This is a genomic window from Streptomyces sp. H27-D2, from assembly GCF_035828615.1.
Classification (GTDB): Bacteria; Actinomycetota; Actinomycetes; order Streptomycetales; family Streptomycetaceae; genus Streptomyces.
On record NZ_JAYMZR010000008.1, the window covers coordinates 1 to 57671 of the forward strand.

The window sequence follows — 57671 nt, forward strand, 5'->3', positions numbered from 1 at the left end:
CTCACCTGGAGAGTGCTTCTTTCTGTGCAGCCAACAGGACCCTAGACAAGTCCCATCGTTGCAGGTCAGAGGCACTCTCCGCTTATTTGATCAAGGCATGGACGAGCACGCTCATGAAAGCGCGAGGCTAGGTAGGCGTCCGGATCGGCAACGGCGGCCTCGGCGTACTCTGCGTCGGCCAGCGCGGCGGTGACGACGGCGATCATCTGCCTGGCTGCGGCCTCGTCAATGCTGTCGTCAGGCTTGAGCAGGGCGCCGGCGTCGGTGTAGTCGACGTACAGGCCGCGGAACTTCACGGCGTTGGTCTGGCGGGCGGACGCGATCGCCTCCTCCGCAAGCTGTTCGAGGCTGGCCGGTACCTTCTCAGCGGCCATAGCCAGGACCAGATGCGCGAACTCCGCCTTCGTCTGGTGGTTGGTGAATGCCTTATCGAAGGCAGGGCGGAACTCCTCGCGATCGGCGGGAGACATGATGAGCAGCGTCATGCACAGAGCCCCTTTGCCGATTTCTTCGAGAGCCAGGGCGCCGATGGAAAACGACGTCGGCCACTGGTGCCCGTCGAGGACGGCCCGGGCGCTGGTGAGCAGGGCACGCGCGTTCGTGAATGACGCGGACGCGATGTCGATGACGGTGCGCGCCATCAGGTCCGGGTCGTTGGGGAGCTTCGCCATCCGGCAACTTTGGCAGGTTGGGGCCGATCACAGCACCTCCTTTGCCAGCGGCGGTCGCGGGCGGGGGGCTACCACTCGGGAACGGGGCCCGACCGCTGGGAGAACTCGCGCACTTTCCAGTCCAAGGCCGTACACCACTCGCGTCGAGCCGACGGACATCCTGGATGCGCTCGACACCCTCGGCTGAGCATCAGCCGACAGTCCAACGTTCGCCCCGCCCTTCGACCGGGGCGTCTGCCTCGACTCTCAGGCCCGGGAGGCGGGTTGCCGCGTTCACCTGGAGTCGAACTTGGTCAACAGCCGACCCGGCATACAACTTCCGGATGAGTACCCGGCCTAACGCCTCAGTCAGGTTCGCTTAGGGGCTGGTGTCCTCAGCCGTGGGTCCAGCTCCGCAGCGCGCAGGTGTCCCAGGAGAAGTGGCGTAGTCGCGCCTGTTCGACGTGGGCGGCGGTGTCACCGTAGCTGGTGTTGAGGTGGCGGCCGAGGACGAGGATAGCGACACTGCCGGCTCCTGCAGCCTTCAGCGCGGCGGATGCGGACTGGGCGTGGTTGCCGGTGGTCCAGGTGTCGTCGATGAGCAGGATGTTGTCGCCCCACAGGCCGACTGAGGTGTACCGGGCGGGTGAGACAGTGCGACCAAGGGCGGCTGCATCCGGCGCCGGGGTGAGTAGATCCTGGTAGCGGTCGCGGGTGGGGCCGACCATGCTAGCCGCCATGGCGCGCAGCGGGTGGTCGGTGCGTCCGCTGGTGCTGGGCACCGTGGTGACGGTGCCGAAGCGAGGGACCGCGCAGCTGCTGCTGATACAGGTTTCGTGCGCGGTGAGAAAGCGCCAGAGCACCGCCGCCAGCCCCATTCGGAAATGCTGCCGCTCGGGGCCCTGGGCGTTCTTGTAACGCCACAGTTCGTTGGCGTACTGCTCGCCCTTGAGGGCCAGACTGATCGGGGCCACGGCGTCGGCCACACCTGTGCCAAGGATCGTGGAGGCTTGCTGACATGGCCAGCAGGTGGGATAGCCGGGGTTCACAGGACCGTGGCAGATCTGGCAGACACCCGGCCCCGACAGCAAGGGGTGGACGAGAAAGTTGGCGTAGCGGGCGGACAACCCGACGACAGATGCCACCCGCGGCCGCCGGCTAGGCCCAGGTGAGCTCGCCCGTGGCGGGGACGAGAGAGTCGAGTTCAGCAAAGACGTCGTCAGGGCCGTCGATGACGGTGGTGTTAGGCCGCAACGCGTACTCCCGTGCCCACTCATGTGTCATGAGAGAGCGCATGAGGAAGACCCGGCGACCATGTTCCAGGGCGAGGCGGGCCTGCATGCGGGCTCCGCTGCGGTAAGCGGCCTCCACCACGACGGTGGCCAGGCTGTAGCCACTCATCACCGCATTGCGCATAGGGAAGGAGGTCTTCGAGGGCGATGCATCCGGCCAGAACTGGGAGAGCAACAGCCCGCGTTCAGCGATCTCCTGCTGCAGCCGGGCATTCTGCGCAGGATAAGAGCGCCGCAGGCCGGTACCGATGACACCGACAGTGCGACCACCGACAGCAAGGGCCGTGCCGTGCGCTGCGGTGTCGATCCCCGCTGCCAGCCCACTGACCACTGTCACGCCACGCTCGGCGAGCCCGCCTGCGATAGCCCGCGCATGCGCAACGCCCTCCGGCGTCGGGGTACGGGTGCCGACCACGGCAACCCGGAGGTCGTCCTCGACCGGTGTACCGCGCAGAAAAAGGAAGGGCGGGCGCTGGTGGACCAGCCGCAGATTGAGCGGGTAGCTCTCTTCCAGGATGGTGACCAGCCGCATACCCTCCCGCTCCCACGCGGCGATTTCCGCGGCAATGGCCTCTAGATCGACGGGCGGCTGAGTGTCGAAGAGCGCACCCTGCCCATCGGCATCGAGCGCGTCCTCAAGGACGGCATGTGCGCTTCCGACGGACTCGACCTGGTCCGTGAGTTCGGACCAGGAGCGATCACCGCGCCGCAACAGCGCGACGAGCGCAGCCCGCTCCAGTTCCTGGTCCATGCCACAAGTATAGAGAGACCGCCCCCAGGCGGGGCAGGGACAGACAGGCCCACCACCGCCCGGTCGAATGCCTGAGCACCCGCATGAGGACCGGCATCGCCGGTCAGAGCCCGGCCCGGCCCACCAGCCCCTCTGTTTTCCCGCACCACCATCCCGGTCGAGCCCAGGAGATCCACGGGAGACGGTGCGATCAAGCAAACTCCCGAAATCACGGGCCTCCACCACCCCCAGTGGGCACCAGCGGTGCCCACTGGGGGCACGAAAAACACCCCCTGAAACCACGTTTCCGCAGGTCAGAGGGTGTCTCTGTGTGGAGCCTAGGAGATTCGAACTCCTGACATCTGCCTTGCAAAGGCAGCGCTCTACCAACTGAGCTAAGGCCCCGTCGCCGACCAGGGTACCCAATCCCGGGGCCCATTCCCGACCGGGTACCCCTCTCCGTAGGATGCCTCGCGTGATTCGCGGCAGCGAACCGAAGGGGAGACGTCATGGACGCAGCACAGCAGGAAGCCACCGCCAGAGCCCGGGAACTCCAGCGCAGCTGGTACGGGGAGTCACTGGGGGCGCTCTTCCGCCGTCTCATCGACGACCTCGGCCTCAACCAGGCCCGGCTCGCCTCGGTCCTCGGGCTGTCCGCCCCGATGCTGTCGCAGCTCATGAGCGGGCAGCGGGCGAAGATCGGCAACCCGGCCGTGGTGCAGCGAGTGCAGGCGCTCCAGGAGCTGGCCAGCCAGGTCTCGGACGGCAGCGTCAGCGCCGCTGAGGCCACCGAGCGGATGGAAGAGGTCAAGAAGACCGCCGGAGGCTCTGTGCTCAACAACACCGCGCAGTCCACCTCGACCTCCGGCGCGACCACCGTGCGGCGCGTCGTACGCGAGATCCAGTCGTTGCTGCGATCGGTCTCGGCGGCGGGAGACATCATCGATGCGGCGGAGACTCTCGCCCCGACTCACCCGGAACTGGCAGAGTTCCTCCGTGTGTACGGCGCGGGGCGGACCGCGGATGCGGTCGCCCACTACGAGGCGCACCAAAGCTGATCTAGGGGCGGACGCGGCGCAATGGGTGAGGTCTTCGCTGGTCGGTATGAACTGATCGACCCGATCGGGCGTGGGGGTGTAGGGGCGGTCTGGCGTTCCTGGGATCACCGGCGGCGGCGCTATGTCGCGGCCAAGGTCCTGCAGCAGAGTGACGCGCACACGCTGCTGCGGTTCGTACGGGAGCAGGCGATGCGGATCGATCATCCGCATGTGCTGGCCCCGGCGAGCTGGGCGGCGGACGACGACAAGGTGCTGTTCACCATGGATCTGGTGAGCGGCGGCTCGCTCGCGCACCTGATCGGGGACTACGGGCCGCTGCCGCCCCGGTTCGTCTGCACCCTGCTGGACCAGTTGCTGTCCGGGCTCGCCGCGGTGCATGCCGAGGGAGTGGTGCACCGCGACATCAAGCCCGCCAACATCCTGCTGGAGGCGACCGGCACCGGCCGGCCGCATCTGCGGCTGTCCGACTTCGGCATCTCGATGCGCAAGGGCGAACCCCGGCTCACCGAGACCAACTATGTGGTGGGAACGCCCGGTTACTTCGCGCCCGAGCAGCTGATGGGCGCGGAGCCGGACTTTCCCGCGGACCTCTTCGCGGTCGGCCTGGTCGCGCTGTATCTGCTGAGCGGCCGCAAGCCGGACTCGCAGGCGCTCATCGAGCACTTCGCCGACTTCGGCGTGCCGAGCGCCCCGGAGGACGTCCCTGAGCCGCTGTGGCAGGTGATCGCCAACCTGCTGCAGCCCGACCCGCACGCCCGGTTCCGTACCGCCACAGGAGCCCGCAAGGCGCTCACGGCGGCGGCCGAGATGCTGCCGGAAGGCACGGTCGAGGAGGAGCGGGTCGAGGTCTTCGACCACATCGGGCCGCTTCCCGCCGGCTTCGGCACGGACGGCCCCGTCCCGGACCCGGCACCCGACCAGGCGACCGGGATGACGGCGGGAACCTCTGCGGAGCCCTCGCGAGAGGTGTCCTCGGAGACCGGCAGCTTCCAACTGGCCCCGCCCCTCCAGCCGCCGGACCCGCAGCCGGCTCAGGCCGCCCAATCCGGCCAATCCGCCCAGCGGCAATCCGGCCGGCAGCAGTCCGAGCAGCAGCGAGTCGAGCAGTTCCAGGCGGCGCAGCAGCGGTACGACCGGCCCGACTCCGGCGGGCAGCCGCCGCACCGGCCCTCGTCCCAGCTCCAGCAGCCGACCACCCCGCCGGCCTCCGGTGCCACGCCCGCCACGGGCTCCCCGTCGGGCGGCCCCGACCACTCGGGTCAAGTACCCAGCCATCCCAGCCATCCCAGCCAGGCGGCCATTTCCTCCCCTGACGCCCCGTACGGCCCCTCACAGGCTCCGACCGCCGGGGTCCGGCACGAGTATCCGCACACGCGTCCATACACCGCCCAGAGCCCGCAGGTTCCAGTCCCCACCGCGGCGCCCACTTCCCCGGGCACCCCGGGCACCCCGGCCGCCGCTCCCGCGAACACGGCGCGACGACGACCGGGACCGCCCCCGAAGGTGGCGGTCCCGGTGCTGATCGTCGCGTTGCTGTGTCTCGCGGTCGGGGTCTGGGCGCTGCTCAGCGCGTGAGCTACCAGCCGGGCGGCGGTCCGTACTGCTGATTCCCGCCCTGCTGATTCCCGCCCTGCTGGTGGCCGTCCTGGCGGTGGCCGTCCTGGCGGTGGCCGTCCTGGCGGTGGCCGTCCTGGCGGTGGCCGTCCTGGCGGTGGCCGTCCTGGCGGTGGCCGTCCTGGCGGTGGCCGTCCGGCTGGCGGCCGCCCGGCGGGTTCGCAGCCTGCCGGCTCCCGCCCTGCGGGTCCCCACCCCCGTGGCCGCCGCCCTGCGGGCTCCCGCCCCCCGGGTGCTCCCCCGGCGTGGCCGCGCCAGGAGCCCGTCGGCGCGCCGCGAGCGTCCACCCGCCGAGCCCCAGCAGCAGCACGACGCCCACGCCGATCCCCGCGTAGGCGACGAGCTTCTTCGAGTCGCTCTCCTCGGCCGCCGCGGCGGTCTGGCCCTTCTCGGCCTGTTCTCTGTCCGCGTCGCTGACGCCGAACCCGGCCTTGGTCTCGTCGCCGACGTACTGCGGCCCGTCCTTCGGCTCACCCTTGACGGTCAGCCGCAGCGTGAGGTCCACAGCACCGGTGGTGAACTTGCCGACCTCCGGGTTGAGGCTGACGGCCAGGTAGTACCAGCCCGCGAACCGCATGCCGCTGACCTCGTCGTCCGAGGCGTCGAAACGGTTGTTGAAACCGGCGGGGGCGGTCGGCCCCAGGTCGGCGGTCTGCTGCTTGCCGTCGTAGCCCTCGCTCCTGGCGCTCACCGCGCCGCGAGCGGTGTTGTAGAGCTGCACGTCCAGGCCGGTCGCCGCGTATCCGCTGTCCAGCGTCATCGACGCGTTGGCCAGCTCAGCGGCGGCGGAGAGCTGCTGCCCCCAGTCGAGCGGCATCCGGTAGAAGCGGGTCTCGCCCGGCTTCAGCCTGTCCTTCCAGACGCCGTCCGTGAGGGCCGGGGCGTCGTTGAAGCCGGTGCCGCCCGCGCGCCTGCGCGCCGAGCCGCTCGGCGGCGTGGGAGAGGCGGAGCTCCAACTGCCCTCGGCGGGCGGGGTGGTCGAACCGCTCTTGATCCCCGGCTCGGACATGTACTTGAGCTCCATCGGCCAGCGGCCGGCGTCCGAGGCCGGGTCGCTCGTGCGCTCGACCACGAAGTAGTACGGGCCCGCCGTCTGGCAGTCCCCGTCCTCCTCGATGCGCCGGGTGGCGTAGTCGGCGATCGGCCGGGCCTGCTCACCGCTGCTGAACGTGGGATTGGACGTGCTGCAGTCGTTCCCGCCGGTGTCCTGGAGGGTGACCGTGATGCCGTCGCCGTACGCGACCTTGGTACCGGGTTTGGGCGCGACCACCGCCGACAGAAAGGCGCTCGACTTCGAGTCGAGCGTGACGCTGTAGTACAGCTTCTGCCCGGCCCCGATGCTGTCCGTGTAGACGCCGGTCTTGAGCTGCGGCCCGTTGGCGCTGCTCGTCGTGCCCTTCACCTTCTCGGCGTCCTCGGCGGTCCGGTACGTCGGCAGGCCGCCCGTACCGTCGCCGGGCGCGGCCAGTGCCTGGGCCGGCGCCGTCAGCACCGCCGCGCAGGCGGCCGCCACCGCCAGTACCGTCCCCAGCCCGCTGCGGCTGCGCATTACTTCCCGCCCCTCGTCGTACCGTCGATTGCCCTGCTCCGCCGCGCCCGGCCGTACAGTCCGGCCGGCGCCGCGAGGAGCGCGCCCGTACCGCCCACCACAGCGGCGATCACGGGGCCGGACCATCCTGCACCGCCCGACCCGTCACTGTCCGCACCGTTGCCCGCATCGGCCCCTTTGTCCGTGCCATCGGCGGCTTCGCCGTCCGCCGCGAGCACCGGGGCGCGGTGCTGCGGGCCGGCCGGCTCGTCGCCGACGACATCGATCCGGAGCACCACGCCGATCGCGGCGTCCTGTCTCCCCCTCACACCGAGCCAGAACTTTGCTTCTGCAAGCTATTGCTTTGCTGCGGCAAACTCAAGGGCCCGGGCGTCACGGTCCCGCAACGAGAACACGCCCCGCGTCCGGACGCGGGCGAACGCGACGAAGCCCCGACCGCGAAATGCGATCAGGGCTTCGTACGAGACTGATACGTCTCACACACCCGAACCTGCGGGCACGGAGTCGGTCGCCTCCGTCCACAGATCCTGCTCGGCGCGATCCGCCTGGATCTGGCGGTACACGAGGAGCCCGCCGATGGCAGCCAGTGCGACCAGGAGAAGCTTCTTCACCGCGCGACCTCGTCTTTCCTTGACGTATGGGACCTTCTGGCGCCCGATGATACACACCAGCCGATACCGATCGGTGACCTGGAGGGGCGCCAACTCCCCCGCCGGACAAACGAATCGGCCCGGACGGAGAATTTCCCTCCGTCCGGGCCGATCGCGCCGGTGGGCGACTGATGTCACCTGTGGATGTCAAAGGCCCCCAGCCGTATCGACTGGGGGCCTTTTGCGCCGGTGGGGCTAACAGGACTTGAACCTGTGGCCTCTTCCTTATCAGGGAAGCGCTCTAACCGTCTGAGCTATAGCCCCGCGCTGCACCGAAAGATTAGCGCACGTCGGCCGTAGTCCCAAAATCGGTTACTCGTCCTCGGCCAGGGTGAGCTCGACACCGCCCACGAACCCGGCCGACAGGTTGTAGATGAAGGCCCCGAGAGTGGCGAGCGCTGTCGCCAGCACCACGTCGATCACCGCGATCACCGCGGTGAACATCAGCACCCGAGGCAGCGACAGGAACGACTGGAGGTCGAAGCCATTGCTGTCGCTGGAACCGGTCGCCTCACTGATCGTGCCGCCGACGGTGCTGAAGACGCCCATCGCGTCCATCACCATCCACAGCACCGCGGCCGCCACGATCGTGCAGATCCCCAGCGCGATGGACAGCAGGAAGCTGACCTTCATCACCGACCACGGATCCGCCTTGGCGACCCGAAGCCGGGCCTTGCGGGTGCGCGGCGCCGTACGGACCCCCGTACGCGGCCTGCGCACCGTCTGCTGGGCTCCCTGGCCGCTCTGGGCACCACTCTGGCCCGTACCCGCCCCGCCGCCCGCCCCACCGGCCGCCGGCGTGGCATACGCCTGCGGCGGGTGGTACGGCTGCGGTTGCGGCTGTTGCGGATAAGGCTGACGCGTATCAGTCACAGTCGTCCCCCTGGGATGCGACTCTCCCTGTTGAGGGCCGCTGTCACCGACCGAGCCACGGGCACCCTCCGTCGCGGTCGCGGCCCCGGACGGTTTACCCCCGTCGGCACCCTTACCGCCCGCCGCGGCGCCCGTGGCTCCACTCACGACTTACTCCTCTTGGCTCCCGGTCGAGGGCTGCGTTCCCTCGGCCACCTCGGGCACGGCCGCCTCGGACTCGGACCCCTCGGCTGCCTCGGCCAATTCCTCGACCTGCTCAGCTTCGCGACCGGCCTCGGCGTTCCTGGCGATGCCGACCACGGCATCGCGCTTGCCCAGGTTGATCAGTTGGACGCCCATGGTGTCACGGCCCGTCTCCCTGACTTCGTTGACCCGCGTACGAATCACACCGCCGCTGAGCGTGATGGCGAGAATCTCGTCGGTCTCCTCGACCACCAACGCGCCCACCAGCGAGCCCCGGTCCTCCACGATCTTGGCGGCCTTGATGCCCAGACCACCACGGCCCTGCACCCGGTAGTCGTCGACATTCGTCCGCTTCGCGTACCCGCCGTCAGTGGCGGTGAAGACGAACGTACCGGCCCTGACCACATTCATCGAGAGCAGTTCGTCGCCCGCGCGGAAACTCATGCCCTTCACGCCCGAGGTCGCACGCCCCATCGGCCGCAACGCCTCGTCCGTCGCGGTGAACCGGATCGACTGCGCCTTCCGGCTGACCAGCAGCAGGTCGTCCTCGGCCGAGACCAGCTCGGCGCCGATCAGCTCGTCCTCCGCGCCGTCGTCCGTCTCCCGCAGATTGATCGCGATGACGCCGCCCTGGCGAGGCGAGTCGTAGTCCTTCAGCGAGGTCTTCTTCACCAGACCGGACTTGGTGGCCAGCACCAGATACGGCGCCGCCTCGTACGTGCGGATCGCCATGATCTGCGCGATCTTCTCGTCCGGCTGGAAGGCCAGCAGGTTCGCGACGTGCTGGCCGCGGGCCTCCCGGCCGGCGTCCGGCAGCTCGTACGCCTTCGCCCGGTAGACCCGGCCCTTGTTGGTGAAGAACAGCAGCCAGTGGTGTGTCGTGGACACGAAGAAGTGGTCGACGATGTCGTCCTGCTTCAGCTTCGTGCCGCGAACGCCCTTGCCGCCGCGCTTCTGCGAGCGGTAGTCCTCCGTCTTGGTGCGCTTCACATAACCGCCACGGGAGATCGTGACGACGATGTCCTCCTCGGCGATCAGGTCCTCGACGGACATGTCGCCCTCGAAGGGCACCAGCTTGCTGCGCCGGTCGTCGCCGAACTTCTCGACGATCGCGGCCAGCTCATCGCTGATGATCTGCCGCTGCCGCTCCGGAGAGGCCAGGATCGCGTTGTACACGTCGATCTTGCCCTGCAGCTCGTCGTGCTCGGCCGTGATCTTCTGGTGCTCCAGAGCGGCCAGCCGGCGCAGCTGCATCTCCAGGATCGCGTTCGCCTGGATCTCGTCGATCGCCAGCAGCCCCATCAGGCCCTCGCGCGCGATGTCGACGGTGTTGCTGCGCCGGATCAGCGCGATGACCTCGTCGATCGCGTCCAGCGCCTTGAGCAGGCCGCGCAGGATGTGCGCCCGCTCCTCGGCCTTGCGCAGCCGGAACCTGGTGCGCCGGACGATGACCTCGACCTGGTGCGTCACCCAGTGCCGGATGAACGCGTCGATCGCCAGCGTCCGCGGCACCCCGTCGACCAGCGCGAGCATGTTCGCGCCGAAGTTGGTCTGCAGGTCGGTGTGCTTGTAGAGGTTGTTCAGCACGACCTTGGCGACCGCGTCGCGCTTGAGCACGACGACCAGCCGCTGGCCGGTGCGCGAGGAGGTCTCGTCGCGGACGTCGGCGATGCCGCCGACCTTGCCGTCCTTGACCAGGTCGGCGATCTTCTGCGCGAGGTTGTCCGGGTTGACCTGGTAGGGCAGCTCGGTGACGACCAGGCACTGCCGGCTCTGGATCTCCTCGACCGCGACGATCGCGCGCATCGTGATCGAGCCGCGCCCGGTGCGGTACGCGTCCTCGATCCCGTTGCGGCCCACGACCAGCGCGCCGGTGGGGAAGTCCGGGCCCTTGATCCGCTCCAGGAGCGCGTCCAGCAGCTCCTCGTGGGTGGCCTCCGGGTGCTCCAGATACCACTGCGCGCCGGACGCGACCTCGCGCAGGTTGTGCGGCGGGATGTTGGTGGCCATGCCGACCGCGATGCCGGCCGAACCGTTGATCAGCAGGTTCGGGAAGCGGGCCGGCAGGACCGTCGGCTCCTGATTACGGCCGTCGTAGTTGTCCTGGAAATTGACGGTGTCCTCGTCAATGTCCCGGACCATCTCCATGGACAGCGGAATCATCTTGCACTCGGTGTACCGCATGGCGGCGGCCGGGTCGTTGCCGGGCGAGCCGAAGTTGCCGTTCGAGTCGACCAGCGGCATCCGCATCGACCAGTGCTGGGCGAGCCGGACCAAGGCGTCGTAGATCGAGGAGTCGCCGTGCGGGTGGTACGTGCCCATGACGTCACCGACGACGCGGGCGCACTTGTAGAAGCCCTTCTCGGGCCGGTAGCCGCCGTCGTACATCGCGTACAGCACCCGGCGGTGCACCGGCTTGAGGCCGTCCCGGACGTCGGGCAGCGCGCGCGACACGATGACGGACATCGCGTAGTCGAGGTACGAGCGCTGCATCTCCGTCTCAAGCCCGACCGGCTCGACCCGCATGCCCACGCCTTCGACGGTGACGGGCGCGCCTTCGGGCGTGACTGCCCCGGAGGTCGCGGGAGTATCAGGAATATTGGGAGTCTCGTCGGCCATCGCTGGTCAAAATCCTTTCGAGGTGCGGCGCTGCAGGCCGACTCAGATGTCGAGGAACCGAACGTCCTTGGCGTTACGCTGGATGAACGAGCGCCGCGCCTCGACGTCCTCGCCCATCAGCACCGAGAACAGATCGTCGGCCTGGGCCGCGTCGTCCAGGGTGACCTGGCCCAGTACGCGGTGGTCGATGTCCATCGTGGTGATCCGCAGTTCCTCGGCGTTCATCTCGCCGAGGCCCTTGAAGCGCTGGATGGCGTCGTCGCGGACCCGCTTGCCCGCCTGGCGCCCGAGCTCCATCAGCGCGTCCCGCTCCCGGTCGGAGTAGGCGTACTGGAAGTCCTCCTTGCCCCACTTGATCTTGTAGAGAGGCGGCCGGGAGAGGTAGACGTGTCCGGCCTCGACCAGCGGGCGCATGAAGCGGAAGAGGAAGGTGAGCAGCAGGGTGTTGATGTGCTGACCGTCGACGTCGGCGTCCGCCATCAGGATGATCTTGTGATAGCGGAGCTTCTCGATGTCGAAGTCCTCGTGCACCCCGGTGCCGAAGGCCGAGATCAGCGCCTGCACCTCGGTGTTCTGCAGGATCTTGTCGATCCGCGCCTTCTCGACGTTGAGGATCTTGCCTCGGATCGGGAGGATCGCCTGATACTGCGGGTTACGACCCGACTTGGCGGAACCGCCGGCCGAGTCACCCTCGACGATGAAGATCTCGCACTGCGTGGGGTCGTTGGACTGGCAGTCGCTCAGCTTGCCCGGCAGCGAGGCCGACTCCAGCAGGCCCTTGCGGCGGGTCAGGTCGCGCGCCTTACGGGCCGCGACCCGGGCGGTGGCCGCCTGGATCGCCTTGCGGATGATGTCCGCGGCCTCGGTGGGGTTGCGGTCGAACCAGTCGGTGAGGTGCTCGTAGACGAGCTTCTGCACAAAGGTCTTCGCCTCGGTGTTGCCGAGCTTCGTCTTCGTCTGGCCCTCGAACTGCGGCTCGCCGAGCTTGATCGAGATGATCGCGGTCAGGCCCTCGCGGATGTCCTCGCCGGCGAGGTTGTCGTCCTTCTCGCGGAGGAACTTCTTCTCGCGCGCGTAGCGGTTGACCAGTCCGGTCATCGCCGCGCGGAAGCCCTCCTCGTGCGTGCCGCCCTCGTGCGTGTGGATGGTGTTCGCGAAGCTGTAGACGCCCTCGGTGTACTGGCTGTTCCACTGCATCGCGATTTCGAGGGAGAGCATCCGCTCCTTGTCCTCGGCCTCGATGTCGATGACCGTGGGGTGGATCAGCTCGCCCTTGCGGGAGTTGAGGTACTTCACGAAGTCGACGATGCCGCCCTCGTAGACGTACCGCACCGTGAGCGGCACGCCGTTCTCGTCGACGTGGTCCGGACGCTCGTCCGTCAGCGAGAGGGTCAGGCCCTTGTTGAGGAACGCCATCTCCTGGAAGCGCCGCGACAGCGTCTCGAAGGAGTACTCGGTCGTCTCGAAGATGTCCGGGTCGGCCCAGAAGGTGACCGTGGTGCCGTGCTCCGGCACCGCCTCGTTCTTCGCCAGCGGCGCCGTCGGCACGCCCAGCTTGTAGTCCTGCGTCCAGCGGAAGCCGTCCCTGCGGACCTCCACGGCCACCTTGGCCGACAGCGCGTTGACGACCGACACGCCGACGCCGTGCAGACCGCCGGAGACGGCGTAGCCGCCGCCGCCGAACTTGCCGCCGGCGTGCAGGACGGTCAGCACTACCTCGACGGCCGGCTTGCCCTCGGAGGGGACGATGCCGACCGGGATGCCGCGGCCGTTGTCGATGACGCGCACGCCGCCGTCGGCCAGGATCGTGACGCCGATGGTGTCCGCGTGGCCGGCCAGCGCCTCGTCGACGGAGTTGTCCACGACCTCGTAGACGAGGTGGTGAAGACCACGCTCGCCGGTGGACCCGATGTACATACCAGGTCGCTTACGGACCGCGTCCAGGCCCTCCAGCACGGTGATCGCGCTGGCGTCGTACGTCGCCTCGATGGGGGAGGGGCCACTCGAACCGGCACGGGACGGAATGGGGGTCTCCTCGCCGGAGGCAGGGGAAGTCTCGGTGGGGTTGCCGGAATCGGCCACGAAGCGCCCTTTCTGGCACAGCACAGGCCGACTCCGGGGAAGGGTGGGAGCGGCTGCGTCGTTCGACATGTTCCGCAAGTGGGCGGGATTGCTACCAGTCTACCGGTAGCACTGACATGAATGGGGGTTTGCCGGTACCTGAGTCCCCACGTGCCGCCCTGAACCGGCATCCGCCGACTCCCCATATGCGGGACCGGGCTCCAGGAGCCTCACAGCGGCACTCAGCGCTTCGGGCTGTCAACCTGTGACTACGGTGAGCGGAGTCTCACCCGTCCCACCGGCACAACTCACCCGTATGTGTCCCCGGGACCCTTGCTGCCGGGGGCGCGCAACGGCCCGTACCGGCGCGCCGGACCGCCCGGCGCGAGCACCTTGAGCAGCTTGACGGTGCCGTGCCCGAGGTCCTCGTTGAGCCGCGCGACGAGCGTCGGCGCGAGCAGCCGCAGCTGCGTCGCCCAGGCCGTCGAATCGCACTGCACGGTCAGCACGCGCGCTTCCTCGTCGTACTTCTGCGGCTCGCAGTGCAGGGCCACCTCGGGGCCGACCATCTGCGGCCAGCGGCCCATCACGCCGCCGACCGCCGCCGGAGCCTCCCAGCCCCGCTCGGTGATCAACCGGTTGATGGCGGCGCCGAGCGGCAGGGGGTCGCGCCCGTCCGCGCGCGCGCCGGAGCGCAAGCCCCCTCCGCGCCGCACCTGCTTCTTCTGCTGCGCCGCCGCGCCACGGGCCCGCGCCTGCTCCTTGGCGGCGCGCAGCGCCACTCGCGCCAGATCCACCCCGGAGGGCTCCGGCTCCTTCGGGGCCCCGGGCTCCGCCGCCTCGCCGCTCACGCGTCCACCCTCTCGACGGCGCCCTCGGCCACCGTGTAGCGCGCGCCGACCAGCACGCCCGGCACGTCGTCCTCCACCGCCGCCGTCACCAGCACCTGCTCGCCGGGGGCGACCAGCTCGGCCAGCCGTTCCCTGCGCCGGGAGTCCAGCTCGGCGAACACGTCGTCGAGGACCAGCACCGGCTCATTGCCCTCGGCGCGCAGCAGGTCGTACGAGGCCAGCCGCAGCGCCAGGGCGTACGACCAGGACTCGCCGTGACTCGCGTAGCCCTTGGCGGGCAGTTGTCCGAGCTTGAGGTGCAGGTCGTCGCGGTGCGGGCCGACCAGCGTCACCCCGCGCTCGATCTCCTGCTTGCGGGCCGCGCCGAGCGCCGCGAGCAACAGTTCGAACAGCTCCTCGCGGCTGTGCGCCGGCCCCGCCTGGACCGGGGCGAGCGCCTCGCCGACCGAGCTGCGGTATTCCAGCGCGACCGGGCCGCCGCCGGGGGCCAACTGCTCGTACGCCTTGTCGGTCAGCGGTTGCAGTGTGGTGATCAAGTCGAGGCGCTGGACGAGGAGTTCCGCGCCGGCCCGGGCCAGATGCTGGTCCCAGACGTCGAGAGTCGACAGCGCCGCGGCGTCACCGGGCCGGGCGCCCCCGTGCCGGCGGGCCATCGCCGCCGTCTTCAGCAGGGTGTTGCGCTGCTTGAGCACGCGGTCGTAGTCGGAGCGCACGCCCGCCATCCGGGGGGAGCGCGCGGTGACCAGTTCGTCGAGGAAGCGGCGGCGCTCGCCGGGGTCGCCCTTGACCAGAGCCAGGTCCTCCGGGGCGAACAGGACCGTGCGGACGATGCCGAGGACATCGCGCGGGCGGACCTGCGAAGAGCGGTTGATCCGGGCCCGGTTGGCCTTGCCGGGGTTCAGCTCCAGCTCGATGAGCTGCTGCCGCTCGCCCTGCACGACGCTGGCCCTGATGACGGCGCGGTCCGCGCCCATCCGCACCAGCGGCGCGTCGGACGAGACGCGGTGGCTGCCGAGGCTCGCGAGATAGCCGACCGCCTCGACGAGGTTGGTCTTGCCCTGGCCGTTGGGTCCGACGAAGGCGGTGACGCCCGGGTCGAGCGGAACCTCGACCCGGGCGTACGAGCGGAAGTCGGCGAGCGACAAATGCGATACGTGCATGGGTGCGCGCCGGCCTTCCGCCGTTTCCTACTTCTTGTTCTCGACCGCGTGGCCGCCGAACTGGTTGCGCAGCGCGGCGATCATCTTCATCTGCGGGGAGTCGTCCTGGCGGGACGAGAAGCGGGCGAAGAGCGAGGCGGTGATGGCGGGCAGCGGCACCGCGTTGTCGAGAGCCGCCTCGATCGTCCAGCGGCCCTCGCCGGAGTCGGCGGCGTACCCGCGCAGCTGCTCCAGGTGCTCGTCCTGGTCCAGCGCGTTGACGGCGAGGTCGAGCAGCCAGGAGCGGATGACCGTGCCCTCCTGCCAGCTGCGGAAGACCTCGCGCACGTCGGTCACCGAGCCCACGGACTCCAGCAGCTCCCAGCCCTCGGCGTAGGCCTGCATCATCGCGTACTCGATGCCGTTGTGAACCATCTTGGCGAAGTGGCCCGCTCCGACCTTGCCGGCGTGGACCGAGCCGAACTCGCCCTCGGGCTTGAGCGCGTCGAAGACCGGCTGGGCCTTCGCGACGTTCTCGGCGTCGCCGCCGTACATCAGCGCGTAGCCGTTCTCCAGGCCCCAGACGCCGCCGGAGACGCCGCAGTCGACGAAGCCGATGCCCTTGGCCTTGAGCTCCTCGGCGTGCTTCTCGTCGTCGGTCCAGCGGGAGTTGCCGCCGTCGACCACGACGTCGCCGGGCGAGAGCAGCTCGCCGAGCTCGTCCACGGTGGACTGGGTGGCGTCGCCGGCCGGGACCATCACCCAGACGACCCGCGGGCCCTGGAGCGAGTCCACGAGCTCCTTGAGGCTGTGGACGTCCGCGACGTCGGGATTGCGGTCATAACCGATGACGGTGTGGCCCGAGCGGCGAATGCGCTCGCGCATGTTGCCGCCCATCTTGCCGAGACCGATGAGACCGAGCTCCATCAGGGATCCTCTACGACGTAGTTCATTGGCGTACTCGCGTGGTGTACCTGCGGCCGAGCCTACGCCCGGCGCTCCGCGCTCAACTGTGGGCTCGACCGCTCATCGCGAGGGCCCGCCGGAACTGTCCGGCGGGCCCTTCCGACGGCTCAGCCGCTGAGCCGCACCGGCATGATCAGGTACTTGTACGCGTCGTCCGCCTCGGCGTCCAGCGCGGGCCTGCCGCTGAGCAGCGCGGGCTTCGTGGAGGTCGTGAAGGACAGCTGGGCGACCGGCGAGTCGATGGCGCTGAGCCCGTCGAGCAGGAAGGTCGGGTTGAAGGCGATCGAGATGTCGTCGCCGTCGAGGACGGCGTCGACGCGCTCCACAGCCTGTGCGTCGTCGCTGGAGCCCGCTTCGAGGATCAGCACGCCCTGCTCGAAGCTCAGCCGCACCGGGGTGTTGCGCTCGGCGACGAGCGCCACGCGCTTGACGGCCTCCACGAAGGCCGGCGTCTCGATCACCGCGATGGAGTTGAACTCGGTCGGGAAGAGCGTGCGGTACTTCGGCAGGTCGCCTTCGAGCAGCCGGGTCGTCGTACGGCGGCCGGCTCCCTCGAAGCCGATCAGGCCCTCGCCGGCGCCGGAGCCAGCCAGCGCGATGCTGACCGTGTCGCCGTTGGTGAGCGACTTGGCGGTGTCGAGCAGAGTCTTGGCGGGCACCAGGGCGACCGCGGAGATGTCCGGCACCTCGGGCTTCCAGAGGAACTCGCGGACGGCGAAGCGGTAGCGGTCGGTCGAGGCGAGGGTGACGGTGTCGCCCTCGATCTCGATGCGCACACCGGTGAGCACCGGGAGGGTGTCGTCGCGGCCGGCCGCGATGGCCACCTGGGCCGCCGCGGAGGCGAAGACCTCGCCGGGCACGGTGCCGGTGACGCTCGGCATCTGCGGCAGGGCCGGGTATTCCTCCACGGGCAGTGTGTGGAGGGTGAAGCGTGAGGAGCCGCAGACCACGGTCACTCGCACGCCCTCGGTGGAGATCTCCACCGGTCGGTTGGGCAGCGCCCGGCAGATGTCGGCGAGCAGCCGGCCGGAGACCAGGACGGTGCCGTCCTCCTCGACGTCGCCTTCGACGGAGACGCGGGCCGACACCTCGTAGTCGAAGCCGGACAGGCTCAGCGTGCCTTCCTCCGCCTTCAGCAGCAGCCCCGCCAGAACCGGCACCGGTGGGCGGGCCGGCAGGCTTCGGGCCGCCCAGGCCACAGCCTCCGCGAGTACATCGCGCTCCACCCGGATCTTCACCGGAAACCGCCTCCTGCTGTTGCTCGCTCGTCCTGCTGGCCTTCGTCGTCGGCTGTGTTGCCGCCGGACCAGTCTGACGTACGGCGCTGACAGTCGGTGCGGCTCGGGGTCAAGTCGTTGCGAGTGGCGTGGGCCGGCCGGAGGTCCGGTTGTGCACAGCCCCCACTTCCAAGCAGCTTCCCAGTTATCTATAGGTGGTCGTAGTAGTAGGGGTTGTGGAAACCGTGGATAACCGTCTTTTCGCAGGTCAGAGCAGGTTTTTTATCCACCGGGCCTGTGGGCGGGGACGGTGGAAAACCACACCGTTCTGTGGACACCCGAAAGTTCTGCACAGCGCGTGCACAGGCAAGGCCTACTTCTCCCCAGCCTCGTCCCCAGCTTTACCCCGGTTCTCCCCAGCCCAACCGAGCACCTTGGTGTGACGCCTTTCACTCGGCACGGTGACCTCGGGCGTTTCGTTGCCGAACAGTGGACAACCGTGTGGAAATGCTGTGCACAACCGGCCACAGCCTGTGGGCCGCCGGTGGACAACCCCGGAGCCCCTTGCCGCCGTGATTTTTATCCACAGCCTGTGGATAAAGGTTTGCCACATTTCCCCAGGCCTCTGACCTCGGCAGATGGATCTTGAGGCAGGTCGCCTGTGGACACAGTCTGGACAACTTTTTTGGTCCCCAGGGTGTGGACGGCCTTCCGGCCCCAAACCTGTGGAGAACACTGCCGCAGCGACGGGTATTCGAACAGTTCTGAACAGAAGATCGGCTCGGGCGTCGGTCGCGGACGGTCTTCGGGGCGGTCTTCGGAGGGGTCGCGGGGGTCCGCGGGGGGTTCGCAGGGGCCTCGCGGGCGGTTCGCGGGCGTTTCCGAGGCCCGTCGGAGCGGTCCCGAGGGGCTGTCCCGAGGGGCTGTCCCGAGGGGCTGTCCGCACGGGGCGGCATGACGAAGGGGCGCTCCGGGGAGAGCCGACCCCCTGAGCGCCCCTGACAGGCCCGCCGAGCCCGTCTCAGCCGTTCTTGATCCGGTTCGTGAGCTCCGTGACCTGGTTGTAGATGGAGCGCCGCTCCGCCATCAGCGCGCGGATCTTGCGGTCCGCGTGCATCACCGTCGTATGGTCGCGGCCGCCGAACTGCGCGCCGATCTTCGGCAGCGACAGATCCGTCAGCTCCCGGCACAGATACATCGCGATCTGCCGGGCGGTCACCAGCACCCGGCTGCGCGAAGAGCCGCACAGGTCGTCGTTCGTGAGCCCGAAGTACGAGGCGGTCTCGGCCATGATGGCGCTCGCCGTGATCTCCGGGGCCGCGTCCTCGCCGCCCGGGATCAGGTCCTTGAGCACGACCTCGGCCAGGCCCAGGTCCACCGGCTGCCGGTTGAGGCTCGCGAACGCGGTGACCCGGATCAGCGCGCCCTCCAGCTCCCGGATGTTGCGCGAGATCCGCGAGGCGATGAATTCCAGCACCTCGGGCGGCGCGTGCAGCTGCTCCTGCACCGCCTTCTTGCGGAGGATCGCGATCCGCGTCTCCAGTTCGGGCGGCTGGACGTCGGTGATCAGGCCCCACTCGAAGCGGTTGCGGAGCCGGTCCTCCAGGGTCACCAGCTGCTTGGGCGGCCGGTCCGAGGACAGCACGATCTGCTTGTTGGCGTTGTGCAGCGTGTTGAAGGTGTGGAAGAACTCCTCCTGCGTCGACTCCTTGCTCGCCAGGAACTGGATGTCGTCGACGAGCAGGATGTCCATCTCGCGGTAGCGCTTGCGGAACGTGTCGCCCTTGCCGTCCCGGATGGAGTTGATGAACTCGTTGGTGAACTCCTCGGAGCTCACATAGCGCACCCGGGTGCCCGGGTAGAGGCTGCGCGCGTAGTGCCCGATCGCGTGCAGCAGGTGGGTCTTGCCGAGCCCGGACTCGCCGTAGATGAACAGCGGGTTGTACGCCTTGGCGGGGGCCTCGGCGACTGCCACCGCCGCCGCGTGCGCGAACCGGTTGGAGGCGCCGATGACGAAGGTGTCGAAGAGGTACTTCGGGTTCAGCCGCGCGGTCGGCTCGCCGGGGCCCGACGCGGGCGCGGGCTGCGAGGCCAGCGGACCGGGTGCGCCGGGCGCGGGCAGCGCGCCCGGCCCGCCGTGGGAACGCTGCTGCTCGGAGTGGCGCCGCTGCTGCTCGTAGGACGAGCGGTCCTGGCCGAGGTGGTCCCCCGGTCCGTTGCGGTAGTCCTGCTGCTGCTCGTACGACTGCTGGGTGCGCGGCGGCGAGGCGTACGGGTCGCGGTCCTGGAAGCCGCCGAGCCGCTGCTGCTGCCAGCCGTAGTCCCCTCTGTCCTCCTGCATGGGGGGCCCGGAGGGGCGCGGCCAGCCGCCGGGCTCGGGGCGCTGGTAATCGGGGTAGGCGGGCCGGGCCGTCGGCAGCTCGTCGGAGGGCCGGCCGTAACCGTCGCGGACGTCCCTGTTGTCCCGGCTCCCCCTGTTGTCCCGTGCGTCGCGGCCGTCGCGGGAGTTGTAGCCGTCGTACGCGTCGTGCTGGGGCTCGCCGCGCTGCTGGTCGTCGTAGCGCGAGGGCGGTTGCTGCTGGTGCTGCGGGTGGTGCGGAACCGGGCTCTGCGGGAGGGGCGGCTCCCCGGCGGTGTCGTCGACGGTGATCGCGATCCGGATCGGCCGCCCGCACTCCCGGCTCAGCGTCTCGCTGATGAGCGGCGCGAGCCGGCCCTCCAGGACGCCCTTGGCGAATTCATTGGGCACGGCGAGCAGAGCGGTGTCGGCGACCAGCGCGAGGGGCTGGCAGCGCTTGATCCAGTGCTCGTCCTTGGCCTCCACCCCATGCCCCCTGCCTTCGCCGAGCAGTTGCTCCAGCACGCGCGGCCACACTGCGGCAAGATCGGCGGGTACGTCAGCCACAGGGCACGCTCTCTCACTAGCTGGGCGGGGAGGTGGGGCCGACAGGTCCCACGAATGTGTGGTTCTTGGGACGGGCGGGAAGAAATCGAGGTTCGGCCAACGTAGTCAGCCCGGCATGCGCGGTTCAAGTCGTTGTCCACAGGGTGTGTACAAATGTGCCACGTGGGGCGGGCCATGGCTTCTCCGGGCCGCCCCACGGCGTCGGGCTGTCCTTGATGTGCCACTGGTTTGACCGGATGGCGCAGCCGCGCGTACCGTGACCAGGTCGAGTTGTCGATGGCTGCTGCCGCCTGCCTCCGATGGGCGAAGGCCACGAAGTGTGGTCGGAAGCGGTGCACTCGGGCGTACTTGCGAGCTTCTCGTGGGCGCACGGTGACAGCCAGGCGATGTCCCGCCACTACCCGAACATTTCTGGAGCCCCCGAGTGAGCAAGCGCACCTTCCAGCCGAACAACCGTCGCCGCGCCAAGACCCATGGCTTCCGCCTGCGGATGCGCACCCGTGCCGGCCGCGCGATTCTCGCGTCCCGCCGTGGCAAGGGCCGCACCGAGCTGTCCGCCTGATCGTAAAGGTCACGACGTGCTGCCTACCGAAAATCGGCTGAGGCGGCGCGAGGACTTTGCGACCGCGGTACGCCGAGGACGCAGGGCCGGGCGCCCTCTTCTCGTCGTTCATCTTCGCAACGCCCCCCCGCAGGTCGAGGGGGGCGGGAACCCGCACGCGCCTGGGGAGAGCGCTCCCCTCGCACGTGCGGGTTTCGTCGTCAGCAAAGCCGTCGGCGGCGCTGTCGTCCGCAACCTGGTGAAGCGGAGGCTGCGCCATCTCATGCGCGACAGGATGTCTCGGCTTCCCGCCGGTAGCCTGGTAGTAGTAAGGGCGCTGCCCGGCGCCGGCGAGGCGGGTCACGACGAGCTGGCCCAGGACCTGGACGCCGCGCTGCAGCGGCTGCTGGGAGGGGCGCCGCGATGAAGTACCCGCTGCTGTGGTTGATCAAGCTGTACCAGTGGACCATCAGCCCGCTGCTGGGGCCGGTCTGCAAGTACTACCCGTCGTGTTCGCGATATGGCTATCAGGCCATCCAGGTCCACGGTGCGGTGAAAGGAACGGCGCTGACCGCCTGGCGCATCCTGCGCTGTAATCCGTGGTCGCTCGGTGGCGTCGACCACGTACCTCCCCGGAAGCGTCCGGTCTGGCACCAGCGGCTGCGAAGTCGCTGGGGCGGGCACCCCGCCGTCGAGCCCGTTGTACAGCCCGAGACTCAGCCCAACGCCCAAGGAGCCTGATTCGTGGACACGATCCTCGGTCCTCTCTATTTCGTAGTTTCCTGGATCATCGTCCAGTTCCACTCGCTGTACAGCCTTGTCTTCGACAAGAACAGCGGGGCGGCGTGGGGCCTGTCCATCGTTTCGCTGGTGGTCCTGATCCGGATCTGCCTGATCCCGCTCTTCGTGAAGCAGATCAAGGCGACACGGAACATGCAGGTGCTCCAGCCTCAGATGAAGGCGATCCAGGAGCGCTTCAAGAGCGACAAGCAGCGCCAGTCCGAAGAGATGATGAAGCTCTACAAGGAGTCGGGTACCAACCCGCTCTCGAGCTGTCTTCCGATTCTGGCCCAGTCGCCGTTCTTCATCACGCTGTACCAAGTGCTGAACCACATCGCCAACGGCAAGACCGTCGGCGTGATCAACCAGGACCTGCTGGACAGCGCGCAGAAGGCGCACATCTTCGGCGCTCCGCTGGCCGCCAAGTTCATGGACGGCGCCGCGAAGATCGAGAGCCTCGGCGCTTCGCTGGTCGACGTCCGCGTGGTCACGGTCATCATGATCGTCCTGATGTCGGGCTCGCAGTTCTACACCCAGCGTCAGCTGATGACGAAGAACGTCGACATGACGGTGAAGACGCCGTTCATGCAGCAGCAGAAGATGCTGATGTACGTCTTCCCGATCATGTTCGCCGTCTTCGGCATCAACTTCCCCGTGGGCGTCCTCGTCTACTGGCTGACCACCAACCTGTGGACCATGGGCCAGCAGATGTTCGTCATCCGCCGGAACCCGACCCCGGGCAGCCTCGCCTTCTCGCAGCGCCAGGAGCGGCTGCGCGCGCAGGGCAAGCTGAAGGAGGACCCGGCCGAGGTCGAGGTCAAGAAGGCCGTCGAGACCGCCCGCGCGAACCGGCAGCAGCCCAAGCGGCAGAGCAAGTCCCGGCGTCAGACCGCCGTTACGCCGCCGGCCGAGGGCCAGACCCGTGCTCGGGCCCAGACGCCGACCGCCGACGAGAAGCCCGATACCAAGACTTCGCTGGAGAAGAAGGGGCCGCAGGGTGGCAAGCCGGCCGGCGGCTCGGCCTCCGGCTCCTCCCGTAACGCCAAGTCCGGACAGCGCAAGGGCCAGCAGCGGCCCAAGCACCCGTCCAAGAAGTAAGAAGGAGTCCACCCGTGACGGAAGGCACCACGACCTCCACCCCGGAGGTCGTCGACACCGTGTCCCGCCTTGAGCAAGAGGGTGAGATCGCGGCTGACTACCTTGAGGGCCTGCTGGACATCGCGGACCTCGACGGTGACATCGACATGGACGTCGAGGCCGACCGGGCCGCCGTGTCGATCGTCAGCGAATCGACCAGCCGGGATCTGCAGAAGCTGGTCGGCCGTGACGGCGAGGTGCTGGAAGCGCTCCAGGAGCTGACCCGGCTCGCCGTGCACCGCGAGACCGGCGACCGCAGCCGGCTGATGCTGGACATCAGCGGCTTCCGGGCCCGCAAGCGCGAGGAGCTCACGGAACTGGGCTCCAAAGCGGTGGAAGAGGCCAAGGGCGCCGGCGAGCCGGTGAAGCTGCATCCGATGACGCCCTTCGAGCGCAAGGTCGTCCATGACGCCGTGGCGGCGGCCGGTCTGCGCAGTGAGTCCGAGGGCGAAGAGCCACAGCGCTGCGTCGTCGTGCTCCCGGTCTGATCCGGACCGGTTCCTGAGTCATTCCGGCCCCGTCTGTTCGCAGACGGGGCCGGACTCTGTCGGCCCGCTGTTCGGCGGACAACATGTTGTGTCTTCCGGGGGATCTCCCCCGGACCCCGAGGAAGGACGGTTCTCGTGACGGAGGCTGCGGAGCTCCCCCCGGCGCCCGAGGCGGCGCAGGCAGTATTCGGTGAGCGCTTCCCTGAGGCCGTTCGGTACGCCGAGTTGCTGGCCGATGCCGGGGTGCAGCGTGGCCTGATCGGGCCACGCGAAGTGCCGCGACTATGGGAGCGGCATCTGCTGAACTGCGCGGTGCTCTCCGAGGCGGTGCCCGAGGGCGTCTCAGTATGCGATGTGGGCTCCGGTGCGGGCCTGCCGGGCATCCCGCTGGCCCTGGTCCGGCCCGACCTGCGCATCACGCTGCTGGAGCCGCTGCTGCGCCGTACGAACTTCCTGCAGGAAGTGGTCGAGCTGCTCGGCCTGGACCACGTCACGGTTGTGCGTGGACGGGCCGAAGAGGTACTGGGCACCCTGCCGCCGGTGCATGTCGTGACGGCTCGGGCGGTGGCGCCGCTGGACCGGCTGGCCGGCTGGGGAGTGCCCCTGCTGCGCCCCTACGGCGAGATGCTGGCCCTCAAGGGCGACACGGCCGAGGAGGAGCTGAAGGGTGCCCGTGCGGCACTGAGCAAGCTCGGCGTGGTGGAGACATCGATCACGCATGTCGGCGAGGGAGTGGTGGATCCGCTCGCCACGGTCGTGCGCGTGGTGTGCGGGGAGAGCCCCGGCGGAGTTCGCTTCGCGACCAAGCGGGCGAAGGCGGCGCAGGCGGGCAGGGCCGCGAGGGCGCCGCGCCGTAGGCGCTGAGACGGCTTGGGAGCATTGGGGAGGCCCCCAATGCTCCATACAAGCAGTCAAAACTACCCATATCGGAGTGTCGTGCCCGGATAGGGCCTGCGCGAGTGCATCGTGTTTCACGTGAAACGTCGCTCTCTGCTGCAAGGAATCATCGGCCGCGGTCGCGCGGCCGCCGCGCCGCGCGGTCGTGCGGCGGATCCCCGAAGGGCCGGCCCCAGTCCTCCGAAAGAGCCTCCCGTAGTGGATTCATCCACAGGAGAATGGGCCCCGCTGGTTCACGACCCCGAAAGCATGGCAGGCTCAGTGCATTGTGAGCCTGAAGTCGAGGAGAGTGAATCCTTGCGGTCCGACGCCAACATCGCGGGGCCGATGACCGACCCGGTCCCCGGTCCCCGAAGCGAGTCGCCGGGGGAGGATGTTTCACGTGAAACGCCGCCTCCCATGGACGACACCCCCATCGGTCGTGCTGCCCAACTGGCAGTAGAAGCACTCGGCCGCGCGGGCGAAGGCCTGCCCCGGCCGGAGCAGACCCGCGTCATGGTCGTTGCCAACCAGAAGGGCGGGGTCGGCAAGACCACCAGCACGGTCAATCTCGCCGCTTCGCTGGCCCTGCACGGGGCGCGGGTGCTGGTGATCGACCTTGACCCCCAGGGCAACGCCTCGACGGCGCTGGGGATCGACCATCATTCCGAAATCCCGTCGATCTACGACGTCCTCGTGGAGAGCAGACCGCTCTCCGAGGTGGTGCAGCCGGTACCGGACGTCGAAGGGCTGTTCTGCGCGCCCGCCACGATCGACTTGGCCGGTGCCGAGATCGAGCTGGTGTCGCTGGTGGCGCGGGAGAGCCGGCTGGACCGTGCGATCAAGGCCTATGAGCAGCCGTTGGACTATGTCCTCATCGACTGCCCGCCGTCGCTCGGTCTGCTGACGGTCAACGCGCTGGTCGCCGGCGCAGAGGTGCTGATCCCGATCCAGTGTGAGTACTACGCGCTGGAGGGGCTGGGCCAACTGCTGCGGAATGTGGAGCTGGTGCGCGGCCACCTCAACCCCAAGCTGCACGTCTCGACGATTCTGCTCACCATGTACGACGGCCGGACCCGACTGGCCTCGCAGGTGGCGGACGAAGTGCGGACTCACTTCAGCACCGAGGTGCTGCGGACGAGCATTCCCCGATCGGTACGGATCTCGGAAGCCCCCAGTTACGGGCAGACGGTGCTCACGTACGACCCCGGCTCCAGTGGCTCGCTCTCCTATCTCGAAGCGGCCCGGGAGATCGCCCTGCGGGGGATGCCCCAGCAGGGCGGCCAAGGGGTGACGGTCAATTACGACGCACAACACCCCCACCAGCATGCCCAGACGGTGGGCCGGAACCATGGGCAAGAACAGCACAACATGTCGGAGGGGACTCAGTGAGCGAGCGACGTAGAGGACTGGGTCGAGGGCTCGGTGCGCTGATCCCTGCCGCGCCGCAGGCGTTGGACAATGCCGGGCCCGCGATGGGGAGCGGCGCGACTTCCCCGTCGGCGGTGCCCGTGCTGACCGCGGAGCGCGGCGTCGCCGCGGCCAAGGTCACCTCGCTCCCGCGGAGCGGCGTTTCACGTGAAACCGATTCGGCGGTGCGTGAAGAAGCTCCCGTGGTGATCGAGGAGGCGGTCGGAGCGCACTTCGCCGAACTGCCGCTGGACTTCATCACGCCCAACCCCCGGCAGCCGCGTGAGGTCTTCGACGAGGACGCTCTCGCCGAACTGGTCTCTTCGATCCACGAAGTGGGCCTGCTCCAGCCGGTCGTCGTACGTCAGGTGGCACCGGAACGCTATGAGCTCATCATGGGCGAGCGTCGCTGGCGGGCCTGTCGTGAGGTCGGTCTGGCGAGGATCCCCGCGATCATCCGGGCCACCGACGACGAGAAGCTTCTCCTGGACGCCCTTCTGGAGAATCTGCATCGGGCTCAGCTCAATCCATTGGAAGAGGCGGCGGCGTACGACCAACTGCTGAAGGACTTCAACTGCACGCATGATCAGCTGGCGGACCGGATCGGACGCTCGCGTCCGCAGGTCTCCAACACGCTGCGGTTGCTGCGGCTTTCTCCGTCGGTGCAGCGGCGGGTCGCCGCCGGGGTTCTCTCGGCCGGTCACGCTCGCGCGCTGCTGTCCGTGGACGACTCGGAGGAGCAGGACCGGCTCGCGCACCGCATCGTCGCCGAGGGCCTCTCGGTGCGCGCGGTCGAAGAGATCGTGACGCTGATGGGCGTACGTCCGAAGAGCAGTCCGAAGGGCAAGGGGCCGCGCGCGGGCGCCAGGGTTTCGCCGGCGCTCACGGACCTGGCCTCGCGGCTGTCGGACCGTTTCGAGACGCGGGTGAAGGTCGATCTGGGCCAGAAGAAGGGAAAGATCGTCGTCGAGTTCGCGTCGATAGACGATCTCGACCGCATTCTGGGCTCGCTGGCTCCGGGCGAGGGCCGGGTGCTGGCGAAGCGGCTCACGGAGGACGACGCCGAAGGCGCCGCAGACGCCGGCGAGGACGATCTCGCAGGGGAAGAGCGCGAGCGGTGAGTTGACGACTCAGCTGTGCTCCAAGGGGGCGGGCCGCGCTCCGGGTGAATTCGGAACGCGGCCCGCCCTTTTACCTTTACTGCGCTATCGGGGTAATCGCCGCACAGATACGATGTGTTCGGTTATGGCACATCCACCTTGCGAGACCTCATCTGAAGGGGCGGGGCCATGCGAACGGTGAGCCGCAGTGGACTGGTGGCGACTGGGCTGGGTCTGGGGGCAGTCAGCGGATTCGTCGGCAGTCTGCTCAGGGATCGTGACGCGCTGGGAGCCGCCCGAGGAGCGGCAGGCACCAGCAGTGAGGAACTGGCTTCATGGGGCGTCGGCTCGTACCGCTCACGCTGGACAACCTTTCGGACCTCCCCAAGCGGTGCCGGGCATGTGTCTTCTGGGAGCTCGACCCCGTCAGCGGGGAAGCCGCGGTAAAGGCCGGCCGGCCGGAGCTGGAAAAAGAAGCCTGGATCTCAGCGGTGCTGCTGGAATGGGGCTCGTGCGGCCGGGTGATCTACGTCGACGAGATGCCCGTGGGCTTCGTGCTGTACGCCCCTCCGGCCTATGTCCCCCGTGCGACAGCGTTTCCCACGAGCCCGGTGTCACCCGACGCGGTCCAGCTGATGACCGGTTGGCTGCTGCCCGGGTACCAGGGGCAGGGCCTGGGGCGGGTGATGGTGCAGACAGTCGCCAAGGATCTGCTGCGGCGCGGGTTCAAGGCGATCGAGGCGTTCGGGGACGCGCGCTGGAAGGAACCGGCGTGTGTGCTGCCCGCGAATCATCTGCTGGCTGTGGGCTTCAAGACCGTACGGCCGCACCCGCGCTACCCCCGGCTGCGGCTGGAGCTGCGGACGGCGCTGTCCTGGAAGGAAGACGTCGAGCTGGCGCTGGACCGGTTGCTCGGCGCTGTACAGAAGGAGCCGGCGCTGAGGCCGCTCTGAGGCGGCCGCTCTGAGGCGGATGTCCTGAGAAACTGTGTTTCACGTGAAACGCTGATCAGCTTTTACAGCCGACCGGGTGTTCTGTGCCTAGCCGATGAAGTCGGCCAGGTCGCGCTCGATGGCGGCCTTCGGCTTGGCGCCGACGATGGTCTTCACGACCTCGCCGCCCTGGTAGACGTTGAGCGTCGGGATGGACATCACACCGTACTTGGCGGCGGTGGCCGGGTTCTCGTCGATGTTGAGCTTGACGATGCTGATCTTGTCACCGTGCTCTTCGGCGATCTTCTCGAGCGACGGGGCGATCTGGCGGCACGGACCGCACCAGGCGGCCCAGAAGTCGACCAGAACGGGCTTGTCGCTCTTGAGGACGATCTCCTCGAAAGTGTCGTCGGTCACGGGCGGGGTGGTGCCGGCCACGGCGGTCTCCTTGTCTCGGTGTTGCGTCGGGGAATGCGGGGTCGCGCAGGGCTGTCAGACGGTGGCTTCGGCCTTCTCGGGCTCGGCGGACTTGCCGTCCGTGAGCGAGGCGAGGAAGCGCTCGGCGTCCAGCGCGGCGGAACAACCGGTGCCGGCCGCGGTGATCGCCTGCCGGTAGGTGTGGTCCACCACATCGCCTGCGGCGAAGACTCCGGTGAGGTTGGTCCGGGTGGACGGCGCCTCCACGGTGAGGTAGCCCTCGTCGTCCAGGTCCAACTGGCCCTGGAACAGCTCGGTACGCGGGTCGTGGCCGATCGCGATGAACAGGCCGGTCACCGGCAGCTCGGAGGTCTCACCGGTCTTGAGGTTGCGCAGGGTCAGACCGGCGAGCTTGTTCTCGCCCTTGATCTCGGCGATCTCGCTGTCCCAGATGAAGGAGATCTTCGGGTCGGCCACGGCGCGCTCCTGCATCGCCTTGGAGGCGCGCAGGGTGTCACGACGGTGGACGACCGTGACGGACCTGGCGAAGCGCGAGAGGAAGGTTGCCTCCTCCATCGCGGTGTCGCCGCCGCCGATCACGGCGATGTCCTGGTCCTTGAAGAAGAACCCGTCACACGTGGCGCACCACGAGACGCCGCGCCCGGAGAGCTCGTCCTCACGCGGCAGGCCGAGCTTGCGGTGCTGGGATCCGGTGGTGACGATCACGGACTTGGCGCGGTGGACGGTACCCGCGGTGTCCGTGACGGTCTTGATCTCCCCACTGAGGTCGACCGAAATGATGTCATCCGGAATCAGCTCGGCGCCGAAGCGCTCCGCCTGGCCGCGCATGGCGTCCATCAGGTCCGGGCCCATGATGCCGTCGCGGAAGCCGGGGAAGTTCTCCACCTCGGTGGTGTTCATCAGCGCGCCACCGGCGGTGACGGCTCCCTCGAAGACGAGCGGCTTGAGGGAGGCACGGGCGGCGTAAACCGCGGCCGTGTACCCCGCGGGCCCGGAGCCGATGATGATCACGTTGCGGACGTCGCTCACGGGTGTCTTCCTTGTCTCTGCCGGCTGCTTGGTGGGGCCCCTGTCAGGACTCTCACCCCACCCAACGGATCCTACGGGGCCTGAATTCCCCACCAGTCCCCAGCGTCCGCCGTAATGACCTGTACGAGGGGTCAGTGGCGCCCCGAGCAAGGGGTCAGCGGCGCGGGTAAGAACGGTTCAGCAGGACCTTTCCGGCCGGAGCGGGCGACTTCTCGGTGCAGGAAGCGTCCACGACATAGGCGTCGACGCGGGTGTTGTCGCCGGGGTGCGGCAGCACGACGATGTAGGCGTCGGTGCCCTCGAAGGTGTCCTGCTTGGCGGCGATCGGTGTCTCGCTCCGGCCGATGCCGTTCTGCACGCAACTGGGCACGGTCGCCGCGTCCCCTCGCAGTGGCGAGGTCGGCGAACTCTGCGCACCGACGTCGCCGGACTCGGGCGTCTTGCTGCCCGCTTCGCCGGCCAGCATGGTCCGCACCTGCGACGTGAGGTTCTCGGCGGAGAGCACGGAGCTCTCGGTCTTCTTCTTGCCGCTGTCAGCGCCCGCACCTGTTTTCGCGTCGTCGCCGGACCCCACTTGAACGAGCAGAGTGCCGATTCCCAGCACTGCGGCAGCGGCGGCGGTGCCGAGCAGAGCCTTCGGCCAGCGGCGTCCCCGGGCAAGTGGCCGACCGGCCGGCCGACGGCCGGGGCCCGTGGTGGATCGCGCGTGCCCGGCAGGCCGGTCCGCCGTGGGGGCCGTCGGGGAGGGCGCGGTTTCACGTGAAACAAGTCCGGCTTCAGCGACCGCTGTGACCGACACCGCTTCACGCGCTGTTTCACGTGAAACGCCGTCGGCGGGAGCCGTCGCGTCGAGGAGCGCTTCGGCGGCGAGCGCCGCGTCGATACGGCTCACGACGTCGGCCGGCATCCGGGTCGGCCCGGGGAGCGTACCGAGCAGCTCGCGGATCTCCTCCAGTGAAGCCTGGACGTCCGCGCACAGTGCGCAGCCGGTCAGATGCTCCCGGAGGTCGGACGTACGTGAAGGGGAGAGCAAGCCGTCCGTGAGTGCGGAGATCTCCGCGACCTCGGGGTGCTCATCCGTGTCGGTCGTTGATGTCACGCTCGCCCACCTCCGCCCTTCACGGCATCCGCATCGTTGGGTCCTGTCGACGGTGGGACGGATGTCCCCTGCGTCCGGTTCCTTCCCCCGCGCGGCGGAGTGTTATCCCTGCCGTCGGGGCGCAGATGGGTGAGCATCGGCAGCAGTCTCGCCCGGCCTCGCGCACAGCGGCTTTTCACGGTGCCGGTCGGCACGTCGAGCACCGCCGCGGCCTCGGCCACGGGGTAGCCCTGCATATCGACCAGCACCAGCGCGGCGCGCTGGTCGGGTGGGAGTTTGCCGAGGGCCTGCACCAGTTCACGGCGGAGATCGTGCCGCTCGACAGGGGCGGCGGCGGACTCCTCGGGATCGAGGAGCTGATCGAGGCGCTCGGTGTCGGCGATGGGGGACGTGCGGCGGGAAGCGGCCTTGCGGGCCCGGTCGAGACACGCGTTGACCGTGATGCGGTGCAGCCATGTTGTGACGGCGGACTGGCCCCGGAAGGTGTGGGCGGCCCGGTATGCCGACACCAAGGCGTCCTGGACGGCGTCAGCGGCTTCCTCACGGTCCCCCAGGGTGCGGAGCGCCACCGCCCAGAGTCGGTCGCGGTGGCGCCGGACTATCTCCCCGAAGGCGTCCGGGTCGCCCGCGACATGGCGAGCGAGCAGTTCGCTGTCGCTCGCGGCGCCTTCCATGGCGTCGTCCAACGTCGAGCACCCTCCCCGGTCCGTGCGGTCAGCCTGTGAACTTCACGTCCGTGATGGCTTGCTTGAAGCCGGCGCTGCTGAATTCGTCTATCGGCGATTGCGGCATCGCCGTGATCCAGACCACCACGTACCGGGTCTTCGCCGGGTCCTTCACCGTGAGCTTCGCGGTCGTCGTCGTTGTCTCGGTGGTGGCGAGCTTATTCGCAGTCGCGAGCGGAGTGGTGCTGGAGAGTGAATCAGCCGCGTAGAGCGACAGAGTCGTGTGGTCACCGCTGAAATGGAGACCTATCGAGCCGCCGGACAGCTTCCGCTTCGACCCGAGGTCGTAGACGATGCCGACTCCCCGCTTGAAGGAAGGCTTCAGGTCGGGGCCGTCCTGGTACGACTTGCTGCGCCACTCCGTCGACGGGTCGCCGTCGTAGGTGAACGGAACCTGGTTGAGGTGCTGGGGCTGGCCGTCCGGGTAGTACTCGGCGGCATTCGTGATCTTGAGCGGCTGCGGGGCCGACTTTCCGGAACCGCCACCGCTGCCCGCCCCGGAGTCGTCCGACTTCTCGGTGTGTCCCTCGTCCTGGAGCAGCGTGTCGGCCAGTTGCCAGCTGCCGAGACCGAGCGCGGCGATGAGCAGGGCCGAGACGGTCCACTTCAGGGCCCTGATGGTGCGGCTCTGCGGCGGTGGCAGTGGCACAGCGGGGATGGGCCTGGCGGGGCCCGGGTGTCCGTTGCGGGACGGCGGCTGTCCGTACGAGCCCTGCTGGTAGGTGGTGCGCTGGTACGAGGGCGGGGCGGTGAAGGTGGGCTCCGGCGGGCGGATGCGCGGCATCGCGGAGACCGCCTTGGAGAGCTCCTCAGGCGTGGCGCAGGGCTGTTCCTGGCGGGAGGCGGTGGCCCCGTCGTTGACCAGGGCGCGCATCGTGAGTTCGGAGAGGCCGCGGTGGACTCCCGCGCGGACCTGGTCGGGAGCGATCAGGCCGACGTCCTTGGGGAGCCCGGAGAGACCGTAAGCGTCGCTCTCGTACGGCCAGCGCTGAGTGAGCGAGGCGTAGAGCAGGGCGCCGATGGCTTCGGTGTCGCAGCGCTGCGGCTGTTCGGAGCTCATGCCGCGCAGCGCGGCCATGACGGCGAGGCCGCGGATCCGGTACTGGCCGGAGTCCGTGCGCAGCACCGAGCTGGGCGTGAGCCGCAGGTGCGCCAGGCCCTCCCGGTGTGCGGCCGTCATGGCTTGGGAGACCTGGCTGACGAGCTGGTAGGCGTCGTGCGGCTCAAGGGGGGCGGCGGCGAGAATAGCCGTGAGTTCGGTGGCGTCGGGCAGCCACTCGTGGACGACGTAGACGAGGTCGTTCTCCTCGACGGCGTCGAGCACCTGGACAAAGCGTGGGTCACCCAGCAGCGCGGCCGAGCGGGCCGCGGCGAGGACGGGTCTGGCCCGCGGATGGTCGGCGGGCAGCAGGTGGACGCCGACGGCGCGGCGCAGTTTCTCGTCCACCGCACGCCAACTGCTGAATCCGTCCAGACGGGTGACGCATTCCTCCAGGCGGTACCGTCTCGCGAGCTTGTGGCCGCTGTGCAGCTCGGGAGGCTGCGCGTCGGGCGCCGAGGCGTGCTCGTCCTGGGTCTGCGCGGTGTCCGCGCGTGCGTCGTCCTTGTGCGTGCCGACCGTGTCCCCGGCCTTCACCCCGTCGGTCGTGGCCTCGTCCGCCTTGGCGGTCGGCGGCTTGTCGCCGCCGGTATTGGCCACGTCGACGGCAGCCGTGCTCCTATCCGCCACCGTCGTTCCTGCCTCCCCATCCGTTGCGTGCTCTCCACAGCAATGCCAATTGTGCCCACAGTCCGCCGCTATGCACGACACGCGGTACTGATCGAAGGTTGTGCTCGGTCAGCGGCCCAACCGGCCTCGGACCATGCCGACCATGGCGGTCAGCTCCTGGATGCGCATCTTCTTGGCCGCGAGGTAGAAGACCGCCACGAGCCCGATTCCGCCGCCCACCAGGGCTGCGAGGGACCCGAGGAAGTCGCTGCCCAGTGCCTGGGTGACCGCGTAACCGATGGCTCCGGCGACGATCGCGGCCGGGAGGCTGGCTCCGATGAGGCGGGCGTACGTACGGATGACATGTGCTCCGTCCAGGTCACCGCCCATTCGCGTGCGCAGCCGCTGCCAGGCGACACCTACGCCGATGGCGTAGGACAGGCCGTACGAGGCCGCGATGCCCGCCACCACCCAGCGGGCAGGGAGCACGAAGTAGGAGACGGCGGACAGAGCGCCCCAGGACGCGGCGACGATCACCGTGTTGTAGAAGGGCGTGCGGGTGTCCTCGTAGGCGTAGAAGCCGCGGAGCACCACGTACTGCATGGAGTAGGGAATCAGCCCGAGTCCGAACGCCATCAGGATGTAACCCATGGACTGGGCCGATTGGGCGCCCGAGGCCGAGAACATCAGCGTGCACATCGGGATGCCGAGCGCCACGAAGGTGAAGGCGAGCGGGACGATCGCGACGGCCGAGGTGCGCAGACCGTGCGAGATGTCGTCGCGGACGGCGCCGACGTCGCCGTCGTGGGCCGAGCGGGAGATGCGCGGCAGCAGTGCGGCCATCACTGAGACGGTGATGATGGCCTGTGGCATCTGCCAGATCAGGAACGCGTTGTTGTAGCCCATCATGCCGGTGCCGGGGAAGCCCAGTTTGTCGGCTGTGGCACCGGCCCTGGTGGCGAGCTGGGTGACGATGAGCAGGCCGGCCTGGTTGGCTAGGACGAACAGGACGGTCCACTTGGCGAGCTTGGCGGCCTTGCCGAGGCCGTGGCCGCGCCAGTCGAAGCGGGGCCGGAACTTGAATCCCGCCTGGCTCAGATACGGGAGCATCGCCAGCGCCTGGACGGCGAGGCCGAGGAAGGTGCCGATGCCGAGCAGCCGCAGGCCCTCAGGGGTGATCGTGGTGACGCCCACGTGGGAGGTGCTCGCGGTGCCGTAGACCCAGATGAACATGCCGAAGGTGAAGATCACGACGATGTTGTTGAGGACGGGCGTCCACATCATCGCGCCGAAGCGGCCGCGAGCGTTGAGGACCTGCCCCATCACCACGTGCACGCCCATGAAGAAGATGGTGGGCAGGCAGTAGCGGGCGAAGGTGACCGCGACTTCGTTGGCGGCCGGGTTGTCGGCGATCGTCACCGACAGCGCGCGGATGAGCCAGGGGGCGGCGACCACGGCGCCGGCCACCAGCAGCGCGAGAATGACCATCACGAGGGTGAGCAGCCGGTTGGCGTACGCCTCGCCGCCGTCGTCGTCGTTCTTCATCGCGCGGACGAGCTGCGGGACGAAGACGGAGTTGAGGCCGCCGCCGACGGTCAGGATGAAGATCATCGTGGGCAGGTTCATGGCCACGGTGTAGGAGTCGCCGAGGAGGGCCGCGCCGATCGCCGCGGTGATCACCAGTTGGCGTACGAAGCCGGTGAGCCGGGACACCAGAGTGCCCGCGGCCATCACCGCGCTCGACTTGAGCACGCTCGTCGCGCGGCCGCCGCCGTTCTTCCCCGCGGGAGAGCCGATCGGAGCCGGTGCAGGCTCGGGCTCGGACTCCTCGGAGGCTGCTGACAGCGGCGCCGACTGCGGGGCTGTGGGGGGCCCGGACTGCGGTCCGGACTCCGGGGCGGGCTGCTGCGGGCGCTGCGAGTCGTACGGCCGCTGTGAGTCGTAGGGCTGCTGTGAGTCGTAGGGCTGCTGGTCCCGGAAGAGGTGCGCGAAGGCGTCCGGCTCGGGGCGCTCGTCGGCGGCCCGGCTGATCAGGTCGTCGACGCCCACGAACCGGGTGGTCGCCGCGTCGTCGCCGTACGGCAGATGGCGCGAGGGTCCGTCCGGCTCGGGCGGCGGCGTCGGGGCCCACAGCTGCGGGTCAGGGGCGTGCTGCGGCGAGGGGGGCTGCTGGTAGAGCGGGTGCGGCGGTGGGTAGCTGCCGGGGGGCGGCGGCGGGTGCGCGCTCCGGTCGTAGAGGGCCTCGTTCACCGGGTCCGCGGCGGCCGGGTCCTGCGCCTGGTAGGGATCGTGGGCGTAGGCGTCCTGCACATAGGGGTCGGGGACGTCGGGATCCTGTACGCGCGGATCGCCGGCGCGGGGGTCCTGAGCGGCCGGATCCGGGACGGCCGGGTTCTGACCGTCCGGGTACTGGCCTGCCGGATCCTGCATGCGCGGGTCCCGCGCGTAGGGGTCCTGCGGGTACGGATCCTGCGGGTTCGGGGGCCCCGGCGGGACACGACCCGCAGGGTCGCTGCCCGGACCCTGGCCGCGGTCACCGTCGTACGGCGCGTTCATCGCTACCCCACCTCATCGTCCGCGGCCGACCGGCCCGGTCTTTCCTCAACGATCCACTTTCTCACCTGAGCCGGACGGGCCGGCGCTTTCCGAACCGGTGTCCGCCGACGGGTCGCCCAGTTGCCCGGGCCCGTCGTCGTCCGGGGAAGCGTCTTCTCCGTCGTCGTCGCTATCCGTCCCGCCGCCCCCGCCGTTATCGGCGGTACCGCTCCCGGCGCCGTCGTCGCCCTCCTGGTTCGCGGCCTTGCGGGCTACGGCCCGCTTGCGCTGGAGGTAGAGCCGGACGCCGGCGAGCACCAGCAGGAGCAGGCCGCCCGCGATGACGAGCATCACGGTCGCGGTGATCTCGGTGGCCTCGACTTCGAAGATCATCGGCGCGCCGTACGGTGTGCCGTCCTTGGTGTACAGCTGCGCGGTCACTTGCACGGGACCGTTCGCGTTGGCCGTGGTCTCGAACTTCACCGACTGGCTGTGGCCGCCCTCGATCGTGACCGGCTGTGGATCGCCGGGGTCGAGGCGGTTCGGCTGGTTGGAGGTGAGCACCAGGTCCAGATTCTTGACCTGCTGCACGAGGTTGTTCTGCACGGTCACCGGGATCGTCGCGCTGCGTCCCGACAGCGTCGCGGCCGACTTCTGGATCAGGCTCACCTTCTTGGTGAGCCCCATGAGATAGGCCCGCACGGAGTTCCGGAACTTCTGCGACCCGCGTGGGTCGCCGCGCCACTCCGTGGACAGGTCGCGGCTGATCGCGTTGCCGAACGGGGTGACGACGCGGTCCTTCTCGGAGAGGATCTTCTTGAAGCTCTCCAGGACTTTCTGGGTCTCCTGGGTCTCCCGGAACGCCTGGGTCGGCAGCTCCTGCTTGCGCAGCGAGGCGGGGTACGAGGCGCTCCCCGGCACCCGGCGGGTCGCGCCCGGGTCGGGCTTGGCCTTCGCCGCGTTGCCCAGGCTCAGCGGCTCCGTCCAGCGGCCGGACTCGAGTCCCCTGAGCGCTTGTGCCATCGCCTGCGCCTGGCTGGCGGAAGGCATCCGCTGCGGGGCGACCACGATGCTCCGCTGCTTGTTCGTCTGCTGGGTGATCGCCAGTGTCTGGGCCAGGAACTTCTGTACGGCCGACGTGGAGTTGCCGGCGCGCGTCATGTCGCCCTGGAAGGCGCGGGAGAGCCGTGCGTCGGCGACCACAGCCGTATTGCCGCCGCCGATGGGGCGTGCGGCCGTGGGGGTGTAGGGCAGCCCGCCGGTCTCGCGGAAACTGTCGCTGCGGGCGATGACGGTGTGGGCGCCCGCGGAGGTCGCGACATCGATGATCGACGGGTCCACCGCGCCGTCGACGGGCCAGGCGAAGTCGGTGCGCGGCTTGACCTGGAGGGTCGTGCCGACCGTCGCACTGACACGATCAGTGGCCGGCTGAAGCTGGCCGAGCGTTCCCGACACCTTCTTGCCGCGGTGCGCGATGGAGGCCAGGTCGGGGTCCGCGAACGGCAGCGCGACGACCTCGCCGCCCTCCACCGCGTTCTGCAGATCACTCATCCACTTGCGGGCCACGGCCTGATTCTTGCCCGCCGTGCGGTTGTCCGGCCCCCCGACCTTGTAGCTGTGCGTCATCGCGTCGACCGTCGCGAGCAGGTCCGGGTCGACGACCCAGGTGACGGGGAGGTTCTTGCCCAGCGAGACCAGTTGCTGCAGTCGTCCGCCGGGCGCGAGCTCCGCGGCGAGCTTGTCGTCCTTGAAGATCGGCGTCTGCGCCTCGTCGGCGCCCGTCTCGGCTGTGAGGTGGGTGCTGGAGATCAGCGGCCACATGAACGTGAGCTTGGTCTTCTTGGCTGCCGCGGAGGGCTGCCACGGCAGGAAGGTCCGCTCGATCCCCAGCACCTGGTCGTACCGCTGGGCCTGCGTCTGCCCGCTCAGGGACACCCCGAGCTGGTAGACACCGGCGCTGCCCAGCCCCAGGTCATTCACGGGGACGGTGATGCTGAAGGACCGGCTGACACCGGGCGCCAGCTTGGCGATCTTCACGATGTGCTTGCCGCTGATCTCCGTGCCGTCGATGTACGAGAAGCCGGTGCGCTTGGCGGCGTCGTCGATCGCGCTGGGGCCGCTCAGGGGCGATGACCCCAGGCGCAGCCCGACATGCGCGCCGGTGATCGTGGAGTCTCCGTCATTGGTCACCCGCCCGGTGACGCTGAGCGTGTCGCTCTTCGTCGGCGCGGTCGGCGACAGTGTGTCGAGGGATACATCCACGGTGCGGGACCCGGTGGCGCCGCCGTCCGCGCGGACCGGTCCGGCAGCCGACAGCTGCAGCAATCCGACGATCAGGGGCGCACCCGCCAGCAGTGCGGCACCGCGCCGCAACCATTGGCGGGCAGGTGCTGAACGCGCCCCCTGGAACTCTGCCGCCTCGGCCACGCGTTCGCCATCCCTAGTCGTCGTCAGTGGTGGTTGGATCGTGCGTCCACGAATGGTAACGATGCTCGCTGCGGCGAAGTGCTGGGGAGTGGTCCACATGATCGCCGAGGTATCGGGTGACGCCAAAAGAAGGACGCTCGGGGCGGCGCGGCCACGTACCCTTTTCTGTTGTGCCGAACGCCAACAATGACATCCCGATCCCACAGCCCTCGCAGGCTCCCCAGTCGACCAACGCGCTCAACCAGGTGCAACGCCGCGCCGTGAGTGAGCTGCTACGGGTGTCCCCCGTCGCTGACGACCTCGCTCGCCGATTCCAGGAGGCCGGTTTCACGCTCGCCCTGGTCGGCGGATCGGTCCGCGACGCCCTGCTCGGCCGACTCGGTAACGATCTGGACTTCACTACGGAGGCCAGGCCGGAAGACGTTCTCAAGATCGTCAAACCGTGGGCGGACTCGGTGTGGGAGGTCGGAATCGCCTTCGGGACGGTCGGCTGCCGCAAGCTCGATTTCCTGATCGAGGTGACCACCTACCGCTCGGAGTCCTACGACCGGACCTCGCGGAAGCCCGAGGTCTCCTACGGCGAGTCGATCGAGGAAGACCTCGTGCGCCGCGACTTCACCGTGAACGCGATGGCCGTCGCGCTCCCCGAGAAGGAGTTCATCGATCCGCACGGCGGCCTGGAGGACCTCGCGGCACGTGTGCTGCGCACTCCGGGCACCCCGGAGGACTCGTTCTCCGACGACCCGCTGCGGATGATGCGGGCCGCGCGCTTCGCGGCGCAGCTGGACTTCGAGGTCGCGCCGGACGTCGTAGCCGCGATGGAGGCGATGGCGGACCGCATCGACATCGTCTCGGCGGAGCGGGTCCGGGAGGAGTTCAACAAGCTCCTGCTGTCCGGGGACCCGCGCAAGGGACTGAAGCTGCTCGTCGACACCGGGCTGGCCGACCGGGTACTCCCGGAGCTGCCGGCGCTGCGGCTGGAGAGCGATGAGCATCACCGGCACAAGGACGTCTACGAGCACTCGCTGACGGTGCTGGAACAGGCCATCGACCTGGAGCAGGACGGGCCTGACCTGGTGCTGCGGCTCGCCGCGCTGCTGCACGACGTCGGCAAGCCGAAGACGCGCCGTTTCGAGGACGACGGCCGGGTCTCCTTCCATCACCACGAGGTGGTGGGCGCCAAGATGACCAAGGCGCTGATGACGCGGCTCAAGTACTCGAACGACCTGGTGAAGGAGGTCTCGCGGCTGGTCGAGCTGCATCTGCGCTTCCACGGCTACGGGACGGGCGAGTGGACGGACTCGGCGGTCCGCCGCTATGTGCGGGACGCCGGCCCGCAGCTGGAGCGGCTGCACCAGCTGACCCGCTCGGACTGCACCACCCGCAACAAGCGCAAGGCGAACGCGCTCTCCCGGGCGTACGACGGGCTGGAGGAGCGCATCGCGCAGCTTCAGGAGCAGGAGCAGCTGGACTCGATCCGGCCCGATCTGGACGGCAACGAGATCATGAAGATCCTCGGCGTCGGACCGGGCCCGCAGATCGGCCAGGCGTACAAGCACCTGCTGGAGCTGCGGCTGGAGTGCGGTCCTATGGAGCGGGACGAGGCGATCGAGGCGCTCAAGGAGTGGTGGGCGGCGCAGGGCTGATCCCGCGCGGACCGATCCGGGGCGGTGGTGTGTTTCACGTGAAACACACCACCGCTTCTTCGTGGGCCGTCCATGGGAGGCGAGGCAGCCTTGCGAGGTGCGTACGCGATGAGGGGCGTTGTTTCACGTGAAACAACGCGCCATGACGTACGCACCGCATGACGTACGCACCTCATGACGAACGCCGACGCCTATCGCCGCTTGAACCCGTACGTGGCGGCGGCGACGGTCGTGTAGATGAGGGCGACGAGGACGACCAGTACGGCCGAGCGCCCGTCGGGCGGCAGCATCAGGGCGGAGACCCCGGCGGCGGCCACGAAGGCGACATTGAAGAGAACGTCGTAGAGGGAGAAGATCCGGCCGCGGAAGGCGTCGTCGATCGATGACTGCACAACGGTGTCGGTGGCGATCTTCGCCCCCTGGGTGACGAGTCCCAGGACGAGCGCGGCGGCCAGGACGGGCGCGGGTGCGAAGGACAGGCCGAGTGCCGGCTCCAGGACCGTCGCCGCGGCCGCGCAGGCGGCGATCCAGCCGAAGGGGCCGAGCCGGCCGACCCCCCATGGAGTGAGCACCGCCGCCGCGAAGAATCCCGCGCCCGAGAGGCCGACCGCGAGGCCCAGCAGCGCCAGGCCGTCGGAGCCGCTCCCGCCCGCGTCGCCGGGAGCGCTGTCCGTCCAGGCGTACCGGCACAGCATCAGGACCATGACCGTCAGTGCGCCGTAGCAGAAGCGCATGAGGGTCATCGCGAGCAGTGCGCGGGCGGCGGCGGGCCGTTCGGCCAAGTGGCGCAGTCCGGCGCCCAGGCCACTCGCCGTGCCGGCCAGGGCGGCACGGAAGCTCGGTTGGAGCCGGAGTGGGGCGGGGCCGAGCAAGGTCGCGGTCATGAGCAGGGCGGAGAGCCCCGCGCAGAGGTAGATCGCCGCGCCGACGAGCACCACCACCGCGTCGGCGTCCGCGCCGGCGGGGGCCGCGAAGCGGACCGCGAAGGCCAGGCCGCCGCCCGCGGTCGCCGCCAGCGTCCCCGCCGTCGGGGACAGGGAGTTGGCCGTGACGAGACGCTCCTGGTCACCCACTACATGCGGGAGGGCTGCCGAGAGGCCGGACAGCACAAAGCGGTTGACGGCCGTCACGGAGAGCGCGGAGACGTAGAAGAGCCAGTCAGCGGCCCCGGCAAGGACCAGGGCGGCGGTGCAGGCGGCCAGCAGAGCGCGCAGGAGGTTCCCGTACAGCAGGACCTGGCGGCGTCGCCAGCGGTCCAGCAGGACGCCCGCGAAGGGGCCGAGGAGCGAGTAGGGGAGCAGCAGCACGGCCATCGCCGAGGCGATGGCAGCCGGGGACGTCACCTTCTCCGGTGAGAAGACGACATAGGTGGCGAGCGCGACCTGATAGACGCCGTCGGCCGACTGGGAGAGCAGGCGGACGATCAGCAGCCGCCGGAAATCGGGCAGCCGCAGCAGCGTACGAAGATCGCGGACCACGGGCATGGCGCCAAGCTTCACATGACAGCGGGCCCCCGGACGTGTTGTCCGTGGGGCCCACTGTCATGCGTTCGCCGAGCGGCGGGTTCGATCGGGGATCAGGAGCTGTTCGGTGTCCGGCCCGTCGGCCGGTCCAGCGCCTGGTCCCTGGCCCGCCCCAGGGGTCGGCTCAGCGCTCGATCTCGCCGCTGATGAACTTCTCGACGTTCTCACGAGCCTCGTCGTCGAAGAACTGCACCGGCGGGGACTTCATGAAGTACGAGGACGCGGAGAGAATCGGGCCGCCGATGCCCCGGTCCTTGGCGATCTTCGCGGCGCGCACGGCGTCGATGATGATGCCGGCCGAGTTCGGGGAGTCCCAGACCTCGAGCTTGTACTCCAGGTTCAGCGGGACCTCGCCGAAGGCGCGGCCCTCCAGGCGGACGTACGCCCACTTGCGGTCGTCCAGCCAGGCCACGTAGTCCGACGGGCCGATGTGGACGTTGTCGGCGCCCATGTCGCGGTCGCGGATCTGCGAGGTGACGGCCTGCGTCTTCGAGATCTTCTTGGACTCGAGGCGGTCACGCTCGAGCATGTTCTTGAAGTCCATGTTGCCGCCGACGTTCAGCTGCATCGTGCGGTCCAGGATGACGCCCCGGTCCTCGAAGAGCTTCGCCATCACGCGGTGCGTGATGGTGGCGCCGACCTGCGACTTGATGTCGTCACCGACGATCGGCACGCCCGCCTCGGTGAACTTGTCCGCCCACTCCTTGGTACCGGCGATGAAGACCGGCAGAGCGTTGACGAAGGCGACCTTGGCGTCGATGGCGCACTGCGCGTAGAACTTCGCAGCGTCCTCGGAGCCGACCGGGAGGTAACAGACCAGGACGTCGGCCTTGGTGTCCTTGAGCGCCTTGACGATGTCCACCGGCTCCTCGGCGGACTGCTCGATGGTCTCGAGGTAGTACTTGCCGAGACCGTCGAGGGTGTGACCTCGCTGCACCGTGAGGCCGGTGGACGGCACGTCACAGATCTTGATGGTGTTGTTCTCGCTGGCGCCGATGGCGTCCGCGAGGTCGAGGCCGACCTTCTTCGCGTCGACGTCGAAGGCGGCCACGAATTCGATGTCACTCACGTGGTACTCGCCGAAGCGCACGTGCATGAGCCCGGGCACACGACTGTCCGGGTCGGCGTCCTTGTAGAACTCGACGCCCTGTACCAGCGAGGCGGCGCAGTTGCCTACGCCGACGATGGCTACGCGAACCGAACCCATTCCGGATGCTCCCTGTGTGTGAAAATGACGCTCTGCGGTGTGCAGGGCATCACTTGGCGGTGTCGTCGGACGGGTCCGGCCGGGAACTCCCCCGATGCCGGGGCAGGCCGCCCGTTTCTTCTGACTGGTCCTGCGGTTGGTTCTGTGACCGGTCCTGGGACTGGTCCGGGGACCGGTTCTGCTCTGCGGGCCCGCCGCGCTGCTCGCGCCCGGCCCGCTCGCTTTCGATCAGCTCGTTCAGCCAGCGGACTTCCCGCTCGACCGACTCCATGCCGTGCCGCTGCAGCTCGAGGGTGTAGTCGTCCAGCCGTTCGCGGGTACGGGCCAGGGAGGCGCGCATCTTGTCGAGGCGCTCCTCCAGCCGGCTGCGGCGGCCTTCCAGCACCCGCATCCGTACGTCGCGCGAGGTCTGCCCGAAGAAGGCGAAGCGGACACCGAAGTGCTCGTCCTCCCACGCTTCCGGGCCGGTGTGGGCGAGCAATTCCTCGAAGTGCTCCTTGCCCTCCGCCGTCAACCGGTAGACGATTTTCGCCCGGCGTCCGGCGAGGGAAGCCGCGAGGGCCTCCGCCGGGGCGCTGCCGGGCTCCTCGATCAACCATCCCTGGCCGACCAGCGTCTTGAGGCAGGGATACAGGCTGCCGTAGCTGAACGCCCGGAACACCCCGAGTGAGGTGTTGAGGCGTTTGCGCAGCTCATAGCCGTGCATGGGGGACTCACGCAGCAGGCCGAGGACGGCGAACTCAAGGATGCCGGATCGTCGGCTCATCCTCCGCCTTCCTGTTCGATGTGCCTGTCGTGCGTCCCTTATGCCGAGCCGATGTATCGACTCGATACATCCAGACGATAGAACGGCCGTCCGGCTTGTACAAGAGGGGGCAGGGTGAACGGCGTCACATCACTGATTCGTGGGACGTACACCTGCCTGGTTTCGCCTGAACATCCGCAGCGGGCAGGTTTTGGCCGTGCGTAAGGTGTGCGGAATGCAGAGCACCGGGAACCATGTGACGCTCTTGAGCGTCGTCGTCCCGGGTGACGTGCGGCCTGTCGCTTCTGGACGGGCCGCGCATCGGGGGGACCTGAAGTCAACTGCCGCCTTCAGGCGATAGATAGCGCCTGCCCGAGGAGTAGTCGTTCCATGAGCGAGCACCGTCGCAAACCGCCGCAGCCGGAAGGCGGCGGAGGACGCGCCGCGGCCCGGCGCGCGGCCCAGCAACAGCCATCCGGCCGCCGCGCCACGCCGTCACGCAGTGACACAACCGGCGGTGGCGCCAGTGGCGGCCGCCGCCGGTCCGCCGAACCTGCCGCCCCGGCGAGCGGCGGTGGCCGAGGTGGACACGGCGGCGGCCGTCGCGCCGGCGGCGGAGCGGGCGGCCACGAGAGCACCGGCCGCGGGCGCGGCCGGGGTGGCTCCGACCGCCCGAAGAAGCGCTTCATCGATTACCCGCGCTCGGACCGGGACGGGGCGCGACGCTTTGTACCGTCCTGGAAGCAGGTCCTCGGGTCGTGCCTCACGTTCTTCGCGTTGATCCTGGGAGGTGCGGGCATCGCACTGGCGATGGTCGACGTTCCCGACGTGGACGCCACGGCCAAGGCCGAGAACAACGTCTACTACTGGTCCGACGGCACACAGATGGCCGCGACGGGTGGTGAGACCAACCGGCAGATCCTGCCGTACGACAAGATCCCCAAGTCCATGCGGGACGCGGTGATCGCGGCGGAGAACGCGACCTTCGAGGACGACGCGGGCGTCGACCCCAAGGGCATCGCGCGAGCGGTCTTCAATATGGCGAAGGGCGGCGACACCCAGAGTGGTTCGACCATCACCCAGCAGTATGTGAAGAACGCCATGCTCTCCCAGGAGCAGACGCTCAACCGTAAGGTCAAAGAGCTGTTCATCTCGATAAGGGTCGGGGCGACCGTAAAGAAGCCCGAGATCATCGCGGGATATCTCAACACCGCCTATTACGGGCGCGGCGCCTACGGGATCCAGGCCGCGGCTCAGGCGTATTTCGCCGTCGACGCCGAGAAATTGACGCGGGACCAGACCGCCTTCCTCTCGGCCACGCTCAACGGGCCGAACCTCTACGACCCTTCCGGTGGTATCGGCGACAACGCCACCCCGGAGCTGAACTCCAAGCGGGCGTACAACCGCTGGAAGTGGACCTTGGACCGCGAGGCCACGATCGGGCGGATCGATCAGGCGGAGCGCGCCAAGTACAAGAAGTTCCCCAAGGTCGAGGACTCCAAGGCGAACTCCGGCCTGTCCGGTCAGACCGGATACCTGGTGGAGACGGCGCAGAAGTACGTCACCAAGCAGGCCGACATCTCACCGGACAAATTGGCCCAGGGCGGCTACCAGATCCATACGACCTTCGATGAAAAGAAGACCAGGGCTCTGGGAAAGGCCGCCAAGCAGGCGCACAAGCAGTACATCGACGCGAAGAAGCGTGACAAGGACCAACACGTCCAGTTCGGCGGGGCGTCGGTCGTACCGGACACCGGGAAGATCGTCGCCATTTACGGTGGCGAGGGCTACGACCAGAAACACTTCAACAACAACGCCGACACCTCGGGTATCCCCGTCGGCTCCACCTGGAAGCCGTACGTCCTGGCGGCGGCCATGGAATACGGGACGCGCAAGAGCGGGCGCGAGCCCATCTCGCCGCAGAGCCGGTACAACGGCAATGACTTGATCAAGATCAAGGACGACAACGGCGCGGACATCCGGGACGCGGACGGCAATCCGTTCCGGCAGAAGAACGAGAGCACCAAGGCCAACGGCTTCATCACGCTGCAGAAGGCGATGCAGGACTCGGTCAACTCGCCGTTCGTCCAGCTCGGCATCGACGTGGGCCTGCGGAACGTGCGGGACGTCGCCAAGCGGACCGGCATCCTGCAGGAGAGCATGGACACTCTCAACGCGTCCTACTCCCTCGGAACGTCGACCCCGAGCGCGATCCGGATGGCCGACTCCTACGGGACCTTCGCCAACTCCGGTACCCACCTGGAGCCGTACTCGGTCGAGTCGGTGAAGCGCAGGGGCGTGGAGGTGGAGGGCTTCTCGCATCCCAAGCCGCAGTCGGCGATGGACGCGAACATCGCGGACAATGTGACCAAGGTGCTGGAGAACGTCGTCCAGAACGGCACCGCGCAGGGCGCGAAGAAGCTGGGCCGCCCGGCGGCCGGCAAGACCGGCACCACCGACAAGAACAAGTCGGCGTGGTTCGTCGGCTACACCCCGCAGCTGTCGACCTCGGTCACCATGTTCCGCACGGACCCGGAGAGCCGGAAGCTGCTTTCCATGAACGGTACGGGTGGCTTCGACTCCATCCACGGTGGCGCCATCCCGACCGAGATCTGGACCGACTACATGATGTCGGCGCTGCGCGGGCAGAAGACCGAGCCGTTCCCCGAACCGGGCCCCATCGGCAGCAAGGTCGACCAGGAGGGCGTACCGGTGCCGACACCGACCACGCCTCCCGCGGAGACCCCGTCCGAGACTCCTTCGGAGACGCCTCCGAGCGAGACCCCGTCAGGGACCCCGAGCGAGACTCCCTCGGAGACCCCGAGCGAGTCCTGTGCCCCGGCGGACGTTGAATGCAACCAAGACGGCGGGGCGAGCGGCGACCCGGGCGGCGGCGACGGCGGGAGTTCACCACCTCCGGGCGGCGACGGCGGAGCCGGGAATCCGGACGGCGGCGGAGGCATCTTCGGCGGTCCGGCCGGCTCCCGCAAAGAGAACTGACGCAGGTCGCTGAGCCGACCCCCGAACCGGGGGCTCCGCAGGCCCGGCGAAGGCCGTCGCACTCCGGTGCGGCGGCCTTCGCCGTTGTCCCCGGCCCGTACGGCAGGATGTGACCCATGACGAGCGTGCGTGCCCCCCACACCAGCGCCTCCGCCTCTGCCTCCGCCTCGGGACGGCCGGTGCGGCCCACCGTCGAGGACGAGGTGGCCGCGGCCGGCAGCGAACTGATCGGCGGTCCGGTCGGCCGGCGGGCGCTGTTCGGGCGCAGTTGGTGGACACCGGTGCGGATCATCGCCTTGCTGGCCATCGGCATGTTCGCGCTCGGGATGCTGCAGAAGCTGCCGTGTTACAACGGCGGCTGGTTCTTCGGCGCCAGCAGCCAGTACACCCACGCCTGCTACTCCGACATCCCGCACCTCTTCTCCGGGCGCGGCTTCTCCGACGGGCGCATCCCGTACTTCGACAAGCTCCCCGGTGATATGAAGTACCTCGAATACCCGGTGCTCACCGGGCTGTTCATGGAGGTCGCGGCCTGGCGCACGCCGGACGGCGGCAGCATCCAGCACCGCGAGCAGATCTACTGGCTGATCAACGCCGGGCTGTTGATGGTCTGCACGGCCGTCATCGCGGTCTGCGTGGCCCGTACGCACCGCCGCCGCCCGTGGGACGCGCTGCTGATCGCGCTGGCCCCCGCTCTCGCGCTGACCGCCACCATCAACTGGGATCTGCTCGCGGTAGCGCTCACCGCCGCCTCGATGCTCATGTGGTCACGGAGCCGGCCGCTCGCGACGGGCGTGCTGATCGGACTGGCGACCGCGGCCAAGCTCTATCCGGTGCTGCTGCTCGGCCCGCTGTTCGTGCTGTGCCTGCGCGCGGGACGCCTGCGGGCCTTCGGGATGGCGCTGGGCGGGGCGGTGGGGGCCTGGCTGGTGGTGAACGTGCCGGTGATGCTGGGCGCCTGGGACGGCTGGTCGAAGTTCTACACCTTCAGCCAGGAGCGGCCGGTCGACTTCGGATCGTTCTGGCTGATCATCTCCCAGCGCACCGGGAACCCCCTCGACAACGCCAACACGTACGCCACCGGGCTGACGCTGCTGGGCTGCCTGGCGATCGGCGCGCTCACGCTGTACGCGCCCCGGCGTCCGCGCTTCGCCCAGCTGGCGTTCCTGGTCGTCGCGGCCTTCATCCTGATGAACAAGGTCTATTCGCCGCAGTACGTACTGTGGTTGATTCCGCTGGCGGCGCTGGCCCGGCCGCGCTGGCGGGACTTCCTGATCTGGCAGACGTGCGAGGTCCTGTACTTCCTGGGCATCTGGGCGCACCTCGCGTACACGTCCAGCGGCGACAAGCACCAGGGCCTGCCGATGGAGGGCTACCAACTGGCCATCCTGGTGCATCTGCTGGGGACGCTGTACCTGTGCGCGGTGGTGGTGCGGGACGCACTGCTGCCCGAGCGGGACGTGGTGCGCCGGGACGGTTCCGACGATCCCTCGGGGGGAGTGCTGGACCAGGCCGCCGACGCGTTCGTGCTGGGAGAGACGTCGCGGGCCCGGCACGCGGCCCATTTCGAGGGGCAGTCGGTCCGGTGGGGCACTTCTCGCAGGGGTGCTTCGCAGAGCGGGTTGGGGCAGTCCGCTCGTAGCGAGTGAGGCTGCCGGTTCGCTGATCACTTCGCGTTCAGCGCGAACGGCTCAGCGCGAACCGCTCAGCGCGAACCGCTCAGCCTGGACAGCGCGACGGCCGTACGAGGCTTTGCTGCCTCGTACGGCCGTCGCGCTGTTCGTACGGTCCTGGGTGCCTGGGCCGGTCAGCGATCCATCACACGGTCGAACTGCGTCGTCGTGTGCCGCAGGTGGGCCACCAGCTCCTCGCCCACGGTCGGCTCCGGCGCGTCGGCCGGCACGAAGAGGATGGAGACCTGCATGTGCGGGGGCTCGGCGAACCAGCGCTGCTTGCCCGCCCAGACGAAGGGCGACAGGTTGCGGTTGACCGTCGCGAGACCCGCCCTCGCCACGCCCTTGGCGCGCGGCATCATGCCGTGCAGCGCTTTGGGGGCTTCGAGGCCGACGCCGTGGGAGGTGCCGCCGGCCACCACGACCAGATAGCCGTCCGAGGCCACCTTCTGCTGGCGGTAGCCGAAGCGGTCGCCCTTGGAGACCTGGGTGACGTCGAGGACCGCGCCGCGGTACTCGGTCGCCTCGTGGTCCCCGAGCCACAGCCGGGTGCCGATCCGGGCCCGGAAGCGGGTCTGCGGGAACTGCTGCGCGAGGCGGGCCAGTTCGTTGGACTTGAGGTGGCTGACGAACATGGTGTGGAGCGGCAGCCGGGCGTTGCGCAGCCGGTCCATCCAGCCGATGACCTCCTCCACCGCGTCGGACCCGTCCATCCGGTCCAGGGGCAGGTGTATGGCGAAGCCTTCGAGCCGTACGTCCTCGATCGCGGCGTGCAGCTTGGGCAGGTCCCCGGCGCTGACGCCGTGCCGCTTCATGCTGCTCATGACCTCGATGACGACGCGAGCGCCGACGAGGCCGCGTACGCCTTCCACCGAGGAGACCGAACGGATCGCGCGGTCCGGCAGCGGTACGGGCTCCTCGCCCAGCCGGAAAGGGGTGAGGACGAGCAGGTCGCCGCTGAAGAAGTCCTTCATCCGGGCTGCTTCGTAGGTGGTGCCGACGGCGAGGATGTCGGAGCCGAAGCGGGCGGTCTCTTCGGCCAGCCGTTCGTGCCCGAAGCCGTATCCGTTGCCCTTGCAGACCGGGACTATGCCAGGGAACTGCTGGATCACGGTCTGCTGGTGCGCTCGCCAGCGCGCGGTGTCGACGTACAGGGTGAGCGCCATGGCCGGTCCCGGGACCTTTCTCGTGGCTGCGGTGTATCAGAGGTATGTGGGAGACGAGCAGTCGGTCGGGAAGTCGGTCGGGCGGGGCGTCAGCGGCGGGACATGTACATGTCGAGCGCCTTGTGGAGCAGCTTGTTGAGTGGGAAGTCCCACTCTCCGAGATACTCCGCCGCCTGCCCACCGGTGCCGACCTTGAACTGGATGAGGCCGAAGAGATGGTCGGTCTCGTCCAGCGAGTCGCTGATGCCGCGCAGGTCGTACACGCTCGCGCCGAGTGCGAAGGCGTCGCGCATCATCCGCCACTGCATGGCGTTGGACGGCCGGACCTCACGCTTGTGGTTGGCCGAGGCGCCGTAGGAATACCAGACGTGGCCGCCCACGATCAGCATGGTGGCGGCAGCGACCGCCTCCCCTTCGTGCACGGCGAAGTACAGCCGCATCCGGTTGGGGTCCTCGGAGTTGAGCGCTGTCCACATGCGCTGGAAGTAGCTCAGCGGGCGGGGCCGGAAGTGGTCGCGCTCGGCGGTCACCTCGTAGAGCTGCTGCCAGGTCGCCAGGTCCTCGTAGCTGCCCTGGACGACCTCGACACCGGCCTTCTCGGCCTTCTTGATGTTGCGGCGCCACAGCTGGTTGAAGCCCTTCTGGACATCCTCCAGCGAGCGGTTCTCCAGCGGGACCTGGAAGACATAGCGCGGCTGGACGTCGCCGAAACCGGCGCCGCCGTCCTCGCTCTGCTGCCAGCCCATCCGGCGCAGCCGGTCGGCCACCTCGAAGGCGCGCGGCTCGATGTGGGTGGCCTCGACGTCGCGCAGCCGCTTGACCTCGGGGTTCTGGATGCCGGCCTTGATAGCGACGGCGTCCCAGCGCCGGATGATCACTGGCGGGCCCATCTTCACGGAGAAGGCGCCCTGCTGCTTGAGATGCGCGAGCATCGGCTGCAGCCAGTCATCCAGGTTCGGCGCGTGCCAGTTGATCACTGGTCCTTCGGGCAGATAGGCCAGGTAGCGCTTGATCTTGGGCAATTGGCGGTAAAGGACGAGGCCGGCGCCGACGAGCTCACCGGCGGCGTCGAACCAGCCCAGGCTCTCCGAGCGCCACTCCGCCTTGACATCGGCCCAGGCCGGGACCTGCATGTGGCTCGCCGCGGGCAGACTCTGGATGTACGCCAGATGCTGCTCTCGGCTGATGGTCCTCAGGGTCAGGCTCATGCGGGGCGCTCCTCGGCAGGCGTGTCCCCAGGGGCGGGGCTCCGGCTCTCGCCGCGAAGCCTACTGTGACCGAGGAACGCCCCGTTTGGTCCCGGGGCTAACCCAGCACACCGCCGAAGAGCCCGCCGTGTGCCATGCCGAGGAAGAAGCCGACCGCGGCTGCCCCGAGGCCGACGATCAGCAGGAAGCGTTCAGGGGTCGTCGCGGAGATCATCTGACCCCAGGCGCCAGTGAGAATGCCCACCAGTCCGGCCCATGAGCTGACCAGGTGCAGGCCGGGGGAGAGCGAGCTGATGATCGCCACCAGGCCGAGCAGCAGCGTCGCCGCGGCGAAGCTGTTCTCGACCGGATGGGCCTTGCCGTCGGTGTTGAGGAAGGAGAGAGGGCTGCGGTGTTGCCGTACTGCCTGTGCCATGGGGCACCTCCTGGCGGAAGGCGGCGCACCCTAGCGCCGCACATACCCGATGTGTACAGATTGCGGCGATAGGCAGCCGGATTTCAACCGGAAGCCTCGGTGCAGGTACTCTGTACGGTCTGCACCGGTGTCTGCCCCCGTGCTCTCGATCCCCCGGGATTGTCAGTGCCGGCCGATACCGTTGCTAACGCATAACGACCCTCCTGCCACGGAACGACCGTGGCCGCTGAGTCCAAAGGAGGTGGGTTTTACATGCGTCACTACGAGGTGATGGTCATCCTCGACCCCGATCTCGAGGAGCGAGCAGTCTCTCCCCTGATCGAGAACTTCCTTGCTGTCGTCCGTGAGGGCAACGGCAAGGTCGAGAAGGTCGACACCTGGGGCCGTCGTCGGCTCTCGTACGAGATCAACAAGAAGCCCGAGGGCATCTACTCGGTCATCGACCTGCAGGCCGAGCCTGCGGTCGTCAAGGAGCTCGACCGTCAGATGAACCTGAGCGAGTCGGTCCTCCGGACCAAGGTCCTCCGTCCCGAGATCCACTGACCCTCAGTCTTCCGGGACTGAAGGATCGGTTCAGGTCGCAGGGATCTGAGTAGCCAAGCAACGCCAAGCAACGCCAAGCAATCCGCAGCCAGCACAGCGTATTCCCGGGGTCTCCCCGGACCCCGCGCCGAGAGGTTCCCACCATGGCAGGCGAGACCGTCATCACGGTCGTCGGCAATCTCGTCGACGACCCCGAGCTGCGCTTCACCCCGTCGGGTGCGGCGGTCGCGAAGTTCCGTGTCGCGTCCACACCCCGCATCTTCGACAAGCAGACCAACGAGTGGAAGGACGGCGATGGCCTCTTCCTCACGTGCTCGGTCTGGCGTCAGGCGGCGGAGAACGTCGCTGAGTCGCTCACACGCGGCATGCGTGTCGTCGTGCAGGGCCGACTCAAGCAGCGGTCCTACGAGGACCGCGAAGGCGTGAAGCGCACGGTCTACGAGCTGGACGTCGAGGAAGTGGGCGCCAGCTTGAAGAACGCCACCGCCAAGGTCACCAAGACCACCGGTCGTGGTGGTCAGGGCGGCTACGGCGGCGGGCAGCAGGGTGGCGGCAGCGGCGGCCAGGGCGGCGGCGGCTGGGGCGGCGGCTCCGGCGGCAATGCCGGTGGTGGCGCCAGTGGCCCGCAGGGCGGTGGCGGGGCTCCCGCCGACGACCCGTGGGCGACCAGCGCGCCGGCCGGCGGCGGCCAGCAGGGCGGCGGCGGTGGCGGCGGCTGGGGCGGCGGCTCCGGCGGTGGCAACACCGGCGGCAATTCCGGCGGTAACTCCGGCGGCGGCTACTCGGACGAGCCGCCCTTCTAGGTCCGTGCGAACGGGCCGAAGGGCGACAGCACACACTTCTTGATGACACAGGAGAGAGACAATGGCGAAGCCGCCTCCCCGCAAGCCTAAGAAGAAGGTTTGCGCGTTCTGCAAGGACAAGACGGTCTACGTGGACTACAAGGACACGAACATGCTGCGGAAGTTCATTTCCGACCGCGGCAAGATCCGTGCCCGCCGCGTGACCGGCAACTGCACTCAGCACCAGCGTGACGTCGCAACGGCCGTGAAGAACAGCCGTGAGATGGCGCTGCTGCCCTACACGTCGACCGCGCGATAAGGAGAGGGTGACCGAATCATGAAGATCATCCTCACCCACGAGGTCTCCGGCCTCGGTACGGCCGGCGAGGTCGTAGACGTCAAGGACGGCTACGCTCGCAACTACCTGGTCCCGCGTGGTTTCGCGATCCGCTGGACCAAGGGCGGCGAGAAGGACGTAGAGCAGATCCGTCGGGGTCGCAAGATCCGCGAGATCGCCACGATCGAGCAGGCCAACGAGATCAAGGGCCGGCTCGAGAGCGTCAAGGTGCTCCTGAGCACCCGCGCCGGCGATGCCGGCCGCCTGTTCGGCTCCGTCACCCCGGCTGACATCGCTACGGCGATCAAGGCTTCGGGTGGTCCGGACGTCGACAAGCGTCGGATCGAGCTCGGTTCGCCGATCAAGACCCTGGGCGCGCACCAGGTGTCCGTGCGTCTGCACGCCGAGGTCGCCGCCAAGGTTGGCGTCGAGGTCGTCGCAGCCTGACGTACCGCCTGACGCTTCGCGTACGGCACAGCATGACGAAAGGGCCGCAACCCCACTGGGGTGGCGGCCCTTTCGCCGTCCGGCTCGCCCGGTACGGCGGGCTCCCGGCGCGTTCAGGCGCGGACGGCTCCGGTCACGATCCAGCGGCCGGAGCGGGCACGCCCCCACAGGGTGATCATCCGGACCGCCATCATCAGGCCCATCACCCACCACAGCGCGGTCAGGCCGCCGCCCATCGCGGGAACGGCGAGTGCGACCGGGGCGAAGACGGCGAGCGTCGCCAGCATGGCCCAGGCCAGGTAGGGGCCGTCGCCCGCGCCCATCAGCACCCCGTCCAGCACGTAGACCAGGCCGGAAACGGGCTGCACGACGGCGACCACCAGGAGTGCGGGCAGCAGAGCGTCCCGTACCGACGGGTCCGTGGTGAACAGCGGGATGAACAGCGGCCGGGAGAGCGCGACCAGCAGACCCAGCAGCACGCCCGCGGCGATGCCCCACTGGACCATGCGGCGGCAGGCGGCCTTCGCGCCCTGGGTGTCGCTCGCCCCGAGGTAGCGGCCGATGATCGCCTGGCCCGCGATGGCGATCGCGTCCAGCGCGAAGGCGAGCAGGCTCCACAGGGTCAGTACGATCTGGTGCGCGGCGACGTCGACGTCCCCGAGCCGGGCGGCCACCGCGGTGGCGATCATCAGGATCGCGCGCAGCGAGAGCGTGCGGACCAGCAGCGGTACTCCGGCCTGGGCGCAGGCCCGGATGCCGGCCAGGTCGGGGCGGAGCGGGGCGTGGTGCTTGCGCGCTCCCCGTACGACCACGACGAGGTAGACGGCGGCCATCGCGCACTGGGCGATCACGGTGCCCCAGGCGGAGCCCGCGATGCCGAGCCCGGCGCCGTAGACGAGCGCGATGTTGAGGGCGGCGTTGGCGGTGAAGCCGCCGATGGCGACGTAGAGCGGGGTGCGGGTGTTCTGCAGACCGCGCAGCACGCCGGTGGCGGCGAGCACGACGAGCATGGCCGGGATGCCGATCGAGCTGATGCGCAGATAGGTGACGGCGTACGGGGCCGCGGTGTCGGAGGCGCCGAAGAGCCCGATGAGCGCGGGGGCGGTGGGCAGCACGACGGCGATGACGACGGCGCCGAGCAGCAGAGCGAGCCAGATGCCGTCCATTCCCTGCCGGATGGCGGCGGGGAGGTCGCCTGCGCCGAGGCGGCGGGCGACAGCGGCGGTGGTGGCGTAGGCGAGGAAGACGAAGACGTTGACGGCGGTGGTGAGGAGGGCGGCGGCGATGCCGAGACCGGCCAGCTGGGGGGTGCCGAGGTGGCCGATGACGGCGCTGTCGACCATCAGGAAGAGGGGCTCTGCGACGAGTGCGCCGAAGGCGGGGAGGGCGAGCGCGACGATTTCGCGGTCGTGTCGGCGGCTGCTGCGCTTCGGTGTCGCGGGGGCCTGGGGCATGGAGTCAATCTAATCTTCCACAGGTAAGTGACACAACTGCCTACTGGTCCTTACTTTTCGAGGGCCGGACCGATCTTCTGTGCGCCGTTTGTCGCGATCTTGGGCTGGTTCTCGAAGTTTTTCTTCTGCACAGCCGGTGCATAGGGAAAGTGCAGGTCAGGGGCGCGCCCGTTGAGTGATTGTGTGTTTGTCCACAGCTCTTTCCCCCGCACTGTGCACAGCTTCGGCGGACTTCTCCACAGGCTGGGCCCCTTCATCCACATGCCCTGTGGATAACCATCTTGGCTGACGGTCCCCGCGGGCCTACCGTGGTCCGGCGCCCGCTGCCTGTTCCGGCTCCGGATCCGAGCGAACTCGACGCGCCGTAAGCGGAGTCGGGCGTCCCATTTGTCAGAGCTGTGCCGTAAGAAAGAAGTGGCACGGCAAGGTCCGCGTTGCGGACGGGAGGAGGTGGCGGGGTGAGTCAACCCGAGCACACGGACGACCCCTGGGACGAAGGCGGTCCCAGCGACCGCCTGCCCGCCGCCCGCTCCGGCCGCCGCGGCGAGGGCAAGGGGCGCGGCCGGGCCGAACAGCACGACCGCGGGGACGACGACGGCGGCTCCTGGTCCGCGACGAACTTCGAGCGCGTACCGCCGCAGGACCTGGACGCCGAGCAGTCGGTGCTCGGCGGCATGCTGCTCTCCAAGGACGCCATCGCCGATGTGATCGAGGTCCTCAAGGGCCCCGACTTCTACCGGCCCGCCCACGAGACCGTCTTCCAGGCGGTCCTCGACCTCTACGCGAAAGGCGAGCCGGCCGACCCGATCACGGTCGGCGCGGAGCTGACCCGGCGCGGTGAGATCACCAAGGTCGGCGGGGCCTCGTACCTGCACACCCTCGTCCAGTCGGTCCCCACCGCGGCCAACGCCGAGTACTACGCCGAGATCGTCCACGAGCGGGCCGTGCTGCGCCGGCTGGTCGAGGCGGGCACCCGTATCACCCAGATGGGTTACGCGGCGGACGGCGACGTCGACGAGATCGTCAACTCCGCCCAGGCGGAGATCTACGCCGTCACCGAGCAGCGGACCTCGGAGGACTACCTCCCGCTCGGCGACATCATGGAGGGCGCGCTCGACGAGATCGAGGCCATCGGCTCGCGCAGCGGCCAGATGTCCGGCGTGCCGACCGGCTTCACGGACCTGGACGCGCTGACCAACGGGCTGCACCCCGGCCAGATGATCGTCATCGCGGCGCGGCCCGCGATGGGTAAGTGCCTGGCGGCCGGCTCCACCCTGGTCGAGGCGAACACCGGCCGGCGGATGACCGTCGCGGAGTTCGTCAGCCGGGGACAGGCCGGCGAAGACCTCGCGGTCCAGACGCTGGGCGACGCCTGGAAGCTGAGCCCGGTCCGCCCCTCGGACTTCATCGACAACGGCGTGAAGCCGGTCTTCGCCCTCACCACCGGACTCGGCCGCAGAATCCGCGCCACGGGCAACCACCCCTTCCGCACCCTGCGCGGCTGGGTGCCGCTGGAGGAGCTGCGGCCCGGCGAGCGGGTGGCCGTGCCGCGCGAGGTCCGCGCGGAGGCTTCCGCCGAGCTGCCCCGCGCGCTGGTGGCCCTCACCGGCTACCTGCTCGGCGACGACGCTTCGGGCGGCGACGTCCCGTACTTCACCGCTGCCTGCCCGCTCACCGGCGACGACGCGGCGCACTGGGCGGCGGAGCTGATGCTGCGAGCGGACGGCGGTACGGAGCGGAGCGGCGGGCCCGGGCACGGCTCGCGGATCAGCTTCAGCCCGGTTCTGGACGGCGCGCATGTGCTGGTCGAGCGGTTCCGGGAGTGGGGCCTGGGCGAGGCCCTCAACGAGACCGGCTCCGGCCGGTGCGATCCGCGCGATCGGCGCGAGAAGTTCGTGCCCGAGGTCTTCTTCCGGCTGCCCGAGCAGCAGATCGCGCTGCTTCTGTCGCGCCTGTTCGCGACCGACGGCTGGGCTTCGACCTCTGCCGGAACCGCTGGTCGGCCGCAGATCGGCTACCGCTCCGTGAGTGAGCGGCTGGCGCGGGACGTGGCGCATCTGCTGCTGCGGCTCGGCGTCACGGCTGTGGTGTCGCGGTGTGTCGCCGCCCCGCAGACGCGGCCCGGGGGCCGGCTTGGGCAGCAGGAGCGCGTGGTCCATCAGGTGCTCATCGAGGACCTCGACCAGCTCCGCGTCTTCGCGGCGCGGGTCGGCGTCTTCGGCCAGGAGCAGCGGGTCGCCGAGGTGCTCGAAGCGCTGGGCGAGGCCGAGCGCGCGGACACGGACGAGACTCCGTCCGGTACAGACGTGCTTCCCGCGGAGATCTGGGACCTCATCGAGGCCGAGAAGGGCTCCTCGCTGAGCTGGGCGGAGGTCAGCGAGCGCTGCGGGCGTGCGCGTGATCACGACTGGCGGACGGGCCGGCCGCTCGGCCGCCACCGGCTCCAGGAGATCGCCAAGGCCCTGGACTCACAGCCGCTCGGTGACCTCGCGGACGCCGACGTGCGCTGGGACCGGATCGAGTCGGTCGAACCGGACGGCGAGGACCGGGTCTACGACCTCACCATCGACGGCACGCACAACTTCGTCGCCGACGACATCGTCGTGCACAACTCCACGCTCGCGCTGGACTTCGCGCGGGCCTGCTCGATCCAGAGCAATCTGCCGAGCGTGATCTTCTCGCTCGAGATGGGCCGCAACGAGATCGCGATGCGCCTGCTGTCCGCCGAGGCCCGGGTCGCGCTGCACCACATGCGGTCCGGCAGCATGACGGACGAGGACTGGACCCGGCTGGCCAGGCGGATGCCGGACGTCTCGGCGGCTCCGCTGTTCATCGACGATTCGCCGAACCTGTCGATGATGGAGATCCGCGCCAAGTGCCGCCGCCTCAAGCAGCGGCAGGACCTCAAGCTGGTCGTCATCGACTATCTCCAGCTGATGCAGTCCGGTGGCTCACGCCGTCCCGAGAGCCGCCAGCAGGAAGTCTCGGACATGTCGCGAAACCTCAAGCTGCTCGCGAAGGAGCTGGAGGTGCCGGTCATCGCGCTGTCCCAGCTGAACCGTGGTCCCGAACAGCGGACGGACAAGAAGCCGATGGTCTCCGACCTCCGTGAGTCGGGCTCGATCGAGCAGGACGCGGACATGGTGATCCTGCTGCACCGCGAGGACGCCTACGAGAAGGAGTCGCCGCGCGCGGGCGAGGCCGACTTGATCGTGGCGAAGCACCGTAACGGTCCGACGGCGACGATCACGGTCGCCTTCCAGGGCCACTACTCGCGCTTCGTGGATATGGCTCAGACCTGAGCGGGCTGTTTGTAGGTTCTCGAATTTCGCCCGACCTCGCCCGTGAGAAGGGTCGGTGACGGTCTTCGCCCGCACACGTACAGCATCCCGGCCCCACTCGGGAAGCGCTCAGCCCACAACCTGATGCAACATGATTCAAACCAGTTCGGGTTGCGGTTGCGGTTCCGGTTGCCGCGCTGGTGCGGCCTTCGGTTCCCACAGTTTGGTGGTCCGTACGTAGCTGTGGATCACTGAGGTCATCGCCAGAATGAGAAGTGGTCCAAATACCCACGGATGTTTGGCCATCTCCATCGGCAGATAGCGATATGACACCAGGAGCGCAGTGAAGACCGTTGCGCTGTAAGCGACCAGCTGGATTCCTGACCGATCCCAGCCACGTTCGATCGAGCGCAGAGCTGCCTCGATCGTGAGCGCGAACACCACGCCGGCAATGAGATCCACGCCGTAGTGGTAGCCGAAACCCAGCGTTGCGCCGAGCGTAGCAATCAGCCAGAACGCGCCTGCGAATTGCAGAATCCGTGGGCCCTTGCGGGAATGAATGAAGATCGCGGTGGCCCACGCTGTGTGCAGGCTGGGCATGCAGTTGCGTGGGGTGATCTCGTCGAATGGCATCTGGTGCGGGGTATTGATCGGCGGCAGCG

General features: G+C 68.8%; 48 protein-coding genes and 2 tRNA genes (1 of these 50 running past the window's edge). 19 read left to right on the top strand and 31 right to left on the bottom strand.

Annotated features, from left to right (window positions below; all coding sequences use genetic code 11):
- Nucleotides 1-65 precede the first annotated feature (65 nt).
- From QMK28_RS05205 to QMK28_RS05220, 4 genes are all read right to left on the bottom strand, one after another.
- Nucleotides 66-671 carry an AbiV family abortive infection protein gene (locus QMK28_RS05205; RefSeq protein ID WP_326435791.1) on the bottom strand — a complete coding sequence of 202 codons (606 nt, stop codon included), beginning with the start codon at nucleotides 669-671 and terminating at the stop codon, nucleotides 66-68.
- A 374-nt stretch (nucleotides 672-1045) separates the two neighbouring features.
- Nucleotides 1046-1624, bottom strand: a complete 579-nt coding sequence (locus QMK28_RS05210) for a hypothetical protein (protein WP_326435792.1) — start codon at nucleotides 1622-1624, stop codon at nucleotides 1046-1048.
- 184 nt (nucleotides 1625-1808) lie between these two features.
- Nucleotides 1809-2693 carry a DNA-processing protein DprA gene (locus QMK28_RS05215; RefSeq protein WP_326435793.1) on the bottom strand — a complete coding sequence of 295 codons (885 nt, stop codon included), beginning with the start codon at nucleotides 2691-2693 and terminating at the stop codon, nucleotides 1809-1811.
- Nucleotides 2694-3004: 311 nt separating this feature from the next.
- A tRNA-Ala gene (locus QMK28_RS05220) sits at nucleotides 3005-3077 on the bottom strand.
- 104 nt (nucleotides 3078-3181) lie between these two features.
- Here QMK28_RS05220 and QMK28_RS05225 point away from each other — a divergent pair.
- Complete coding sequence (locus QMK28_RS05225) at nucleotides 3182-3730, top strand: helix-turn-helix domain-containing protein (RefSeq protein WP_326435794.1); 549 nt, start codon at nucleotides 3182-3184, stop codon at nucleotides 3728-3730.
- A gap of 21 nt (nucleotides 3731-3751) precedes the next feature.
- Nucleotides 3752-5305 carry a serine/threonine-protein kinase gene (locus QMK28_RS05230; RefSeq protein ID WP_326435795.1) on the top strand — a complete coding sequence of 518 codons (1554 nt, stop codon included), beginning with the start codon at nucleotides 3752-3754 and terminating at the stop codon, nucleotides 5303-5305.
- A gap of 1 nt (nucleotide 5306) precedes the next feature.
- Here QMK28_RS05230 and QMK28_RS05235 read toward each other — a convergent pair whose 3' ends face one another.
- The 12 genes from QMK28_RS05235 to dnaA all read right to left on the bottom strand — a co-directional run bounded on the left by QMK28_RS05235 (nucleotide 5307) and on the right by dnaA (nucleotide 20357).
- Entirely contained in the window at nucleotides 5307-6893 is a 1587-nt protein-coding gene (locus tag QMK28_RS05235; RefSeq protein WP_326435796.1) for a hypothetical protein, read from the bottom strand.
- Entirely contained in the window at nucleotides 6893-7201 is a 309-nt protein-coding gene (locus QMK28_RS05240) for a hypothetical protein (RefSeq protein ID WP_326435797.1), read from the bottom strand. Before QMK28_RS05240 ends, QMK28_RS05235 begins: the two co-directional genes overlap by 1 nt.
- A gap of 168 nt (nucleotides 7202-7369) precedes the next feature.
- Nucleotides 7370-7504: a DLW-39 family protein gene (locus QMK28_RS05245; RefSeq protein WP_003958712.1), complete on the bottom strand. Its 135-nt coding sequence runs from the start codon at nucleotides 7502-7504 to the stop codon at nucleotides 7370-7372.
- Nucleotides 7505-7733: 229 nt separating this feature from the next.
- Nucleotides 7734-7807: transfer RNA gene (locus tag QMK28_RS05250), tRNA-Ile, on the bottom strand.
- 48 nt (nucleotides 7808-7855) lie between these two features.
- On the bottom strand, nucleotides 7856-8563 hold the full coding sequence (locus tag QMK28_RS05255) for a DUF3566 domain-containing protein (RefSeq protein WP_326435798.1): 708 nt from the start codon (nucleotides 8561-8563) through the stop codon (nucleotides 7856-7858).
- 3 nt (nucleotides 8564-8566) lie between these two features.
- On the bottom strand, nucleotides 8567-11218 hold the full coding sequence (gene gyrA / locus QMK28_RS05260; RefSeq protein ID WP_326435799.1) for a DNA gyrase subunit A: 2652 nt from the start codon (nucleotides 11216-11218) through the stop codon (nucleotides 8567-8569).
- Between the two features lie 42 nt (nucleotides 11219-11260).
- A complete protein-coding gene (gene gyrB / locus QMK28_RS05265) occupies nucleotides 11261-13324 on the bottom strand; it encodes a DNA topoisomerase (ATP-hydrolyzing) subunit B (RefSeq protein ID WP_326435800.1) in 2064 nt (687 codons plus the stop codon).
- Between the two features lie 263 nt (nucleotides 13325-13587).
- On the bottom strand, nucleotides 13588-14130 hold the full coding sequence (locus tag QMK28_RS05270) for a DUF721 domain-containing protein (RefSeq protein WP_326435801.1): 543 nt from the start codon (nucleotides 14128-14130) through the stop codon (nucleotides 13588-13590).
- The gene (recF, locus tag QMK28_RS05275) at nucleotides 14127-15290 is read right to left on the bottom strand and encodes a DNA replication/repair protein RecF (protein ID WP_326435802.1); all 1164 of its coding nucleotides are present in this window, start codon (nucleotides 15288-15290) and stop codon (nucleotides 14127-14129) included. The genes QMK28_RS05270 and recF overlap by 4 nt, the downstream gene beginning before the upstream one ends.
- Before the next feature lie 27 nt (nucleotides 15291-15317).
- Complete coding sequence (gnd, locus tag QMK28_RS05280) at nucleotides 15318-16196, bottom strand: phosphogluconate dehydrogenase (NAD(+)-dependent, decarboxylating) (RefSeq protein ID WP_326435803.1); 879 nt, start codon at nucleotides 16194-16196, stop codon at nucleotides 15318-15320.
- 146 nt (nucleotides 16197-16342) lie between these two features.
- Entirely contained in the window at nucleotides 16343-17473 is a 1131-nt protein-coding gene (gene dnaN / locus QMK28_RS05285; protein WP_326435804.1) for a DNA polymerase III subunit beta, read from the bottom strand.
- Between the two features lie 1000 nt (nucleotides 17474-18473).
- The gene (gene dnaA, locus QMK28_RS05290; protein ID WP_326435805.1) at nucleotides 18474-20357 is read right to left on the bottom strand and encodes a chromosomal replication initiator protein DnaA; all 1884 of its coding nucleotides are present in this window, start codon (nucleotides 20355-20357) and stop codon (nucleotides 18474-18476) included.
- A 424-nt stretch (nucleotides 20358-20781) separates the two neighbouring features.
- Here dnaA and rpmH point away from each other — a divergent pair, with 424 nt between their 5' ends.
- The 9 genes from rpmH (at nucleotide 20782) to QMK28_RS05335 (ending at nucleotide 27642) form a co-directional block, all read left to right on the top strand.
- Nucleotides 20782-20919 carry a 50S ribosomal protein L34 gene (gene rpmH / locus QMK28_RS05295; RefSeq protein ID WP_326435806.1) on the top strand — a complete coding sequence of 46 codons (138 nt, stop codon included), beginning with the start codon at nucleotides 20782-20784 and terminating at the stop codon, nucleotides 20917-20919.
- A 16-nt stretch (nucleotides 20920-20935) separates the two neighbouring features.
- Complete coding sequence (gene rnpA, locus QMK28_RS05300; protein ID WP_326435807.1) at nucleotides 20936-21325, top strand: ribonuclease P protein component; 390 nt, start codon at nucleotides 20936-20938, stop codon at nucleotides 21323-21325.
- Complete coding sequence (gene yidD, locus QMK28_RS05305) at nucleotides 21322-21639, top strand: membrane protein insertion efficiency factor YidD (protein ID WP_326435808.1); 318 nt, start codon at nucleotides 21322-21324, stop codon at nucleotides 21637-21639. The genes rnpA and yidD overlap by 4 nt, the downstream gene beginning before the upstream one ends.
- Before the next feature lie 3 nt (nucleotides 21640-21642).
- Nucleotides 21643-22776 carry a membrane protein insertase YidC gene (yidC, locus tag QMK28_RS05310; RefSeq protein ID WP_326435809.1) on the top strand — a complete coding sequence of 378 codons (1134 nt, stop codon included), beginning with the start codon at nucleotides 21643-21645 and terminating at the stop codon, nucleotides 22774-22776.
- Nucleotides 22777-22790: 14 nt separating this feature from the next.
- Entirely contained in the window at nucleotides 22791-23303 is a 513-nt protein-coding gene (locus QMK28_RS05315) for a Jag family protein (RefSeq protein ID WP_326435810.1), read from the top strand.
- A 135-nt stretch (nucleotides 23304-23438) separates the two neighbouring features.
- Nucleotides 23439-24167, top strand: a complete 729-nt coding sequence (rsmG, locus tag QMK28_RS05320) for a 16S rRNA (guanine(527)-N(7))-methyltransferase RsmG (RefSeq protein WP_326435811.1) — start codon at nucleotides 23439-23441, stop codon at nucleotides 24165-24167.
- 282 nt (nucleotides 24168-24449) lie between these two features.
- Nucleotides 24450-25571 (top strand): ParA family protein, encoded by a 1122-nt coding sequence (locus tag QMK28_RS05325; RefSeq protein ID WP_326435885.1) that lies wholly within the window; start codon nucleotides 24450-24452, stop codon nucleotides 25569-25571.
- Nucleotides 25568-26710 carry a ParB/RepB/Spo0J family partition protein gene (locus QMK28_RS05330; RefSeq protein WP_326435812.1) on the top strand — a complete coding sequence of 381 codons (1143 nt, stop codon included), beginning with the start codon at nucleotides 25568-25570 and terminating at the stop codon, nucleotides 26708-26710. Before QMK28_RS05325 ends, QMK28_RS05330 begins: the two co-directional genes overlap by 4 nt.
- 314 nt (nucleotides 26711-27024) lie before the next feature.
- Nucleotides 27025-27642 (top strand): GNAT family N-acetyltransferase, encoded by a 618-nt coding sequence (locus QMK28_RS05335; RefSeq protein WP_326435813.1) that lies wholly within the window; start codon nucleotides 27025-27027, stop codon nucleotides 27640-27642.
- Between the two features lie 87 nt (nucleotides 27643-27729).
- On the opposite strand, the gene trxA is transcribed toward QMK28_RS05335, so the two are convergent.
- From trxA to QMK28_RS05370, 7 genes are all read right to left on the bottom strand, one after another.
- Nucleotides 27730-28059, bottom strand: a complete 330-nt coding sequence (gene trxA / locus QMK28_RS05340; RefSeq protein WP_326435814.1) for a thioredoxin — start codon at nucleotides 28057-28059, stop codon at nucleotides 27730-27732.
- Between the two features lie 54 nt (nucleotides 28060-28113).
- The gene (trxB, locus tag QMK28_RS05345; RefSeq protein WP_326435815.1) at nucleotides 28114-29088 is read right to left on the bottom strand and encodes a thioredoxin-disulfide reductase; all 975 of its coding nucleotides are present in this window, start codon (nucleotides 29086-29088) and stop codon (nucleotides 28114-28116) included.
- 154 nt (nucleotides 29089-29242) lie between these two features.
- Nucleotides 29243-30187, bottom strand: a complete 945-nt coding sequence (locus tag QMK28_RS05350; protein WP_326435816.1) for an anti-sigma factor family protein — start codon at nucleotides 30185-30187, stop codon at nucleotides 29243-29245.
- On the bottom strand, nucleotides 30184-30861 hold the full coding sequence (sigM, locus tag QMK28_RS05355) for an RNA polymerase sigma factor SigM (protein ID WP_326435886.1): 678 nt from the start codon (nucleotides 30859-30861) through the stop codon (nucleotides 30184-30186). Before sigM ends, QMK28_RS05350 begins: the two co-directional genes overlap by 4 nt.
- A gap of 40 nt (nucleotides 30862-30901) precedes the next feature.
- Nucleotides 30902-32641 carry a protein kinase family protein gene (locus QMK28_RS05360; protein WP_326435817.1) on the bottom strand — a complete coding sequence of 580 codons (1740 nt, stop codon included), beginning with the start codon at nucleotides 32639-32641 and terminating at the stop codon, nucleotides 30902-30904.
- Nucleotides 32642-32749: 108 nt separating this feature from the next.
- Nucleotides 32750-35176 carry a murein biosynthesis integral membrane protein MurJ gene (gene murJ, locus QMK28_RS05365; RefSeq protein WP_326435818.1) on the bottom strand — a complete coding sequence of 809 codons (2427 nt, stop codon included), beginning with the start codon at nucleotides 35174-35176 and terminating at the stop codon, nucleotides 32750-32752.
- Nucleotides 35177-35221: 45 nt separating this feature from the next.
- On the bottom strand, nucleotides 35222-37582 hold the full coding sequence (locus QMK28_RS05370; protein ID WP_326435819.1) for a DUF6049 family protein: 2361 nt from the start codon (nucleotides 37580-37582) through the stop codon (nucleotides 35222-35224).
- Nucleotides 37583-37752: 170 nt separating this feature from the next.
- Here QMK28_RS05370 and QMK28_RS05375 point away from each other — a divergent pair, with 170 nt between their 5' ends.
- Entirely contained in the window at nucleotides 37753-39228 is a 1476-nt protein-coding gene (locus QMK28_RS05375) for a CCA tRNA nucleotidyltransferase (protein WP_326435820.1), read from the top strand.
- A gap of 191 nt (nucleotides 39229-39419) precedes the next feature.
- Here the strand turns inward: QMK28_RS05375 and QMK28_RS05380 are convergent, their stop codons facing one another.
- From QMK28_RS05380 to QMK28_RS05390, 3 genes are all read right to left on the bottom strand, one after another.
- Entirely contained in the window at nucleotides 39420-40712 is a 1293-nt protein-coding gene (locus tag QMK28_RS05380) for an MFS transporter (RefSeq protein ID WP_326435821.1), read from the bottom strand.
- A 163-nt stretch (nucleotides 40713-40875) separates the two neighbouring features.
- A complete protein-coding gene (locus QMK28_RS05385) occupies nucleotides 40876-41958 on the bottom strand; it encodes an inositol-3-phosphate synthase (protein WP_326435822.1) in 1083 nt (360 codons plus the stop codon).
- Between the two features lie 49 nt (nucleotides 41959-42007).
- A complete protein-coding gene (locus QMK28_RS05390) occupies nucleotides 42008-42724 on the bottom strand; it encodes a PadR family transcriptional regulator (RefSeq protein ID WP_326435823.1) in 717 nt (238 codons plus the stop codon).
- A 369-nt stretch (nucleotides 42725-43093) separates the two neighbouring features.
- On the opposite strand from QMK28_RS05390, the gene QMK28_RS05395 reads away from it, so the two are divergent.
- Both QMK28_RS05395 and QMK28_RS05400 read left to right on the top strand, forming a co-directional pair.
- Entirely contained in the window at nucleotides 43094-45703 is a 2610-nt protein-coding gene (locus QMK28_RS05395) for a transglycosylase domain-containing protein (RefSeq protein ID WP_326435824.1), read from the top strand.
- Nucleotides 45704-45819: 116 nt separating this feature from the next.
- Nucleotides 45820-47352: a glycosyltransferase family 87 protein gene (locus QMK28_RS05400; protein WP_326435825.1), complete on the top strand. Its 1533-nt coding sequence runs from the start codon at nucleotides 45820-45822 to the stop codon at nucleotides 47350-47352.
- 158 nt (nucleotides 47353-47510) lie between these two features.
- Here the strand turns inward: QMK28_RS05400 and QMK28_RS05405 are convergent, their stop codons facing one another.
- The 3 genes from QMK28_RS05405 to QMK28_RS05415 form a co-directional block, all read right to left on the bottom strand.
- On the bottom strand, nucleotides 47511-48542 hold the full coding sequence (locus QMK28_RS05405) for an alanine racemase (protein ID WP_326435826.1): 1032 nt from the start codon (nucleotides 48540-48542) through the stop codon (nucleotides 47511-47513).
- A gap of 89 nt (nucleotides 48543-48631) precedes the next feature.
- Nucleotides 48632-49750, bottom strand: a complete 1119-nt coding sequence (locus tag QMK28_RS05410; protein WP_326435827.1) for a lipid II:glycine glycyltransferase FemX — start codon at nucleotides 49748-49750, stop codon at nucleotides 48632-48634.
- 97 nt (nucleotides 49751-49847) lie between these two features.
- Nucleotides 49848-50165: a hypothetical protein gene (locus tag QMK28_RS05415; RefSeq protein WP_326435828.1), complete on the bottom strand. Its 318-nt coding sequence runs from the start codon at nucleotides 50163-50165 to the stop codon at nucleotides 49848-49850.
- A gap of 252 nt (nucleotides 50166-50417) precedes the next feature.
- Between QMK28_RS05415 and rpsF the strand changes: the two genes are divergently transcribed.
- From rpsF to rplI, 4 genes are all read left to right on the top strand, one after another.
- A complete protein-coding gene (gene rpsF, locus QMK28_RS05420) occupies nucleotides 50418-50708 on the top strand; it encodes a 30S ribosomal protein S6 (protein ID WP_326435829.1) in 291 nt (96 codons plus the stop codon).
- Between the two features lie 143 nt (nucleotides 50709-50851).
- On the top strand, nucleotides 50852-51511 hold the full coding sequence (locus QMK28_RS05425) for a single-stranded DNA-binding protein (RefSeq protein WP_326435830.1): 660 nt from the start codon (nucleotides 50852-50854) through the stop codon (nucleotides 51509-51511).
- Nucleotides 51512-51572: 61 nt separating this feature from the next.
- Complete coding sequence (rpsR, locus tag QMK28_RS05430; RefSeq protein WP_031512678.1) at nucleotides 51573-51809, top strand: 30S ribosomal protein S18; 237 nt, start codon at nucleotides 51573-51575, stop codon at nucleotides 51807-51809.
- Between the two features lie 18 nt (nucleotides 51810-51827).
- Entirely contained in the window at nucleotides 51828-52274 is a 447-nt protein-coding gene (rplI, locus tag QMK28_RS05435; protein ID WP_326435831.1) for a 50S ribosomal protein L9, read from the top strand.
- 113 nt (nucleotides 52275-52387) lie between these two features.
- Here rplI and QMK28_RS05440 read toward each other — a convergent pair whose 3' ends face one another.
- Nucleotides 52388-53728 (bottom strand): MATE family efflux transporter, encoded by a 1341-nt coding sequence (locus QMK28_RS05440; protein ID WP_326435832.1) that lies wholly within the window; start codon nucleotides 53726-53728, stop codon nucleotides 52388-52390.
- Nucleotides 53729-54402: 674 nt separating this feature from the next.
- On the opposite strand from QMK28_RS05440, the gene dnaB reads away from it, so the two are divergent.
- Nucleotides 54403-57030 (top strand): replicative DNA helicase, encoded by a 2628-nt coding sequence (dnaB, locus tag QMK28_RS05445; RefSeq protein ID WP_443050547.1) that lies wholly within the window; start codon nucleotides 54403-54405, stop codon nucleotides 57028-57030.
- A 135-nt stretch (nucleotides 57031-57165) separates the two neighbouring features.
- Here the strand turns inward: dnaB and QMK28_RS05450 are convergent, their stop codons facing one another.
- Nucleotides 57166-57671: the 3' portion of a phosphatase PAP2 family protein gene (locus tag QMK28_RS05450; protein WP_326435834.1), read on the bottom strand. It continues 739 nt past the right edge of the window; the window shows 506 of its 1245 coding nt (coding positions 740-1245); its start codon lies off the right edge, out of view; the stop codon is at nucleotides 57166-57168.

Bases quoted from the DNA above. Each gene is read 5' to 3' on its own strand.
- QMK28_RS05325 (WP_326435885.1), top strand. From the start codon at position 24,450: ATGGCAGGCTCAGTGCATTGTGAGCCTGAAGTCGAGGAGAGTGAATCC.
- rpsR (WP_031512678.1), top strand. From the start codon at position 51,573: ATGGCGAAGCCGCCTCCCCGCAAGCCTAAGAAGAAGGTTTGCGCGTTC.
- QMK28_RS05205 (WP_326435791.1), bottom strand. From the start codon at position 671: ATGGCGAAGCTCCCCAACGACCCGGACCTGATGGCGCGCACCGTCATC.
- murJ (WP_326435818.1), bottom strand. From the start codon at position 35,176: ATGAACGCGCCGTACGACGGTGACCGCGGCCAGGGTCCGGGCAGCGAC.
- rplI (WP_326435831.1), top strand. From the start codon at position 51,828: ATGAAGATCATCCTCACCCACGAGGTCTCCGGCCTCGGTACGGCCGGC.
- QMK28_RS05440 (WP_326435832.1), bottom strand. From the start codon at position 53,728: ATGCCCCAGGCCCCCGCGACACCGAAGCGCAGCAGCCGCCGACACGAC.
- yidD (WP_326435808.1), top strand. From the start codon at position 21,322: ATGAAGTACCCGCTGCTGTGGTTGATCAAGCTGTACCAGTGGACCATC.
- gyrA (WP_326435799.1), bottom strand. From the start codon at position 11,218: ATGGCCGACGAGACTCCCAATATTCCTGATACTCCCGCGACCTCCGGG.
- QMK28_RS05415 (WP_326435828.1), bottom strand. From the start codon at position 50,165: ATGGCACAGGCAGTACGGCAACACCGCAGCCCTCTCTCCTTCCTCAAC.
- QMK28_RS05410 (WP_326435827.1), bottom strand. From the start codon at position 49,750: ATGAGCCTGACCCTGAGGACCATCAGCCGAGAGCAGCATCTGGCGTAC.
- QMK28_RS05235 (WP_326435796.1), bottom strand. From the start codon at position 6,893: ATGCGCAGCCGCAGCGGGCTGGGGACGGTACTGGCGGTGGCGGCCGCC.
- recF (WP_326435802.1), bottom strand. From the start codon at position 15,290: ATGCACGTATCGCATTTGTCGCTCGCCGACTTCCGCTCGTACGCCCGG.
- sigM (WP_326435886.1), bottom strand. From the start codon at position 30,861: ATGGAAGGCGCCGCGAGCGACAGCGAACTGCTCGCTCGCCATGTCGCG.
- QMK28_RS05390 (WP_326435823.1), bottom strand. From the start codon at position 42,724: ATGAGCCGACGATCCGGCATCCTTGAGTTCGCCGTCCTCGGCCTGCTG.
- gnd (WP_326435803.1), bottom strand. From the start codon at position 16,196: ATGGAGCTCGGTCTCATCGGTCTCGGCAAGATGGGCGGCAACATGCGC.
- QMK28_RS05405 (WP_326435826.1), bottom strand. From the start codon at position 48,542: ATGGCGCTCACCCTGTACGTCGACACCGCGCGCTGGCGAGCGCACCAG.
- QMK28_RS05215 (WP_326435793.1), bottom strand. From the start codon at position 2,693: ATGGACCAGGAACTGGAGCGGGCTGCGCTCGTCGCGCTGTTGCGGCGC.
- QMK28_RS05385 (WP_326435822.1), bottom strand. From the start codon at position 41,958: ATGGGTTCGGTTCGCGTAGCCATCGTCGGCGTAGGCAACTGCGCCGCC.
- QMK28_RS05225 (WP_326435794.1), top strand. From the start codon at position 3,182: ATGGACGCAGCACAGCAGGAAGCCACCGCCAGAGCCCGGGAACTCCAG.
- QMK28_RS05400 (WP_326435825.1), top strand. From the start codon at position 45,820: ATGACGAGCGTGCGTGCCCCCCACACCAGCGCCTCCGCCTCTGCCTCC.
- QMK28_RS05395 (WP_326435824.1), top strand. From the start codon at position 43,094: ATGAGCGAGCACCGTCGCAAACCGCCGCAGCCGGAAGGCGGCGGAGGA.
- rpsF (WP_326435829.1), top strand. From the start codon at position 50,418: ATGCGTCACTACGAGGTGATGGTCATCCTCGACCCCGATCTCGAGGAG.
- QMK28_RS05425 (WP_326435830.1), top strand. From the start codon at position 50,852: ATGGCAGGCGAGACCGTCATCACGGTCGTCGGCAATCTCGTCGACGAC.
- QMK28_RS05380 (WP_326435821.1), bottom strand. From the start codon at position 40,712: ATGCCCGTGGTCCGCGATCTTCGTACGCTGCTGCGGCTGCCCGATTTC.
- dnaB (WP_443050547.1), top strand. From the start codon at position 54,403: ATGCTGCTCTCCAAGGACGCCATCGCCGATGTGATCGAGGTCCTCAAG.
- QMK28_RS05335 (WP_326435813.1), top strand. From the start codon at position 27,025: ATGGGGCGTCGGCTCGTACCGCTCACGCTGGACAACCTTTCGGACCTC.
- QMK28_RS05230 (WP_326435795.1), top strand. From the start codon at position 3,752: ATGGGTGAGGTCTTCGCTGGTCGGTATGAACTGATCGACCCGATCGGG.